This is a genomic window from Phaeocystidibacter luteus (assembly GCF_008933115.1).
Classification (GTDB): domain Bacteria; phylum Bacteroidota; class Bacteroidia; order Flavobacteriales; family Schleiferiaceae; genus Phaeocystidibacter; species Phaeocystidibacter luteus.
In genome coordinates this window covers 57,672-108,482 of record NZ_WBVO01000011.1, presented here as the reverse complement: position 1 = coordinate 108,482, position 50,811 = coordinate 57,672, and the positions used below count along the sequence as shown (strand labels likewise).

General features: G+C 46.6%; 45 protein-coding genes (1 of these 45 cut by a window edge). 21 read left to right on the top strand and 24 right to left on the bottom strand.

Features of this window, described 5'->3' with window-relative positions; all coding sequences use genetic code 11:
• Positions 1-156 precede the first annotated feature (156 nt).
• The 5 genes from F8C67_RS12475 to F8C67_RS14440 all read right to left on the bottom strand — a co-directional run bounded on the left by F8C67_RS12475 (position 157) and on the right by F8C67_RS14440 (position 5,478).
• A complete protein-coding gene (locus F8C67_RS12475) occupies positions 157-3,282 on the bottom strand; it encodes a T9SS type A sorting domain-containing protein (RefSeq protein ID WP_151668189.1) in 3,126 nt (1,041 codons plus the stop codon).
• A gap of 81 nt (positions 3,283-3,363) precedes the next feature.
• Positions 3,364-4,245, bottom strand: coding sequence for a lipoyl synthase (gene lipA / locus F8C67_RS12470; protein WP_151668188.1), 882 nt, complete (start codon positions 4,243-4,245; stop codon positions 3,364-3,366).
• A 3-nt stretch (positions 4,246-4,248) separates the two neighbouring features.
• Positions 4,249-5,022: a hypothetical protein gene (locus F8C67_RS12465; protein ID WP_151668187.1), complete on the bottom strand. Its 774-nt coding sequence runs from the start codon at positions 5,020-5,022 to the stop codon at positions 4,249-4,251.
• A complete protein-coding gene (gene ytxJ / locus F8C67_RS12460) occupies positions 5,015-5,353 on the bottom strand; it encodes a bacillithiol system redox-active protein YtxJ (RefSeq protein WP_151668186.1) in 339 nt (112 codons plus the stop codon). The genes F8C67_RS12465 and ytxJ overlap by 8 nt, the downstream gene beginning before the upstream one ends.
• Positions 5,353-5,478, bottom strand: a complete 126-nt coding sequence (locus F8C67_RS14440) for a hypothetical protein (protein ID WP_262714218.1) — start codon at positions 5,476-5,478, stop codon at positions 5,353-5,355. Before F8C67_RS14440 ends, ytxJ begins: the two co-directional genes overlap by 1 nt.
• Positions 5,479-5,566: 88 nt before the next feature.
• Here F8C67_RS14440 and ung point away from each other — a divergent pair, with 88 nt between their 5' ends.
• Genes ung through F8C67_RS12435 form a run of 5 tightly spaced genes read left to right on the top strand, consistent with a single transcriptional unit; the run spans position 5,567 to position 12,089 of the window.
• Entirely contained in the window at positions 5,567-6,283 is a 717-nt protein-coding gene (gene ung / locus F8C67_RS12455) for a uracil-DNA glycosylase (RefSeq protein ID WP_151668185.1), read from the top strand.
• 9 nt (positions 6,284-6,292) lie between these two features.
• Positions 6,293-7,609 (top strand): DNA recombination protein RmuC, encoded by a 1,317-nt coding sequence (locus F8C67_RS12450; RefSeq protein WP_151668184.1) that lies wholly within the window; start codon positions 6,293-6,295, stop codon positions 7,607-7,609.
• Positions 7,599-8,942: a GWxTD domain-containing protein gene (locus F8C67_RS12445; protein WP_170266454.1), complete on the top strand. Its 1,344-nt coding sequence runs from the start codon at positions 7,599-7,601 to the stop codon at positions 8,940-8,942. The genes F8C67_RS12450 and F8C67_RS12445 overlap by 11 nt, the downstream gene beginning before the upstream one ends.
• A complete protein-coding gene (rlmB, locus tag F8C67_RS12440) occupies positions 8,890-9,654 on the top strand; it encodes a 23S rRNA (guanosine(2251)-2'-O)-methyltransferase RlmB (RefSeq protein ID WP_151668182.1) in 765 nt (254 codons plus the stop codon). The genes F8C67_RS12445 and rlmB overlap by 53 nt, the downstream gene beginning before the upstream one ends.
• Before the next feature lie 26 nt (positions 9,655-9,680).
• Positions 9,681-12,089, top strand: coding sequence for a M1 family aminopeptidase (locus F8C67_RS12435; protein WP_151668181.1), 2,409 nt, complete (start codon positions 9,681-9,683; stop codon positions 12,087-12,089).
• 18 nt (positions 12,090-12,107) lie between these two features.
• Here the strand turns inward: F8C67_RS12435 and F8C67_RS12430 are convergent, their stop codons facing one another.
• The gene (locus F8C67_RS12430; protein WP_151668180.1) at positions 12,108-14,729 is read right to left on the bottom strand and encodes a valine--tRNA ligase; all 2,622 of its coding nucleotides are present in this window, start codon (positions 14,727-14,729) and stop codon (positions 12,108-12,110) included.
• A 152-nt stretch (positions 14,730-14,881) separates the two neighbouring features.
• Here F8C67_RS12430 and F8C67_RS12425 point away from each other — a divergent pair, with 152 nt between their 5' ends.
• From F8C67_RS12425 to F8C67_RS12385, 9 genes are all read left to right on the top strand, one after another.
• Positions 14,882-15,331, top strand: a complete 450-nt coding sequence (locus F8C67_RS12425) for a DUF1573 domain-containing protein (protein ID WP_151668179.1) — start codon at positions 14,882-14,884, stop codon at positions 15,329-15,331.
• Positions 15,332-15,413: 82 nt separating this feature from the next.
• Entirely contained in the window at positions 15,414-16,613 is a 1,200-nt protein-coding gene (locus tag F8C67_RS12420) for a pyridoxal phosphate-dependent aminotransferase (protein ID WP_151668178.1), read from the top strand.
• Positions 16,614-17,633: a UDP-N-acetylmuramate dehydrogenase gene (gene murB / locus F8C67_RS12415; RefSeq protein ID WP_151668177.1), complete on the top strand. Its 1,020-nt coding sequence runs from the start codon at positions 16,614-16,616 to the stop codon at positions 17,631-17,633. It begins immediately after the preceding gene.
• A gap of 12 nt (positions 17,634-17,645) precedes the next feature.
• Positions 17,646-17,990: an arsenate-mycothiol transferase ArsC gene (locus F8C67_RS12410; protein ID WP_151668176.1), complete on the top strand. Its 345-nt coding sequence runs from the start codon at positions 17,646-17,648 to the stop codon at positions 17,988-17,990.
• A 92-nt stretch (positions 17,991-18,082) separates the two neighbouring features.
• Positions 18,083-18,472, top strand: a complete 390-nt coding sequence (locus F8C67_RS12405; RefSeq protein WP_151668175.1) for a helix-turn-helix domain-containing protein — start codon at positions 18,083-18,085, stop codon at positions 18,470-18,472.
• Positions 18,473-18,538: 66 nt separating this feature from the next.
• Positions 18,539-19,429: a hypothetical protein gene (locus F8C67_RS12400; protein ID WP_151668174.1), complete on the top strand. Its 891-nt coding sequence runs from the start codon at positions 18,539-18,541 to the stop codon at positions 19,427-19,429.
• A gap of 80 nt (positions 19,430-19,509) precedes the next feature.
• A complete protein-coding gene (locus F8C67_RS12395; protein WP_151668173.1) occupies positions 19,510-19,761 on the top strand; it encodes a type II toxin-antitoxin system ParD family antitoxin in 252 nt (83 codons plus the stop codon).
• Positions 19,761-20,063 (top strand): type II toxin-antitoxin system RelE/ParE family toxin, encoded by a 303-nt coding sequence (locus F8C67_RS14485; protein ID WP_151668172.1) that lies wholly within the window; start codon positions 19,761-19,763, stop codon positions 20,061-20,063. The genes F8C67_RS12395 and F8C67_RS14485 overlap by 1 nt, the downstream gene beginning before the upstream one ends.
• A 156-nt stretch (positions 20,064-20,219) precedes the next feature.
• Entirely contained in the window at positions 20,220-20,417 is a 198-nt protein-coding gene (locus tag F8C67_RS12385) for a membrane or secreted protein (protein ID WP_151668193.1), read from the top strand.
• Position 20,418: 1 nt separating this feature from the next.
• On the opposite strand, the gene F8C67_RS12380 is transcribed toward F8C67_RS12385, so the two are convergent.
• From F8C67_RS12380 to F8C67_RS12325, 12 genes are read right to left on the bottom strand one after another with little or no spacing between them, the layout of a single operon-like run.
• Positions 20,419-23,847 (bottom strand): hypothetical protein, encoded by a 3,429-nt coding sequence (locus tag F8C67_RS12380; RefSeq protein WP_151668171.1) that lies wholly within the window; start codon positions 23,845-23,847, stop codon positions 20,419-20,421.
• Positions 23,848-23,860: 13 nt separating this feature from the next.
• Positions 23,861-25,342, bottom strand: coding sequence for a glycoside hydrolase family 30 protein (locus F8C67_RS12375; RefSeq protein ID WP_151668170.1), 1,482 nt, complete (start codon positions 25,340-25,342; stop codon positions 23,861-23,863).
• The gene (locus F8C67_RS12370) at positions 25,339-26,538 is read right to left on the bottom strand and encodes a glycoside hydrolase family 16 protein (protein ID WP_151668169.1); all 1,200 of its coding nucleotides are present in this window, start codon (positions 26,536-26,538) and stop codon (positions 25,339-25,341) included. Before F8C67_RS12370 ends, F8C67_RS12375 begins: the two co-directional genes overlap by 4 nt.
• Before the next feature lie 7 nt (positions 26,539-26,545).
• The gene (locus F8C67_RS12365; protein WP_151668168.1) at positions 26,546-28,099 is read right to left on the bottom strand and encodes a sugar porter family MFS transporter; all 1,554 of its coding nucleotides are present in this window, start codon (positions 28,097-28,099) and stop codon (positions 26,546-26,548) included.
• 12 nt (positions 28,100-28,111) lie between these two features.
• On the bottom strand, positions 28,112-28,927 hold the full coding sequence (locus F8C67_RS12360; protein ID WP_151668167.1) for a LamG domain-containing protein: 816 nt from the start codon (positions 28,925-28,927) through the stop codon (positions 28,112-28,114).
• A gap of 11 nt (positions 28,928-28,938) precedes the next feature.
• On the bottom strand, positions 28,939-30,168 hold the full coding sequence (locus F8C67_RS12355; protein ID WP_151668166.1) for a sugar-binding protein: 1,230 nt from the start codon (positions 30,166-30,168) through the stop codon (positions 28,939-28,941).
• Positions 30,165-31,163: a hypothetical protein gene (locus F8C67_RS12350; protein WP_151668165.1), complete on the bottom strand. Its 999-nt coding sequence runs from the start codon at positions 31,161-31,163 to the stop codon at positions 30,165-30,167. Before F8C67_RS12350 ends, F8C67_RS12355 begins: the two co-directional genes overlap by 4 nt.
• A gap of 11 nt (positions 31,164-31,174) precedes the next feature.
• A complete protein-coding gene (locus F8C67_RS12345) occupies positions 31,175-32,893 on the bottom strand; it encodes a hypothetical protein (RefSeq protein WP_151668164.1) in 1,719 nt (572 codons plus the stop codon).
• On the bottom strand, positions 32,893-34,860 hold the full coding sequence (locus F8C67_RS12340) for a hypothetical protein (RefSeq protein ID WP_151668163.1): 1,968 nt from the start codon (positions 34,858-34,860) through the stop codon (positions 32,893-32,895). The genes F8C67_RS12345 and F8C67_RS12340 overlap by 1 nt, the downstream gene beginning before the upstream one ends.
• A complete protein-coding gene (locus F8C67_RS12335) occupies positions 34,847-36,481 on the bottom strand; it encodes a sodium:solute symporter (RefSeq protein ID WP_151668162.1) in 1,635 nt (544 codons plus the stop codon). Before F8C67_RS12335 ends, F8C67_RS12340 begins: the two co-directional genes overlap by 14 nt.
• 11 nt (positions 36,482-36,492) lie before the next feature.
• Positions 36,493-37,818: a glycoside hydrolase family 2 TIM barrel-domain containing protein gene (locus F8C67_RS12330; RefSeq protein WP_151668161.1), complete on the bottom strand. Its 1,326-nt coding sequence runs from the start codon at positions 37,816-37,818 to the stop codon at positions 36,493-36,495.
• A gap of 3 nt (positions 37,819-37,821) precedes the next feature.
• Positions 37,822-38,595, bottom strand: a complete 774-nt coding sequence (locus F8C67_RS12325) for an NUDIX hydrolase (protein WP_223277565.1) — start codon at positions 38,593-38,595, stop codon at positions 37,822-37,824.
• A gap of 159 nt (positions 38,596-38,754) precedes the next feature.
• On the opposite strand from F8C67_RS12325, the gene F8C67_RS12320 reads away from it, so the two are divergent.
• Both F8C67_RS12320 and F8C67_RS12315 read left to right on the top strand, forming a co-directional pair.
• A complete protein-coding gene (locus F8C67_RS12320) occupies positions 38,755-40,788 on the top strand; it encodes a T9SS type A sorting domain-containing protein (RefSeq protein ID WP_151668160.1) in 2,034 nt (677 codons plus the stop codon).
• Between the two features lie 90 nt (positions 40,789-40,878).
• Positions 40,879-41,220, top strand: a complete 342-nt coding sequence (locus F8C67_RS12315; protein WP_151668159.1) for a zinc ribbon domain-containing protein YjdM — start codon at positions 40,879-40,881, stop codon at positions 41,218-41,220.
• Positions 41,221-41,227: 7 nt separating this feature from the next.
• On the opposite strand, the gene F8C67_RS12310 is transcribed toward F8C67_RS12315, so the two are convergent.
• Positions 41,228-42,238 (bottom strand): FAD:protein FMN transferase, encoded by a 1,011-nt coding sequence (locus tag F8C67_RS12310; RefSeq protein WP_151668158.1) that lies wholly within the window; start codon positions 42,236-42,238, stop codon positions 41,228-41,230.
• Between the two features lie 135 nt (positions 42,239-42,373).
• Here F8C67_RS12310 and F8C67_RS12305 point away from each other — a divergent pair, with 135 nt between their 5' ends.
• The 3 genes from F8C67_RS12305 (at position 42,374) to F8C67_RS12295 (ending at position 46,579) form a co-directional block, all read left to right on the top strand.
• Positions 42,374-43,600, top strand: a complete 1,227-nt coding sequence (locus tag F8C67_RS12305) for a helix-turn-helix domain-containing protein (protein ID WP_223277564.1) — start codon at positions 42,374-42,376, stop codon at positions 43,598-43,600.
• A 79-nt stretch (positions 43,601-43,679) separates the two neighbouring features.
• A complete protein-coding gene (locus F8C67_RS12300) occupies positions 43,680-45,785 on the top strand; it encodes a serine hydrolase domain-containing protein (protein WP_151668157.1) in 2,106 nt (701 codons plus the stop codon).
• A 14-nt stretch (positions 45,786-45,799) separates the two neighbouring features.
• A complete protein-coding gene (locus F8C67_RS12295; RefSeq protein WP_151668156.1) occupies positions 45,800-46,579 on the top strand; it encodes a hypothetical protein in 780 nt (259 codons plus the stop codon).
• A 14-nt stretch (positions 46,580-46,593) separates the two neighbouring features.
• Here the strand turns inward: F8C67_RS12295 and F8C67_RS12290 are convergent, their stop codons facing one another.
• Complete coding sequence (locus F8C67_RS12290) at positions 46,594-47,520, bottom strand: DUF6263 family protein (RefSeq protein ID WP_151668155.1); 927 nt, start codon at positions 47,518-47,520, stop codon at positions 46,594-46,596.
• Between the two features lie 118 nt (positions 47,521-47,638).
• Positions 47,639-48,562 carry a DUF6263 family protein gene (locus F8C67_RS12285; protein WP_151668154.1) on the bottom strand — a complete coding sequence of 308 codons (924 nt, stop codon included), beginning with the start codon at positions 48,560-48,562 and terminating at the stop codon, positions 47,639-47,641.
• A gap of 78 nt (positions 48,563-48,640) precedes the next feature.
• Here F8C67_RS12285 and F8C67_RS12280 point away from each other — a divergent pair, with 78 nt between their 5' ends.
• Positions 48,641-49,111, top strand: a complete 471-nt coding sequence (locus F8C67_RS12280; protein WP_151668153.1) for a hypothetical protein — start codon at positions 48,641-48,643, stop codon at positions 49,109-49,111.
• A 10-nt stretch (positions 49,112-49,121) separates the two neighbouring features.
• Positions 49,122-49,586, top strand: coding sequence for a hypothetical protein (locus F8C67_RS12275; RefSeq protein WP_170266453.1), 465 nt, complete (start codon positions 49,122-49,124; stop codon positions 49,584-49,586).
• A 25-nt stretch (positions 49,587-49,611) separates the two neighbouring features.
• On the opposite strand, the gene F8C67_RS12270 is transcribed toward F8C67_RS12275, so the two are convergent.
• The 3 genes from F8C67_RS12270 to F8C67_RS12260 all read right to left on the bottom strand — a co-directional run.
• A complete protein-coding gene (locus F8C67_RS12270) occupies positions 49,612-50,178 on the bottom strand; it encodes a DUF4738 domain-containing protein (protein WP_151668151.1) in 567 nt (188 codons plus the stop codon).
• Positions 50,178-50,630: a hypothetical protein gene (locus tag F8C67_RS12265; RefSeq protein ID WP_151668150.1), complete on the bottom strand. Its 453-nt coding sequence runs from the start codon at positions 50,628-50,630 to the stop codon at positions 50,178-50,180. The genes F8C67_RS12270 and F8C67_RS12265 overlap by 1 nt, the downstream gene beginning before the upstream one ends.
• An 83-nt stretch (positions 50,631-50,713) precedes the next feature.
• Positions 50,714-50,811: the end of a hypothetical protein gene (locus F8C67_RS12260; protein WP_151668149.1), read on the bottom strand. 415 nt of this gene lie beyond the right edge of the window; only the last 98 of its 513 coding nucleotides appear in the window; its start codon lies off the right edge, out of view — the gene reads right to left on this strand; it ends in the stop codon at positions 50,714-50,716.

The window sequence follows — 50,811 nt, the reverse complement described above, 5'->3', positions numbered from 1 at the left end:
GCTCCGAATGGTAAGAGGCGTCTCGATGAGCGAAGCGAAATAGGAAGACCGAGCCGCCGCAAATGAGGCTTTAGAGTCGAGGCTCGCTATGCCCCACTAAAACCAAAAAGCCCCAGCATCTCTGCCGGGGCTTCTCTTTGTCTATGTGGGAGATCCTTACTTCTGAAGAATCACTTTACCAGTGCTAACGCTGTTGCCTGACTCTACAGATACCATGTAGATACCGTTGGTCATCCAGCCCATATTGAGCTTGATTTCGTGATCGCCAGCAGACATTCTGCCAAGGTTGCGAGTAATTACTGCGCGACCGTTCAAATCACGAACTACAACACGAACGTCGTTGCTGTTATCCAGGTTCAACTTAATGGTAGTACTACCACTAGTTGGGTTAGGGAACACATTGAGGTCGTTGCGAGTGATATCCAAGTTGTTCTCTTCAATTGAAACTGGACGATCCTGAGAAGTTGATCCAGTTCTGAAGAATCCACGGCCGTGTGTAGCGGCAAAGATATCGCCATCCTCAAGCGTAGTGCTGTCTGTGCTTAGCTTATCTGTGCGGTACTGCTCTAGTTCGAAGACTGCAACGAACGGCATACCATTGTTTTCGTCAGCCCATTGAGGCGTTCCAGCAGCATCGATATTCTCTAGTGAGTAAACACCGATTTCTGTACCAACTACTACTGAAGCAGGGTTGTTCTTGTCAATCACAACGGAGTAAACTGGCATGTTTGGAAGGTTACCTTGCTTACCAATGAATGTTGGAGAAGCTGAAGTAGCGTTGTTCGAATAGAACACGTACTGTGAGTTTCCGTAGTTACCCAAGGTAACAACTACTCTATCAGCATTATTTGGATCGATTGCGATGTCTGTAATTGTTTGCGGGAACGTACGAATCACATCTTGTTGTACGATAGGAGTACTTGCGAACAAAATATCCGCAGAGTCGTCACGCGCTGCAAGAATGTTCGAGTAGCGGTAAAGACGACCTGAAGTAGTGCCGATGTAGCAGATGTCACCATCTTTCGACATTTCCATGGTCATTGGAGTCTCACCGTTGTTCATCTGACCAATCTTCCACCAGTTTGGTGTCTTAGAGAAGTCATGAAGCTCACGAGTCATCCAAACACCACCAGTCGCGCGACCGTTTACGTTATCCCAAGAAGTGAGACCTACGATTAAGGTACTTTGAACTGGGTCTTGAATCATGATTGAATCATATGGATTCAACGTTTGAGTAGTCGTGTATTCGTATGGTAGTCCACCAATTGAGCTGAACACGTCGATAGTTGATCCTGCAGGGTAAGAAACGTCGCAAGTAATAACGATTTCAGCGAGTGGAGCTTGGTTGAATGTAACTGCATATGCTCCGGTAGCAGCATCGAAAGTACCTGTTCCATCGCCCGAAAGGTTACCAGCGGCATCAGATTCAACTACAAGGGCACCACTAACGATGCGGAATGAATCCGCCACGAACTGAGCCGAAGCGGCTGGACGCGAAAGTGTACTTGCGTAGTTTACATCAGATCCATTACCGAATCCAAGTGATTGAGATGCAGGGAATGCGAAGAAGAGCACGCTGTCATGTGAGAGAACATCGTTTGTTGTTTCGTGCAATTCGTATGGCATGATCCAGTTTGAGAAGTTTCCGTCAAACGGACGGAAGCCGGCGAGCATGTTTCCTTCGTAGAAAGTAGAGAAGCTTTCACCGTTGTTCTCTGAGCGACCGAGGTCACCATTTTGGTTCTCAGCGAGCATCACTTTAGGAGCCAACCAAGAAATGGCTGCCTCACCTCCGTCAGCATAAGCGCTGTTTACAAGAAGACGTGATGCGTAGTTCTGGAAGTTCTGTGAACCGTCCATCAATTGAGTACCGTTATCCTGTGTACCACCGATTACGCTGCGGTCTTCACCAACACCAAACTTGTAGAACTGGAGTGTACGGAACTCGAGGTTACGCTCAACCCAAGTAACACCGTGGTCACTAGATTTGAACAAGCCACCATCGGAAGCAATCCAAACGATATTCGGATTGTGTGGGTCGCTAACTACCTCATGTACGTCAGCGTGAATATAGAATGGGTTACCAGGAGACTGCGTAGTCGTGTTCACTTGGTCCCATTGGTTGTTTTTCCAAGTCCAGGTAGTGATACCACCCATCCAAATACGGTCCTTGTCTTTGGCGCTAACACCGAAGAGTAGGTCATATGTTCCTTGGCAACGGTTTCCAGAACACATAGGGTCAAACTGCTGCCCTTTTTGTCCGATTTGCGTCCAAGTACCACCGCCGTCAACTGAGCGATACACACCCTTGAGGGCACTACCATTCAACTGAACTACATAGATGTAATTTACGTCCTGTGGAGAAACGGCGATTCTCATACGGCCGTTTGTTCTTGGAAGTACGCCAGCACCACCTCCACCAGAAAGCTCAGTAAAGCTACCAGCAGTACCATCAGGTGAGTACATCAAACGTGTGCTGTTATCAACATAAACACCACCATTAACGTCAATGGCCATGTCGCGCGTAAATCCACTCAATACAACAGTCCAGGTATCGCCACCGTCAGTAGAGCGACGAAGACCACCAGGAGTACATGCGTAGATGATGTTTGCATCGGTAGGGTGAGCCTCCATATCACCGATAGCCGACCAGTTGTCGTTTGGTGTGTTGCTTGAAGGCTGAGTTGATGCGATGAGTTCGAAGTTATTTCCGTTAGAACCGCTAACAGATCTGTAGATTCCACCTCCGATGAAGGCAGGAGTTGAAGAAGCCCCGTTACCGAAGTAGCTAATGAATGGCCACTCACCAGTTCCGTAGAAAACGGTACCGTCGGCTGCTTGAGCAATTGAAACTACAGCTAGGTTACTTCCTTGAGGACTAACTGGCTTCCATGAAGAACCGCCAGTACGTGAACGGTACATACCGCCACTCACAGAACCCGCATAAACGATGTTCGATGAATCCTTATCAATTAGTATAGCACGAGCGCGACCACCTGCGTTAGCTGGTCCGATGCTTTCCCACTCCAAATTGAGTGTTTTTGAAGAAGGCATAGCTAGTGCTTGTTGACGAGCCGCAAGCACGTCAGCAGGGTCTACCTCCCCTGTTACTTGGTTAGCTCTAAGCGAGTGTAGGTATGCCGCGGCACCTGCGATGGCTTCAACATTGTTTGATGTTGATCGAGGGGTGTAGCTAGCCCTCTCTTGGGTTTGATTCAGCAATGCAGCTGACCCCACCACGCTAAGTGCAACAATACCAGTGAGTAAACGTCCTTTTTTCATAGACAAATCTTGTTATCGCGATTCTGAGGCGTTAAAAATAGTTAAAATGTGTGTTGCGTTAGCCAAAAGTTAACAGCGGTTTCACACAAGATGTTTTTCAGCGTGGTAAGATGAGCGCACAAGCGGACCACTTTCCACATATCTGAATCCCATTTCCAATCCTATCTCTTTGTACTTGTCGAACTGTTCTGGTTCAATAAAGTTAACGACAGGAAGGTGCTTAGGGGTTGGCTGTAAGTATTGTCCAAGTGTAATAATATCCACATTCGCTTCTCTCAAGTCGCGCATGGCCTCAATTACTTCCTCTTCCGTTTCACCCAATCCGAGCATGATTCCCGACTTTGTTCTGTGGATTCCACGCTCCTTCAAGTAGCGTAAAACCTCAAGACTTCTGTCGTACTTCGCTTGAATTCGAACTTTACGAGTGAGTCGTTTAACCGTTTCCATGTTGTGTGAAACAATCTCCGGATTGGCTTCAACGATTCTATCAATATTTCTTTTGATTCCCTGAAAGTCTGGAATAAGAGTCTCCATTGTCGTTCCAGGACTCATACGGCGAACGGCTTTTACCGTTTCAGCCCATAGAATAGATCCACCATCTGCAAGGTCGTCACGATCCACCGAAGTAAGCACACAATGCTTCACCTTCATCAATCGCACACTCCGTGCAACGCGTTCTGGCTCATCCCAGTCAATAGAATCGGGACGCCCCGTAGCGACATTACAGAATCCGCAAGAACGTGTACAGGTATTTCCAGCAATCATAAATGTCGCTGTTCCAGCACCCCAACATTCGCCCATGTTTGGACAATGCCCACTCTCACAAATGGTATGTAGGTTGTAATTATCTACAAGCTTGCGAACGCTCTTGTAATTTCCTCCTGTTGGAAGTTTAACGCGAAGCCATTTCGGCTTGCCCTTCGTGGTGGTCTTCTTTTCTGTATTCTCAGCAACCGTGCTCATCTATCAATACCACTTATTACCAAAATTGAAACTGATGTAGATCTGCCACCAAAGAGATGGATTATCTACCCTGGCCATGACTGGTACTCCATTCGATTCGTACAACCCAAACCAATTCGGGTAATAGTCGAATATGGTGCCCACTTCCATGGCCGTAATCTTCTCATCCAAAAAGTTGTAGTCGAAACTCAATCCGATCTTAGTGTAAACACCTGGACGAATTTGAAGTTCTGAGAAGCCCGTAAAAAATGGCTCTTGTCCACTGATCATCGCGTTGTCGTGAATCTCAGGGTCATATCGTTCCGATCCTTCAATCCTATTTCCGTCAGGTGTAAATCTCACTACATCTACGTAGACCGGTTTCAACATTCCCCATGCCACTCCGCCATAAGTTTGGAGTGAAATAGACAGTGTTCCGCGGTCCTGCTTATCGTAAAGCACCCTCTCGCGACCATAGCCGGTGCGAAAAGCAAAGAAGTCGTTGATCTTGCCATAGGTGAAACTACGGGAAGACCCTAAAATGCTTTGAGCGGGATATTTAATTTCTCTGGGATGACGATATGCGGTGTAATCGATTTCATATCCCCATTTGGTGAAACCGTCGGTCCAATGCAATCGTCTAAAATTGAAACCAGGCCAAGGTGAACCTGTGTGGAGGACAACGCCTATGGTAAATTCTTCGCTGTAAACAGTTCTCTTCCAGTCGGCGTCGGTGTCGTTCTGACCAAACACGCCGAAGGAAGCTAACAATCCTACAGTTGCGAAGAGTTTACGCATGACTCATCCAATCCATAATTTCTTCAGAACTCACTCCATGGTGTGAAGTGTGTTCAACGCATTTGCCTCCTTTTATCCAAAGTAATTGGGGAGACTGATGCTGAATGCCATAGCGACGGGAAACTTCGTTGGACACATCGCGGTAGCGAAGCAAATCGAGATAATAAATTGGCAAAACGCCTGTATCCCAATCTTTTAACCTTCGCTCGGCCATGGTAGAAATGAAACAACGAGTGCTGTGTTTATAAATGAGAACACCCTCTCCTTCATTTGAGTGGGCGTCCAATTTATCTAACTCTTCTACCGATGTAAGCGGAAGTACTCCCTTCATTAAACCTGCTGTTCAACGTCCGGCTGACCTGCGTCACCCTGGAACGCCGGGCAAGGTTCGTGAGCCCCACATGAGGCTACTAATAATCCAACTACGGCAATCAATACTAATGTAACTCGCTTCATTGCGGTGCTTTTTTAGTTCTTTGTAGTAACGACAAATGTAGCTAAAATCGCGTAAGGTTGCCCCAGTAATTTCCTACGCCACACTTTCATGAGTTCTGTTACCCAATCTATACGTACTTACGTTCCAAAACGTTGGCTGGATGCCATCCTTACACAACTATCTGACAATCAAATCTCAGTTTTGTTCGATAAGGTGGATGAAGCCTACAGCTCAGAGGTGGTATTTCCGCCTAAACCGGACGTGTTCAAAGCGCTCGAGCTTTCCCTTCCATCAGAAGTCAAAGTGGTGATTGTTGGTCAGGACCCATACCATGGAGCTGGACAAGCACACGGGTTGTCTTTTTCGGTTCCCGTAGGTGTCAAAGTCCCCCCTTCCCTCAGAAATATCTACAAGGAAATTGAAACTAGCACAGATTCCGAATGCCCTCAAACTGGCAATCTGGAAAACTGGGCGAGTCAAGGTGTGTTCTTGCTCAACACAAGTTTAACCGTGGAAGAAGGCAGACCAGCCAGCCATTCGAAGTTGGGATGGCAAGCATTTACAGATGCCATTCTTCAAATTATATCTCGACAAGGAGGGGTTGTATTTATGCTTTGGGGAAAACACGCCGAAGAGAAAGCCAATCTACTCGATGCTTCCAAGAATCTGATTCTAAAGGCTCCCCACCCTTCTCCCCTCTCAGCGCACAAAGGTTTCTTTGGATGCTACCATTTCGTGGAAGCGAATACGTACCTTGTCAACTCGGGCAAAACACCCATTGTATGGTGTGCCAAAAGTCAGCCCAACCTATTCTCAAATCTATAAGTGCATAGAATGGACACCAGCGTTGTCTTACTCTTCATCGTATCAATAATAGCCACCGCCCTGCTAGGTGTGTGGTTCGGCTTTCGACTAGGAAAGAAGTCTGTTCCAGAATCAACAGACAATGGCGTGAATAAAGACCTCTACAACCGAGAGGTAGAAGAAAACAAAGCGCTCAAATTCGAAATCGATAAGCTTCAAGTCGAAATTCGTGAGTTGACGGGAAAGATATCCGCATATCAACAGGAGAAGGTCGATCTCAACAGGAGGATTGAGGATCATAGCACCGAAATGGACAAGCTCCGCGACGAATTCTACAAGCAGTTCAAATTGACAGCTTCCGAGATTCTTCAAAAAAACACGGAATCGTTCCAAAGCAACAGCAAAGAGCAAATGTCCTCCATCCTATCTCCACTTCAAGAGAAACTCCAGAATTTTGAGAAGAAGGTACAGGACACGTATGAGAAAGGTCTGAAGGAGAGATCAGAACTCAGTTCGGAGATCAAGAAACTTGTAGAGCAAAATCAATCTCTGCAAGAAGAAGCCAACAACCTCACACGGGCGTTAAAGGGCGATGTGAAGAAACAAGGAAACTGGGGCGAAATCGTGCTAAAACGACTACTCGAAGCATCAGGACTTACAGAAGGCCGGGAGTTTGAAACGCAAGAAAGCCACTCGACTTCCGATGGACGTCGACTTCAACCCGATGTAGTTGTTCACCTTCCCGACGAGAAGTACGTCATCATCGATTCGAAGGTATCTCTCGTTGCCTATGAAAAATTTGTGGCTGCTGAAGATGACGAAGCTCGAAGCCGAGCGATCAAGGAACACTTGGTTTCTGTACACGCGCATCTCGACGGACTATCTAAAAAGGAATACCAGAAACTGCACGGCGAGCAAAGTCCGGATTACGTATTGCTCTTCATCCCCATTGAAGGAGCCTTCAACGCCGCATTGCAGAACGATAGCTCACTCTATGAAAAGGCACTCGAAAAGAACATTGTAATTGTAAGTGCTACTACCCTCTTGGCCACACTTCGAACGGTTGCTTCCATTTGGCGACAAGAGAAGCGAAACCGAAACATTGAAGAAATTGCCGAGGAGGGCGCAAAACTTTACGACAAGTTCGTCGGTTTTGTAAATGACCTTGAAAAGCTTGGCAATCAAATGGAAACTGCTCGAAAGACGTACGACCTTGCTTTCAACAAGCTTTCGTCAGGTCGAGGCAACCTGGTCACTCGAGCCGAAAACATGCGTAAATTAGGTCTTCAAACAACAAAACGACTCTCAACGAAGTTGATAGACCAAGATGAAGAAGATGAGAATTAAGTCAAAACTCATATTCCTACTTACCTCGGTAGTTCTGCTCTCCTCGTGCGCCACGAGAAGCGGACTTCGCGCTATTGACCTCTCGCACGTCTATCAGAAAAACGGACTGATGGTCCGTCCCAAGATTCGAATCTTCCACGAGAACAACTATGAGTCTACCATACACTTCGCATTTTCTTCTGATGAAATGCTGTATATCCGGAGAAGCGGCGACCAACCGTTTGGAGCGCATGTAGACGTATCCGTTTTTGTGTATGAGACATTTGAGAAGAGCACACTAATCGATACAGCTCATGTCACAATAGTTGACTCTCAAGAAGTGCTTTCGCACAAGATGATTACGGGATCGCTACCCGTTACCATCCCTGGTGTAATGCAAAACGAATTCTATGTATTGCTTATTCGCTTCCACGATAGAAATCGCAAGTTGTATTTTGATGAAATACGCCTACTTCAGAGAAGTGATCCATTGAACCGACAGAATTTCTTGGTGCTAGACGAAAATGAGAACGTGGTTTTCTCCGACCACATTGAACTCAACAAGCGCTATAGAATCAAGAGTAATCAGGATTTAGAGCGTTTGCATGTTCGGTATTACGACAGAGAATTCGACTTAGCCTTACCACCGTTTGTAAAAGGCGAGCCGAAATCGTTCAACTTTAGGGCGGATAGTACTTTCGCCGTGTCGAACGACGGCTGGTTCGAGGTAGATAAACCGGGCTTCTATCATTTCCAGACCGACCCAACGACGAACGAGGGCTTTACGCTCTTTCATTATTATTCCAATTACCCGCTGGTCACCAAAAAGGTTCACCTCATTGGACCTATGCGCTACCTTACTTCAAATTTGGAGTATGAAGGCATGGATTTGAAATCGGACGACATTGCAAAAATTGCGATCGACCAATTTTGGATTCGCCATGCCGGCACGGAAGAAAGAGCCCGAGATCAGGTGGAAGAATTCTATGAAAGAGTTGAGGCTGCGAACATCTTCTTCTCGAGCTTTAAGCAAGGTTGGCGAACCGACAGAGGTGTTCTGTACATCGTTTACGGACCTCCATCGCAGATTTATCGCACGCAGGACACCGAAACTTGGGTCTACGGTGAAGAAGCTAGCTCATTGAACTATACCTTTGTCTTCGATAGGATGATTAATCCTTTCACCGACAACGACTTCCAACTCCGCCGTAAAGCCGAATACAGATACGGCTGGGGCATTGCTATTGAAGCGTGGAGGCATGGTCGGATTTATGACATTGAAGACATCAAAAGAGCTCAAGATGAACGAGACCAACAACTCAGACAAACAGCCCCGCCTTATTTATGGTATTAGACCTGTAATTGAGGCAATTGAGGAAGGTCTCGAAATAGATCGAATTTACGTTCAAAAAGGTGCTCGCGGAGGTGTATTCCAAGAGCTCTGGCCGTACATCAAGGAACGAGGATTGCCATTCAAACACGTTCCGCTCGACAAGCTCAACAAGCTCACACGAAAAAATCACCAAGGCGTAATCGCATATGTCAGTGCGGTTCCTTTCGGCAATATTGAAGATATTCTTCCTTCCATCTGGGAACGCGGAGAAACTCCACTTCTGCTTCTTCTCGATCGACTGACCGACGTGAGAAACGTAGGAGCAATTGCGAGAAGCGCCGAATGCGCAGGTGTTCAGGCCATCGTGATTCCCGAAAAGCACTCTGCTCCAATGCACGAAGATGCCGTGAAGAGCAGTGCCGGAGCATTGCTGCGCGTGCCAGTATGCCGGGTGAAGAACCTTCAAGATGCGTTGCACTTGCTTCATGACTCTGGCCTAGAATCGGTTGCATGCACCGAAAAAACGGATGGCCAACTTTACGACGTGAACTTCAATCAGCCTATGGCGATTGTCATGGGCTCTGAGGAAGATGGTATTTCTCCAGCCGTCATGAAACTGTGCAAGCACCGAGCAGCCATCCCTATGATGGGAAACATCGGTTCACTTAATGTGAGCGTGGCAAGCGGCATCATTTTGTGGGAAGCAGTTAGGCAGCGCAGAACAAACGGATAGTCGCCGTCGTTTTCTAAATTAGTCCAATGCAGAAACTCGTATTCATACTTACGCTCACTATCGCGTCTACCTTGTCATTCGCGCAAAGAGCAGTTTATATGGCTCCAGATGGCAGCTGTGCTCATTTCAAGAATGCCATGGCACCCGCCGCTGTTCCCAATAAAGATCATACTGCCCTAAGCGATACGTTTGATATTGAGCATACCCATCTCGAGTACGACTTCACGGACCTCCCTTCAAATAATATAGTTGCAAAAGCCAGCTTGAATGTTCGCAAGCTCCACGCCACCGGCGTATTCCGATTTGAACTTGACGGATACACGATCGATTCTGCCCATGTGAATCAGTCTTCCGTTAACGTCGGAACTTCTGGGGATTTTAGAACGCTTACGAACTTGCCTTCCACCTGGACAGTCAACGGATTGGCGCTCGTGGAGATCTGGTATTCGGGCTCTGGTCCGGCTGATCCAAGTGGCTGGGGTGGGTGGCATCACAACTCGCCATACTTCTTCAACTTAGGAGTTGGCTTTGGTGTAAACCCGCATTCCTATGGTCGTTCACTATTTCCGGCATTCGACAATTTTGTGGAGCACAGTACATATTCGTTCGACATAAAGACGCGTCTTCCGCGTAAGGCCTATGCGAATGGGATCAGAACGAGCATGACCACTCTGGGCGGTGATACGGTACTTCAACAGTGGAATTGCACTGACCCTTTGCCCGCATATCTCGTAAGTGTTGCCATTTCGAACTACGCTGAGCTTCGCGACACACTAAACATCAACAATGGAACTATTCCTTCACTCCTGCTCGCTCGTCCACAGGATACCAATAACGTAAAAGCCTCATTTGCCCGCCTTCAAGGAATTCTTGGCGCTTTTGAAATGCACTTTGGCGATTACATCTGGGATAAGGTAGGCTATGCTATGACCACGCAAGGAGCGATGGAGCATTCTACAAGCATTCACCTCCCGGTTAGCCTGGCCAATGGGACTTCGATGGGAGAAGACATCATCGCACATGAGCTTGCGCACCATTGGTGGGGTAACCTTATCACATGTGCCAAGGCTGAAGACATGTGGATTAACGAGGGCATGGCAGAGTTCAGTTCCCACTTGTATGAAGAGTCTGTTTACGACAGAGACAGATACATGCGCTCCGTTCGAGGCAATCAACTACAAGTATTGAACTATGCTCACGCGCAAGACGGTGGCTACATTGCACTCAACGGGGTAGATCACGGGACAACCTATGGCATGCACGTTTACAACAAAGGCGCTTGGATAGGTCACAATTTGAGAGGATACCTTGGCGATTCACTTTACAACTATACCGTTTCGTCCATCTTCACAAACCACGCACATGAGAATGTGACCACAGCGCAATTCGAGCAATGGCTGACAACTGAATCTGGTGTGAGCTTAGCAAACTTCTTTTCGGACTGGGTAACTGTTGCTGGACAAGTGGCCGTGAGCATAGATAGCGTGAGTATCAAGCCAGTTGGCCAAGGATACGAAGCCATAATTGGCGTATCACAAAACAGGAAGGCGCGGAGTACATACCTCGCAGATGCTCGTCTCAATTTCACCTTCCACAAAGGGTCACAAACACACTCGGTTGCCATACAAGTGCAGCAACCATCAGAGGTTTTCGCCATTGCCAACATTCCCTTCAATCCAGATTATGTAACTGTAAACGAAGGAGAAGACTATTTGGCTGGAACCACCTACGATTATGTTTCTGGAAACGGATTCAATATTTATAACCTCGATGCTGCTAAGGCGCGACTAACGGTCAACAATTCGACAGATTCACATTATGTGTATGTGGCTCACCATTGGGCTGGGCCTGAGCAACGCTCTCCAATGGTCAACACCTCTCGAGGTCGCTTTTGGAGCATTCGTGGCCAATGGTCGGGAGACTTTGACGCGGAAATGCGCATCTTTTACGATGGTCGTCCGTCTAGTGGAGCATTGGATGACGACCTTGTTGGTGTAACCGAAGACAGTTTGGTCGTAATGTGGCGTCCGGATGCGCGTTACGACTGGCAATTGTACCCGCACTTCACGAAAAACACCATGGGCTCTTCTACGAATGCTTTCGGCTATGTTACGCTCACGGAAATCATTCCGGGTGACTATGTATTTGCGAATGCTCCGGAGGACATCGGATTGGAAGACAACGCCCCGAAGAGTGGTGATTTACGCGTTTACCCGAACCCTAGCAGTGGTGAAATCATTGTGGAGCAGTATGCTTTGGGATACGAGGAAACTCCATTGGAGATTGTTGATTTAGCAGGAAACACGGTGTACCGTGGAGAATGGAAGCAACAAACCGGTTGGAACCAAATGCGAGTAGACATCCGCAATTCGGCTAATGGAGCTTACATTGTGCGCACAAAAAAGGGTGAGCAGCGCGTGCTACTCACCCAATAATATGTAGCTCAATCGCCGTTACTTCTCGAGAGAAACGAGGCGATCTTCCATCAATTTAATTTTGGCTTCGGCGTCTGCCATCTTCTTGCGCTCATTTGCCACTACTTGCTCTGGAGCGTTATTCACGAATCGCTCGTTACTTAGCTTTTTCGATACTGAAACGAGGAACCCTTTCTGATATTCGAGATCCTTTTTGAGCTTTTCAATTTCAGCTTCAATATCAATTGCTTCAGAAACGGGAACGAAATATTCACTAGTTCCAGCTTGGAACGCAAACGCTTGTTCTGGCTTCTCATCTTCAATCTTGAACTCAGAAATAAATGCCAGCTTCGTTACGATTGGCAAATACTCAGGAGATTCATTTTTAAGACTGATAAGCTCGAGCATCTCTTTAGGGGCGATGTTCTTCTCCTTACGGATATTACGAACCCCAGAAATGATTGCATGCGCATGGTCGAATGCAGCTAGGGCTTCTGCATTTACCTTACCTACTGCAGGCCATTCTGCATACATGATGGTCTCCTTGTCACCTCTTTCCGCAATCAGGTGCCAAATCTCCTCTGTCAAGAATGGCATGAAAGGATGGAGTAATTTCAAAAGACCTTCAAAGTACCCGATAGTCTTCTCGTAGGTATCTTTGGAAATTGGCTGCTGATAGGCCGGCTTAACCATTTCGAGATACCAAGAGCAGAAATCATCCCACACAAGTTTGTAGGTAGACATCAACGCATCCGAAATGCGGTATTTCTCGAAGTTACTATTGATGTCCTCCAAGGTTTGATTGAAACGGCTTTCGAACCACTCAACTGCCTTTTCGCTAGCGGCATCAGGCTTCATATCAACCACTTCCCAACCTTTCACGAGGCGGAAAGCATTCCAAATCTTGTTGGCAAAGTTCCTTCCCTGAGTACAAAGCTCTTCGTCAAACGGAAGATCGTTTCCTGCAGGAGAAGTGAGCAACATACCCACGCGAACGCCATCGGCGCTGTAGTTGTCGATAAGGTCAAGCGGATCTGGAGAGTTCCCCAAAGACTTCGACATTTTTCTGCCGAGCTTGTCTCTTACAATACCCGTGAGGTATACATTGTTGAATGGCTTTTGATCGCGGTATTCGTAGCCGGCCAAAATCATTCGTGCCACCCAGAAGAACAAAATTTCCGGTGCCGTAACCAAGTCATTCGTCGGGTAGTAATACTGAATTTCCTCGTTCTCTGGGTTTCTGATTCCATCGAAAACAGAGATTGGCCACAGCCAAGAGCTGAACCAGGTATCGAGTACATCTGGATCTTGTGTGAGATCAGAAGCTGACAAATCCTTGCCCGACTTTTCGCGAGCGAGTTTGAGCGCCTCTTCATCAGAAAGAGAAACTACAAAATCGTCGGCTCCAGAACCGTAGTAATAGACTGGAATTCTATGTCCCCACCAAAGCTGGCGGCTAATGTTCCAATCGCGAACATTCTCCATCCAATGGCGGTAGGTATTCTTAAACTTCTCTGGAATCAAGCGAACCTCATCGTCCATTACGGCGCGAAGCGCAGGTTCAGAAATCTCGCTCATGCGCAAGAACCACTGAAGGCTAAGGCGCGGTTCGATCACGGCTCCTGTGCGCTCTGACGTACCAACTGAAGTGCTGTAATCCTCCACTTTTTCTAGGAGACCGCTTTCCTCAAGTTCAGCAAAGATAGCCTTACGAACAGCGAAGCGATCCATCCCTTTGAAGTGAAGACCATGCTCGTTGAGCGTGCCGTCTTCGTTGAAAATATCAATGCTCTCAAGGTTGTGACGCTGACCAATTTCGTAGTCATTCACATCGTGAGCAGGAGTCACCTTCAGGCAACCTGTTCCGAACTCGAGGTCCACATAATCATCCTCAATAACGGGAACGGTGCGATTCACCACTGGAATCACAAGCTTTTTCCCTTTGAGGTGCGTGTATCGTTCATCCTTTGGGTTCACGCATACGGCCGTGTCCCCCATAATAGTTTCAGGTCGTGTAGTAGCAACAACTACGTACTCTTCGGTTCCTTCAATGAAGTACTTCAGATAGTACAGCTTAGCATTCACATCCTTGTGAATTACCTCTTCGTCAGAAACGGTAGTCTTTGCTTCGGGGTCCCAGTTAACCATTCGGTTACCGCGGTAAATGTGGCCCTTTTGAAACAGGTCAACAAAAACCTGAAGTACGCTTTCGCTGCGTGCTTCGTCCATGGTGAAGGCTTCGCGGTCCCAATCGCAGGAAGCACCGAGCTTCTTCAACTGTTGAAGAATGATACCGCCGTGTTTATGTGTCCACTCCCAAGCGTGCTCTAGAAACTCGTCACGAGAGAGGTCGGACTTTTTGACACCTTCGGCACGTAGCTTTTGGACCACTTTTGCTTCGGTGGCAATTGAGGCATGGTCGGTACCCGGCACCCAGCAGGCGTTGAGGCCTCTCATACGAGCGCGGCGGACCAAGACATCCTGGATGGTATTGTTGAGCATGTGTCCCATGTGAAGGACGCCGGTGACGTTCGGCGGAGGAATCACAATGGTGTATGGCTCTCTTTCGTCTGGAGTAGAGCGGAAGAATCCGTTATCCATCCAGTACTTGTACCATTTGTCTTCGGTAGAACTCGGATCGTATTTAGCTGGAATGTCCATGCGTTGCTTTTGAATGAGCCGCAAATTTAGAAAATGCATTCCACCGACGGGGCATGATGTTTGAACGGTTGTAGGAAATGTGTGAATGATTGGAAAATTTCCATTGAATCACCTTAACTTTACCATTCGTGTTTAACTAAAGGACGAGAACAATGAAAAAAATGCTGATGACTCTTGCCGTGGCCGCCTTCGGTTTGATGTCTGTAAACGCAACTGCTCAAGAAGAGAACCCCAATGCGCCTGTATTGGAATTCGAGCAGAACGTGATTGATTACGGAACCATCGACCAAGATTCGGATGGCAATCGTTTTTTTAAGTTTACCAACACTGGAGAAGAGCCGTTGATTATTTCAAACGTACGTGGATCTTGCGGATGTACCGTTCCAGATCGCAGCGTAGTTAACAAACCATTCGCTCCAGGCGAATCTGGTGAGTTGCGCGTGAAGTACGACACTCATCGTTTGGGTCGTTTCCAAAAGAGAGTTACAGTTACTTCTAATGCTTCACAAGGAACTATCAACCTCACAATCAAGGGTGTAGTTCAACAAGCACAAACAACTCCAGTGAACGAGAATCAAGAATCGTCTCGCGTTTCGCGCTAAACGCGAAATTCACCAAATTTGCCCCCGTCGGACAATGTCCCTCGGGGGCTTTGTATTTTTAGAATCTAATATCATTGTTGATATGCCCAGAATTTCAACCAAAGGAATGCGAATGCCGGAATCTCCAATCCGCAAACTCGTTCCATTTGCTGAGGCAGCAGAGCAAGAAGGCAAAACCGTTCACTACCTAAACATCGGTCAGCCTGATATCCACACTCCCAAAGAGGCAACTGAAGCTGTAAAAAAAGCGGATGTTGACATCTTGGCTTATAGTCACTCCGCAGGAAACGAAAGCTTGAGAACGGGCTTGGCGCATTACTACCGCAATCATCATATTAATGTAACTACGGGCGACCTAATGGTTACAACCGGTGGATCTGAAGCGCTAAACTTCACCTTTGGATCTATCATGGACGAAGGCGATGAAGTGATTATCCCAGAGCCATTTTATGCGAACTATAACGGATTCGCCATTCAAAGCGGAGTGAAAGTCGTTCCGGTAGAGGCCACCATCCACAATGGATTCGCCCTCCCTCCCATTGAAGACTTTGAACAACTCATTACCGAGAATACCAAAGCCATTCTCATTTGTAACCCGGGGAATCCTACCGGGTATCTCTACTCCAAAGAAGAATTAGAAGCATTGGCGAAACTCGTCGTGAAGTACGACTTATTCCTGATTGCCGATGAAGTGTACCGCGAGTTCGTGTACGATGGTGTGGAACACAACAGCATTATGACAATGCCTGGTCTAGAGCAGAATGCCATCATGATCGATTCTGTATCTAAGCGCTATTCCATGTGCGGAGCGCGAATTGGGATGCTCGTTTCGAGAAACCAAAACTTCATGCGCACAGCATTGAAATTCGCTCAAGCGAGATTGAGTCCACCTTCTTACGCTCAAATTGCCGTAGAAGCCGCGCTTGAAACTCCAGAAACCTACTTCACTGAGGTGAATGACGAGTACGTTTCGAGGAGAGACATTTTGGTGGATGGACTTAATTCGATCGAAGGAGTGTTTTGTCCGAAACCACAAGGTGCCTTCTATTGTGTGGCACAGCTTCCGGTAGACGACGCCGATCGTTTTGCGCAATGGCTGTTGCAGTCATACGATTATGAAGGTGAAACAGTGATGATTGCTCCGGCATCTGGCTTCTACGCTCAGCCGCGATTGGGTAAGCGTCAGGCTCGCTTTGCCTATGTACTTGAAAAAGAAACGCTCGAGAAATCAGTTGAAATTATTCGCAGAGCGCTTACTGAATATCCAGGTAGATACATCTAAATGAGAAAGTACAACGGTCCTTCGCTACAGCGATTTAACACTTTTGGATTAGACGAAAGTGCCGATGAAGTTTGGGTTTTACAGGACGAAGAGGACATTCGAGCCTTGGCATCTGATGAATCGGCGATGAGTCGATTAAAGCTCATTCTCGGCGGAGGATCGAACCTACTTTTAACAGGCCCGATTAAGGGCGTAGTTGCACACATAGCGCTTCGAGGCAAGAAGGTATTATCCGAAACAGACGACGAAGTTATTCTTGAAGTTGCAGCTGGCGAGAACTGGCATCAGACGGTTTTGTGGACCATAGAGCAGGGTTATGGCGGATTGGAAAACCTCAGCTTGATTCCTGGTCAGGTTGGCACTGCCCCTGTTCAGAATATTGGAGCTTATGGAGTTGAACTGAAGGACCACTTTGTTTCCTTAGATGGGATATCCTTGGAGAATGGCGAGAAGCGAACCTTTTCGAAGGAAGATTGCCAATTTGGTTATCGCGACTCTATTTTCAAGCACGAACTCAAAGGGAATTTTATCATTACTGCGGTTCGATTTAACCTCACAAAGAGAAACCACGCGCTCAGAACCGACTACGGTGCCATTCAAGGCGAATTGGAGAAGCGGGGAATAGACAAACCGACCATTGCGGATATTTCAGCTGCAGTGATTGCTATTCGTCAGAGTAAACTACCTGACCCAATGGAAATTGGCAATTCGGGAAGCTTTTTCAAGAACCCGGTTGTTCCAACAAGCGAATTTGACCGAATAAAATCTGAATATCCAGAAGTAGTTGCTTACCCGGCGGGTGAAGGCAAGATGAAGCTCGCCGCAGGTTGGCTCATTGAAAAAGCAGGTTGGAAAGGCTATCGCAGAGGCGATGCGGGCGTACATGAACGACAGGCTCTTGTGTTGGTGAATTATGGTGAAGCACGGGGACGTGAAGTTTACCAATTGGCGAAAGATATCATTGCGGACATTCGCGAGAAGTTTGGGATAGAGTTATCGCCTGAAGTGAATGTATTGTAGAATCTCGCCTGGTTGGATATACGTCCGAACATACTTGTCATTTGCGGAAGGAACAAGCGCCGAAGTAGAACGGCTGAATTCCTCTTCAAGAACGACAGTCGAATGAATATCCGCTCGGCTGGATTGAGTCCAAAAAGTGATCGCAAACTCCAACAATCGGATGTGGATTGGTCAGATCTCATTTTCGTTATGGACGATGAACAACCAAAAAGAGTGCGCTCACTTTACCGCGGGAATGATATTCCCAATATTCTAGTCCTACACATCGACGACATCTATGAATATCGTGATCCCGAGTTGGTTGAATTGCTACTCGATCGGATTAATGAGGGGATAGAATCAGAATTTAAGCTCTGATTGTTCCTTGTCTGAAACACCTCAGCATTCGCATCTCGCTTCTTTAATGGTAAATAATTATTTACCTTACAGCTTCTAAACCAATTCCCGAAATGTCAATGACAGTCACGTTGATTGTCGAGAAAACCGACACCGGATTTTCTGCTTATTCGCAAGACACGGCCATTTTCACTACTGCACAAACTGTCCCTGAACTAATCAATAACAGTTATGAAGCAGCCAATCTTTACTATGAAGATGAAAACGTGGAACTTGGACCTGGAGACATCCTTTTTGAGATAGATTTCAAGCAGTTTTTCAAGTACTACAAAGTTCTCAATGCAAAGTTTCTGGCTGAGAAAATCGGCATGAACGCAACCTTACTATCACAATATGTGCAGGGGCATAAGAAGCCTTCATCAAAACAAACCAAAAAAATCTTGAATGGAATAAACCAAATTGGGCAGGAATTGAGTGGCATCAATTTATTACAACCGGCCTAAGCTTGTGCTCTTTTCACCTTTAGCTGTATTTTAGAAAAGACCTCTTAGCCTGCCAATTAATGTGACATGAACAACCGACTTTCTGCTCTCGCTTTCCTGTTGACTTTGATCTTTGCGTCATGTAACAATTCATCGCAAGACCATTCTACCGTGCATGGTATTTCGGATGATGATTCATCAAATATTCCAACCATCGAAACTACCGACCATCAGCAGCCTCAAGTCGAGGGAAAGGATGTCAATAAATTGGATTCGACAGCGGTAAAGAGGTGGGTAAACCCAGAAGCGATAGATACCACACTTCTATTCTTCGAAGGAACGACTGTCACCCTTTCTTTCACTGAAGTTAAGCCTAGTGAAGAGGAGTATTTTCTTGAGCAGAGACTTCTTAAACCCATCATAGAGAAAAACAACAATTCCCATCTTATAGCACATGATATAGAGCGTATTCAACTGAATCGTTTTGCTGAATTCGTCAGGCGAGATTCCACTGGACTATACCTTTTAGTCAAGGACAATTCTTGGAAGAGAGTGACCCCGAATGAGAGTTACGATGAAATGGACGTGAACTTCGAGTACTACTTTGCGGAGCACGGGTACTACTCGATCAGAATTCAATGGGGTGAAGGAAATGGCTATATGTTGGTCAACGATTCAACAGGAGTAGAAACCCGCATGTATGGACGACCCTATTTTTCTCCTAGCGGGTCATGGATACTTTCCGTTGCCTATGACATTGAAGCTGGCTATAGTCCAAATGGCTTTCAACTCTACTCGAATCATCGCAGAGAATTAGAGCTTTTTGGAGCCTTTCGCCCTCACGAGTGGGGTCCCAAAAAAGTGAATTGGATTGATGATGACAATGCCATTCTCACGAATGAATCGTTCGAAATCAGGAATGGTGATATGCAGTACTTTGAGTTTAATACTGCGTTGGCAATTGGAGTTGAGAAGTAAGACAATCTAGTCGGTTGGAAATTGTGTCCTGAGTTTTACTTCGCGCTACCAGGAATTGGTATCTTTATTAAAAAGATGCCATGGCAAAAAACACGTCAATCTTATTAGGAGAGTATTTTAATCAGTTCATTGAAGAACAAGTCAAATCTGGAAAGTACTCTTCTGCCAGTGAAGTTGTAAGAGCTGCACTACGCGTATTTGAACATGAAGAACGCAAAAAAGCAGAACTGATTAAAGCCTTGCGTGACGGAGAGAATTCTGGCTATGCTAGAGAATATGACCACGCCAGCTACTTAAATGAATTAAAGGAGAAGTACGGCAAGAAAGACTAATGAAAATCAAGTTTAGCCGACTAGCACATTTAGACCTAGATGACATATTTCTTTACACTACTTCAAAATGGTCATTACGCTTAGCTGAAAACTACATTGATGAAGTCTTGACCTGTGTTGACCAACTACTACATTACCCGCAATCTGGGGTTAGATTAGACGGCATGCTCGCTGAATTTCGAAAAGTAAAGGTGAGAATGCATTTCATCTATTACAAAATCAACAGAAGAAGACAAGAAATCATTATTGTAAGGATCTTACACCAAAGCAGAGATATCGTCACATCGGCCGATCTGCGCTAAGCTTACCTTCTACTGTAACCTACCTCACAATCCCCTCCCAAACCTTTCACCTCTTCCCTTCTTCGCGTTTGGAACATTTTGTAATTTTGCAGCGTTCTAATCGTCTAGAGAAGTACGATTGACAAACACTAAAGCAAAGGCATCATGGCAGTTGGGTTGAAACTCTTTCTCATTGCATTCGGACTTATCGGAATCGGTTTCCTTGGAATCGCCATTAAGATTTGGGCGAAGAAGGACGGAGAGTTTGCCGGAACGTGTGCCAGCCAGAGCCCTTTCCTCAACAAAGAAGGGGAAGCTTGCAGCTTCTGCGGTGCTACTCCAGAACAGAAGTGCAAGAATCCCGAGCAGGCTTAATCTAGCCTTCCACTCTTTTCTTTTCTAACAGTACTCGAACGCGACGGATTTCTCCCGTGCGCTTGAATAGTTTTTGACTGTACATATTCGACAGCTCAACTCCATCTATTGTTGTATGGCTTCCAGTCGCGTCCGTTAGTATGATTTCCGACTTTTCACCTGCCATATATTGAATATGCGTGCCCATGTACGAGAAGTTCAAGCTATGCGGCTCTACATCAATCCGGTTGTATTCGCCCGCCGTGTCCACATATCGGAAGACTCGGTTCTCCTTCGTGAATTGTTCCACAGGCAGACTAATTGGCTTGAATGAAATCTTTCCTTCGTAAACTACCACGCCTAACTCTGCCCAACGGGCAATGATATCCTCTTTAACTTGACCTGTCATACCCGGTTGCTGAACACCCGTATGCTTTGGCGTATGCGAATAAGGGTCAATTGGGAAGCCACCATATTCAACCGGTGATTTAAGCATGCCTATGCCCTCACGTAGCTCTTTGCCTAGGGCGTATATTTCAGCGCATTCATCATCATCCATATCAAGCACCAAAGCTTTCTCCAAAGCCGCCAAGTGCAACTTTGAAACCATGTGCCAGTAGATAGAACCAAGTCCCTCATATGCGAAGAATGTCCCAGATCGCCCCGTAAAGCTCGCATGATTGAATACGCGTTCGTAGATTTCCAGGATGAGAGTCCTCTCTGATTTCACATGCTCGGCATACTGCGAATCTGTACTTAACTGATCGAGAACCGTCCGAACGTCCCTATCATTGTGCAAGTTCGGCGCAAAGCGGACTATCCCCTTGACATCCACGTTCACCAAAGATTCATCTCCCTTCGCAATTAATGCCTGAAGCAATTTCGAAGATTTAACGCGTTCTGATGAAATTATACCCTTCTCGAGGAACTTCGGCAATCGACGATCTGGATAGAGCATGTAACTCCGTTGATCTTTCCTAAAGAGCGGACTAGCCTTGAGTTTCGACATCGTGGTTTTGAACTCTTCCGCACTTGTCACTTGATTAAATGCGGCTACCTGCCCCTCTAGCATGATGTACAGGTTATCAATCCGCATCTCGTCCTTGCTGTAATTTAGCGTGTTGTAAGAGTGATACAGTCCGTCTTCCGTTCTGTTCCTATCAATTGTTTTCGATACTGATTTGAGAAGCGTCTCAAGCCACGATTTCAATTCTGATTTAGAAACTTGAGTTCGCTGTGAAGAAGGATGTTTGTAGACCGTGTTTCGGTAGGCTTCTCCAGCCTTTCCTAGCTTGCTTGCGATTTCAAAGCGCTCAGTAGCCGATATGGAATCAGCGGAACTATACGGCTCCAAGGCCTCTACAACCGAAGCAAAGAAGTCTTCAAGCTGAGCGTTCAACTCTATCTCACCTTCTAGTCTACCTACCCAATCTTCAATGAAATTGAGATATGACTTGATGTGATATACAGTAACCATGCTCAAGCCATTTCCAGCGAGAGCATTGTTTGCATCGTTCCATTCCGGACGTTGCGTATTGAGCCAAATGCCCCCGTCAGGTATAAAGTTGCTCATCTTCACGAAGAGCGTAAGCAAGAGCTTATCCAGCAAACTCGCATGAAGAATAGCATCGTCTGCATACACGAGATTCCCGTCAGCGCCTCGCTCCCTCATGCGTGAAGCAATCTCTGATTCGACCTCTCTATCGTACACAATGGTACTTCTCGGATCAGCCAGAATACTATCGAAGCCCTTGATGCGGTACGGAAGGTTGGTAAATACGAACTGCTCCCCTCGATTCAATTCGGTTAGCCCGATTGGGAAGTGTGAATTGCAGACTTCGAGCAACCTCAACAAGTATATGATTTGATGATCGCCCCAATAGCCGATGAATGACCAAGGATCGTGCGGCTCTTCCACCTCCCAATCAACCCCCTTGTTAGTGATGCGGTACGGGTTGTATCCATCTATAGTAGAGGCATTTAGGAAGCGGTGAATCACTCCAAACACGAAATAAGGATAGGAGAACGACAAGGCCTCCCAGTTCTGGAAGATGTCTCTCCAATTCCCTTCAAAACTTATCCGGTCTCCTTCCTTGGAGGATGTCACGTTGAATCGATTCCACGGGCGTGACGGATCGCCATGTCGGCGAGAGAAGCTCAGCGGCAAGTGATGAGAACACAGTCGAACTAGATCTGCATCCATGCCTTTAACCGAATCGAAAAGCTCGTTGTACGTAAGTGTTTCTGGTAGCGAATTGAAGAAGTCTACATTCGACGAATACACTTTTGGATTAAAGTGCTGAACTTCTTCTATGAGTTGACTTTTTTGAATCTCATAGCCATGTTTGAACACACCCCCGCGCATGATGTTGAAAAGCACATTGCTGTAATGGCGTGCATCCATCACGTTCTGACCGGTCTTCATCAATCCATCAGCCTGACCAACTAAATGTCGCAGGTCGTGCGTAGATTTCTTGATTTCAGTAATGAGATCATTGACTTTTCGATTCGATCCGATTCCCCTCTCTAGTGTTCCAACTATATCTGCAGCCTTTTGGGAAACATCCGCAACTATACACCAAGTTGAATGCTCCTGTGGAGCTAGCCTGATTGAAGTCGTCAAGAAGAAAGCCCCCTTTTTCCCAGTTATGTACTCTTCGTTCTCGAGCTTTTCTCCTCTTTCAAATTTCGAAGTTTGAGAGGACGACAAGAGTATGACATCAGGATTCACTCCTGCGCAATACACGAGTGTGGAGTCTAGACTTTCAGAAGGCTCTGCTCTATCTACAATACGCGCTCCCAGCGAAAAAACTGCTGCTGGGCCGTCTAATTGTTCGGCTTGCTTATACCCATCTACCAGGTTACTTCGTATCTCTTGCAACCCTTGGTTTATCCCTGCTGGAAGAACATTTTGAATACCATCAAGGCACTCAATTTCAAGTTCATCTTCACCCACATTTTCTATCCAAGATCTTTTGATGAATCCAGACTCATCGCTGCACGTCCATTCGAAACTCCAGATGAGCCCGAGATCGTGATTGATCATTTCAAAAATGAGGCGATTACCTGTATCATTTTTGAGGATATTCCGCTGAACACGGTAAATCCCTTTGTCTTCATACATGCACGGCTCCCACAAGTAGGTTTTACCGTTCTTCAACACTTTGAGAATCGTCTTTGAACCGGTAATTCCAGCGGTATCGATAATCTTATCGTGGGTGTAATATGGGAACAGCGCATTGTCTGAATTTCCTCGACCAGCTGTGATGCCACCGTTACTTCCAACAAACATCCAATGGTCGTATGGACTTACCACCGAAATGAAAAAGACGTCCATGTGATCGACGTCCGTAATCTTGTAGTACCACTCACCATCGAGTTTGAGAAATTCTCCATGCGGTGAGTTGGTACCGAATTGGGTGGGTGTGTTATGTAGAAAAGTTGAACTCATCCGAGATCGCTTGTCAATTTTGTATTTGTACTGTCTGAATCGATTCCGCCTTCAAGTTGTAGCGCCAAGCCTGACCGTTAAGTCGTACCTCAAAAGGCATATTTGCATCTGTCATATTCAACAGAACGAGTGCGTAGCTACCATCTTCATTCTTGAAACAGGTCGTCATGATACCGTCGCGTTCATAACCATCTAATGCAACGCGTACCGCTCCAGGTCGTATGAATTTACTGAAATGCCCTATCACATAGTAGAGAGGGGTGTAATAAACTTCGTTTAGCGTAGTATCCGCGATCACTGGCGCAATGCACCAATTTTGGGCGTGATTTGGGCCACCCTGTCGATCGAGAACCATGTTCCAATCAACCCAACCTTCAACCCAATTATTGAGATCGCCGATGATATCACGTGCATATCGATAGGCAGGAACGTACTTGGTGTGGTAGTGTTTGGTTTCTGGCGAAGCCCAATCCCATCCCCAATCGGTAGCTTCTTTTTTCCAATACCACGCATCGTCGCGCCAATGCGGCACCTCTGCGTCCACACAAGCCTCTGTGCTTATGATATGATGATTAGGCGCCAACTCATGCGTCCTTTGTAGAGAGGCAGGAAACCAATCATAGGTGCTATTATACCAGTGAACTGCCGTTCCGTATATGTTGGCCTTCAGTACAGAATCGGTCAAGAGAGCCTCGCTCCATTCCTCGAGCTCCGCACCTTTATTCTGGTCATAAACCAAAATCTTGGCATCAATTCCATGCTGTTCAAATGATGGGCTCAAGTGATTCACTACAAACTCTCGCATTTCTGCAGGAGTGTAGTGCATACTTTCCCAATGGCTATCGTTTCCGAGTGGCTCGTTTTCAACAGTTACCGCCCAAATGTCGATCCCTTCCGATTGAAAGGCTTCAACATATTTTGAAAAGAACTCTCCCCAAACACTGTAGTACTCTGGCAGCAACTTCCCGCCGAACCAAGCGCGATTATCCTTCATCCATGGCGGAGCTGTCCACGGCGAAGCAATGAGTTTGAAACCACTTTGAGATATGCCTTGCGCTTGTTTGATAATTGGAATGATATCATCTCTATCCTCCTCTATCGAAAAGTGCGCTAGGGCAAGATCCCCTTCAACAGGAGCGTAGGAATAGCTTTTCAATGAAAAATCGCTGCTGTTGATGTGCGTTCGGCACAAAGTGTAATCACAGCCGCTAGAGTCGAAATACGCTTTTAGCACTTCAGCCCGAAGTTCAGGAGAAAGTTTCATTAATAGATGTGAAGTAGACTCCGTAAAAGCTCCTCCAAACCCAGTAATGGTCTGGTAGGTTTCAGTTTCGTCAATCTCGATAACCCAGGTCGGATTACCCTCATAGGTTTCCACTTCAGACCAACGCTCACCCGAAGAAGTCGTTTCCACGGAACTTGCCTTCAAATTCAACTCTTCATTCGAGCAAGCTCCCAATGCCAAAATGGCTAGTACTGAATAGATTACTTTCATTCTCCCTTCGTTCTCTGGTAGACACGCACGTAATCCAAAATGAAATCTGCACGAGTGAACGTCGGCTCAATACCTTTCGCGCCGCCCCAGCCGCCACCAACTGCAAGGTTGATGATGATATTCTGTGGCTCATGAAAAGGCCATTCTAGCGAGTCTGCACTTTTATCGTAGGTGAAGTAATGCACGTCATCCAAGTACGCACGAACTTCGGTAGAATCCCACTCAATAGCGTACGTGTGAAACACCGTGTTCATGCTATCCACTTCAATCTGATCTCCGATCTGATTTCCCTTTTTGAAATAATACTTCGGGGTGTGGCAAGTAGCGTGGTTGAGTCCATTGCCCGTAGTATCGTTTATCTCGTATCCTACGCATTCGAGAACGTCTATCTCGCCGCAATACGGCCATGAAATTTCATCGACATACGAGTCGCCCAGCAACCAGCCGGCAGACCACGTTCCTCTGTCGGTTGGAATGAGGGCTCTAAACTCAATTCGACCGTAGAGAAAATCGACCTTCCCTCTTGTCGTCAATCGCGCGGATGTCCAGTTCCCATCGTCACTTTTCCGTGCTGAAATATGGAGGTTTCCATTCTTGACGTGAGCGTTTTCCAACACTCCATCTGTGTAGTACTGAAGCTCGTTATTCCCCCATCCCCAATTACCGAGGTCGTGTGTCCATTTTGTAGAATCAGGTAGTCCTGGGCTGTCAAACTCATCACTCCAGACCAACTCCCACTCGTTGCCAGACATTGTTTGCGTGAGTGTTTTTGGGGAAGGACGGTGATTGCGCAGGCGCTCAAACTGTATGTAATCAATTAACGGGTCATCCGAACTTGAATGAAGGCGAAAGGCGTGCTCCCCAGCTTGAAGTGGAGAACCGTCGATAGAGAGCGTAACCTGACCTCCTTCAAAGACAAGAGAACCGGTCACGTTATACGTCCGATCGTCGGTGTTGTGAATGTAATCCTCTAGCCAAACGGTTTGCGAGCCCTGACCAGCGATGGTCACTTTGTAGCGTCCGTCCGCGGGAATCACAAGCTTGAACTCGGCAGATTTCCCACCTTCTTCTTCAACCCAAATTTCAGATTCATCAAAAATATAAATCGTGCGTTCTTCACTAGCGGGTTGCTCTGTGCATCCCCAAAGGGCGATGCCTACGCTGAGAACAGCAAGGTGTTTGACGAAGTAGTTCATGTGGCGATTAATTCGTTACGAATTCGGCTTCGATTTCTTCGAGGGTTTTGCCTTTGGTTTCGGGGACTACACGGAGAGTGAATATCAGTCCGAACGCCGCGAAGATGCCGAAGATTAAGAAGGTCAAACTACTGCCTAAATTAGCTAGCTCCCAAGGGAATACAAGTTGTACAGAGAAACTGACTAAACCGTTTACTAAGCCCACAGCAGCAATCGCCAATCCGCGTATTTGCGTTGGAAATAGCTCCGAGAACAGCACCCACATTACTGGTCCGAGAGATACTGCGAATGAGGCAATAAATCCCAAGATAGCAATGAGTACGACTTTAGCATTCAGCTGAATACTCTGCTTTTGAAGCGTTTGAGAATTCTCTTCATACCATTCTTCGCCAAAGATGGCAATGGCATCCTCTTCGAACGCACCCAGCGATTGATATTCACGAACTTCAGTCGTGAGAACTAACTCGGATGGCATTTCCAATCCTTTGTAAGACTCACCCGAGAAGGTATAAGTAGCTTGGTAAAATGAAAACGACAAAACGAAAAGGCTGGCTGAAAGTCCGCTTAGGCCAATAATCAAAAGTGGACGTCTACCTATTTTGTCAATTAATCTCATCGCAACAACGGTGAATATCAAGTTGATAACACCGATAGAGATAGCTTGCAAAAGCGAATCAGCTCGTCCCACGCCTGTCTGTTCAAGAATCATTGGTGCGTAGAAGAAGACTGCATTGATTCCGGTAATCTGTTGAAGCACAGCAATCACCAATCCAACCATAAGCACAAAGCGAAGTGTAGGCTTAAGTAGATCAGTAATATGAGATTTCGTGGTCGTAGTTTCTAAGCTGGACTGAATCTCTGCGATTTGCTCTCGTACGTGCTTAGACTCGAAGAAAAGTGAGAAGATCTTCTCTGCCTCTTTGTCCTTCCCCTTCATGAGGAGCCATCTTGGACTTCTAGGCACCAAGAATAATCCGAGGAAGTACAATACCGCTGGTACAGCTTCTAAGCCCAACATCCAACGCCAATTGTATTTGTCAATTCCCAAGGCAGATACCCATGAAAGGTTCTGATCGGCAAGCCAAACAATGAGGTAATTCGTCACCAACGCAAGCGTGATTCCAATTACGATGTTGAGCTGATTAAATGAAACCAACTTTCCGCGTTGTTCAGAAGGGGCGATTTCTGCAATGTACATGGGCGCCAAGATCAACGACGCTCCAACACCTATACCACCTAGCATCCTTGCAATGACGAGCGTATTAAAATCTGGGGCGAGCGCGGATCCAATAGCGGATATGGTATAAACGACGGCTGCAATTCTCAAAACGGCGCGTCGACCTATTCTATCACTGAGGGGACCTGCGGCCAACATGGCAAAGGCAGAAACGAGGGTAAGCGAGCTAACAGCCCAGCCAAGCTGAAAATCGGTCAAATCAAACTCCTCGACGATAAACGGATTTACACCCGAAATCACTGAGGCATCAAACCCCATAAGCAAGCCTCCTAAGGCCACTATTAGAGCAATGCGCATTAAGCCGCGCTTCATTTCAGATTTCATAAGGGTCGGTTTTTAAAGCGGGATGTACTCAAATTTGCGGATGATAATCTCCTGACGTGTGCCGTATGCCGGTCCTCCTGGACCATTCACAAGCCACAAATTCATCCTTGCGTTGGTTGTATTTCCCGGTGCAGGTATTATGATTGGATCACTTTGGTTTCCTCCTTCGTACTTGATGCGAGCGGGGTTCGACAAATCGAAGGTCCACGATGCATCCGGCTCCCCATTTCCATAGGTCCCGCCTTTCCAGCTTTCCCATGTTATGAGGGTGTCTGTCCAGGTGAATGCATGCGTACTCACACCTATCCAATTGGAGTTATCACCCTCTGGCTTAAGCACACGCTCAGGGTTGTACGGTCCAAACGCAATGGGCTGAACTCCATACTGAAGGGTGTACTCTTCTTCCTCATCTCCCCATTTGGCAAACTCGATATCAACCTCGCTGTTTGCTTGGGTTTGAAAGGTGTTGTTGTCCCACGTGAAGAGGCCAATCACCAAGTTCGGGTCAATATTCACAGGGTCGCCCTGAAGCGTCCACACATACGTTCCATACCCCATGGTGTCTTGCGAAATCACTTCAGTGGAACGCCATTGGCCTTCGCGGAACTCAACCGATAAGTGCAAGTACCCATCGTCATCAATGAAAACGTCGTTCGGGTGCTTGGAGAAATAGTTCGGACCAGGACCTACTACAACGCTACTCGACTTGATGTCCCATTTTCGACCAGAAAAGGTGAGCGTATCGCCCTCGCGACCGTTAAAGTTCGGATCGCTCTGTTCGCAGCCAAAAGTAATGGCCAATGCGAGTGCAGCGAAAATGTGTATCATATTGAATCGTTTCATAAGTCAGCTTCTCTTCTAGTTTGAATGAGCATCTCACCCCAAAGTGCTGGATTCTTGAAGAATCCGTCCACTTCGTTATTATTCCATCGGTACTGTTTCCCGCGGCTATCTCCCTCACTGGCGTCAATGGCCAGTTCAAGACCATACAGGCGAGTCATAACGAACTCGTTCTCCCCCTCTTTTGTATAAGGAATAGCAGCCACAAACCGGTATCCGTCAGCCGTTCTCTCTGTCAGTACCATGGCGTTTTCTACAACCTCATCAGAGGTAAAGTCGAATACCATCGGATTGCTACTCATGCGAATAGCAAAGTGTCTATCTGTGCTGCGGAAGAGTGTTCTTCTTTGATAGCTTGTGAAGTCGGTCGAAAAGGCCAGTTCGATAGCATCTCCGTCATAAATATTTCTACCGGATTTGGTATTTGACAACGGGGTGTCATCTTTAACCTCACCAGCGATAAAAATCGTGTTGCCACAATGCCCTAGATACAATTGTCCGGGACCAACATCAACACTATTCCCTCGAGTGAGAATGTCTCTTTGCTTCTCGAGATTTCCAGCTTCGACACAGACCTCAGCAACACTTACGCGTTTGCGATAACCGCCCGTGTATGGAACGAGGCGAATTTCATCGAGCATGACCTCACCATCGGCTTCGAACTGAATAATCACTTGTTTGATATTCGATGCATCCGCCCCCTGTTCATCCCAATTAAATTCAGAAAGCGGGAGTTCTATTCTTGTCCACTCCGTAGTAATCTTATCCGCCTTAACCACGTTAGCATTAAGACCTAACCACGCTTGCGCACCCGTAAAATCTTCAAAGCCCATCGCCCATGGCAAGCTGGTTCTTTCACCTTCTGATAGCTTCACATAGAACTCTATTGCGCCCGTATTCTTAATGATACTCAGGTCTTTTCCGGTCCAGTTATCCCAACCAAAACCCAGGCCTAACCAAGGACAACCAGCCGAGGTTTTATTCCAGGAGATTTTAAGTCCTAAATCCCCTTCTTTGGCGGCATCTACGGATGTGGAAACAGTAAGGCATGACGTCGCCGGGGTCACCCAAGCGTCGCTAGTCATGTAATCCGAATAAATTTCTTCGCTTAAGTGAAAGGGCTTCTCTTGCTCAACATGGATATCGTTGAATACTTGATTCTCTCTGAATTCAACACAACCCGTGAGAACAAAAGCTGATATGGCCCCGTAAATGATTGTCGTTCTCATGGTTGAAAGGCTTGATTCTCAGTAAAGATCAAATTGTCCATCCACGTTTGTGAGTATCCTGAGGATGGATCGGCCAAGAAGAGTACGGACACTTGAAGTAGTTTATCTGGTTCGTGAACACCATTTCCTGCTGGATCTGCAGGCTGGCCATTCACTAGAGCTACCATATCACTATATCGGATGGAAATCATCTGCCAACCTACATCCAATCCCTTCAACTCCAAGGAATACATATCCTCGTTGTTCTGATTGTAAATCCCGTTTTCATTCTCATCCTCTCGGAATTGGAAGAGCACGATTTCATTTGTAATCCCCGCAGGCTTGTACAGGAATACGTTGAAGTACACCTGATCTGGATTGGGGTTTAACGGAAAGAGTGCCTCATTGTACGCGCTAGCAGGAAAGTCAATCAAGCCAATGAGGTAATCAAAATTCACCTCACCCCCCATATCGAAATAATGCTCTTTCTCTGCGGCTGAATCCGCCTGAACGATATTCCAGCTCATGTCGGCCCCAGATTGGGCGAAAGAGTTCCACCCAGGATTCATACCCGATTCAAAATCAGCTATCACAAATCCAGTGGTGACACGCACACTGTCTACATTGATTTGTGGAATCGTATCTCCATACCCCTCTTCAGGAACCGTAATGTATGCCATGCAGGCCTCTCGCTTGAACATCGGAAGATTCGTCGTGGTACCATTCCAAAGGGCATTCTCCGCATCCACCACTTTTGATTTACCCGTGAAGATTTTCTCAGCTCCAGAAGTTTCGCCTACAATGTGAATCTCCCAGTCGACCGTTTTGCTAAAACGCGCCGTGAAGTGAAGGTTTTGTCCACTCGCGAAATTCACAGTGTTTCGGGTGACCTCAAAGTCTTGCAAAACGCTAAAGTCGCCGTAGAGCTCGTCTAAGCTCGGACCTTGCGGATCCGTGTCGCGATCGCAACTAACTAGTGCGACTGATACTGCGGCTAAGGTTAATATCTTTCTCATAATGCGATTATTTAAAACTTCATGGTGAAGTAGATAGTCCAAGTATTCATGTGGTAAGGCAAGCTGCTACCGGTGTTATCTTCCCAGTTTGCAGTTTGATACATGACGCGTAATGCCGAGGCATCCGTAAACTCATACAACAGGCCGGCACCAGCAATATGTTCGCTGTAGTCTGTGTCGTATTCAATGAAGTCGATGATCTGCGTGTAGTCGTCACGCTCCTCCAATAAGGTTGACCCTTGAGATGACCAGATTCTGTATTCACCTATTACGGACAAATCACCCACTAGCGTTGCCTTAACGTTGAAGCTTGAGAATTGTGTTCCCAAGTCGATAGACTCGTAAGCTTGCGCCCCACTTCTCGAAGTTTGCTGCATTCCATATGCGCCTCCGATATTGAGCTGATACGAATCCCAACCGATAAGCTGACCAACCTTTACCTCAGCACTTGCCACCGCGGTGGAATAGCTTGTGAGCGCCTCGGTTCCAAGACCGACAACATCTTGCAACATGGCTGCGTCAACATTCACGTTCCATGCACTACGATCACCCGTGTACCCTAGTGTACCGTAAACGCCTCGTCTGTTCGGCGTTGCAACGCCGTACGGAGTTACGTTGTCGTATCTCGGGTCGTACGCCATTAGACCGGCCGAAATTTGAGTTTGATACAAGGATGCGTCTCTGCTTAAGTCTAACATTGTGAGCGGACGTACCTGTTGGTCATTACCATATCGCGTATATGAAATCGGATTCTTCGCGTAATCGATTCTCAAGGTTTGTGCACCCGGACTACGGAAGTTTGCGCCAACGTTGCGGTATCCCACTTCGGCTTTCCACCCCGTAACTCCACTGTTCCAATTCAGCTTGAAGTCGTAGAAGTAATCATTGAGCGTTGGCGCGTTGGCGTCCCCTTCCCAATACATACTCGATGTTCCTGCCTCCATGGCTAAAGCTACTCGACCGAAGCCAAAGTCAGCACCGTATTCGGTAGACAAGGTGGCCACAGGGTTTCTGAGGAATACCGTGGCATCACTTGTTCCACTCAAGTCGAATAAGTTCGCATACTGACCACCAATTCGGAAGTTTTCACTTTGAACGAGTACAACACTACCTCCACCGAAAAGTCGGTCATCGAAGGCTGCAAAGTCCGTTGGACGTACGCGTGTCGTGAACAAATTGAATTGTGCTTCTTCAAAGATCGATCGAAACTGAAGGGCAAAATCTACAGCTGCACCTTGCTGACGCCAAGTTTGATCGTCGGTATAGAATACATCGTACTGGATTTGCTCTAAGGGTGTCGACGTGATTTCACCGGCAAAGGAATTCACTAACGCAGGTGAGTTATTGAAGGTATACGGACTCAATTTGTAGTTGATATCCCCGAGCTGGTAGCCGACTACCCCACCGATGATACCTTTCACATAGAGTTGTCGAACGTCGAACGTTACGCCCGAGCCCCAGAAGCCGCCGTAGTCGTTTCGAATACGAACCATGCCCTGAATGAAGATATTCTCACTTGGCAGGATGTTCACCCCAAGGTCCACCATGGTGTGTCCAGATTCTTGTCTCCGTGAGGTTACGGTATCGGCTTCAGCCCCACCTGTGTGGAAACCGTCGCCATACATTACCCCTCGGGCCGCGCCGGATACCCAAACCTTTTTCTGGGCGAATGTGTCGGTAGATCCGAGAACAACCAACACCAATAGAAGGAGTTTTATACTGTTTTTCATCAGAAAAAGATTTTTAATTCGAGGCTACTTTCTTGACCACTAAACTTGTCGAGCGGGAAACTCGAGTCCTCAAAAGAGAACCATCTGTGACGGAAGAAAAGGCCGGCGTTTTTGGATAGGCTAACGTCAAACCCAACACCTACTCCCCATCCAGTTTGGTTAACTGGACGAAGCGTTTCAGAGTTGAGCTCAGTTTGGTAATTCGCAATGCTACGCTCGTAACCGAGGTATGAATTCAAAATGAAGGTCTTATTTAACTCGTAGAACATCTCGAGTTCTGAGTTATACTGACGCAGATAGGCGTCTTCTGAGAATACCGGAAGAATCGAAAACTCTGGCTGAGCGGTATAGTATCTACCGAGGAAGAACGCGTAAAAATTGCGATGGGCAATCTTAGTCTTGTACTTCGCATGCACTTCCATTTGCGTGAATTTCTTTGGGTTCACTGCAATACCAAGGCTATCATCTGTAACCTCTAACACTTGGTAAGCATCGCGATAGGCCTTGTTGTAGTTTCCATAAGGACCCACGTTGTTCGGGAAGTTCCATCTCCAGAATCTCGATCTGGTCAATTGATTCACGAAGTGTGAGTAGGTTATCCGATTCTGGAAAGCCTCAATTTCGGTGGATACGCCATACCCCAAGCCGATATTCCATTTACCCAGTCTCACAGCGGTGTTTAGGTTCAAACCGGTACGGTTATTCGTCATCTGACCGATTTGAACAATGGAGCTACTGAATGGTGTGAGCACGTTTGCAGCCTGAGTTCCGGTACCACCTGTCGGCGATTGGTTAATCCCTTGGAAATCTTCGAGTGAAGTATTCCAGAATATGGCGTTGTTGTTCACCACATAAGGGCTAATGCGGTAGTAGTGGATCTCAATTGGAATAGGAAGTAAGTTTCGTGTGGCGGTCACCTTGGCTGAAATCGCCTCGCCCCAAGGGTAATCGGTCACACCACTTTTGTATCTACCTGCTCCTATTTCAACTTGATAAATGAAATTAGGATAGATGCTCTTCCACTCCAGTGTATGCATGTTGAAGCCTTGAATATTCTCATTCAAGCTATCTGCCCATGTAGTGTTGTTGAGTGTGTTGAAACTGATGAAGTCATTCTCACCATACGTTTTCTGAAGTCTACCTCCGTAAGTGCTATTTGGGATAGAAAGAAATCCACCGTTGAGTTCCGTTTTACCAAAAAGTCCGGCGAAACTCCATCCATCAGGCAGGTTAATACCTTCTAGAATGATGCCTTGAACGGCTCTCTCGCCCCAACGTAAATCTTGATATACATCTCCGTTGCGGTACATCTGTTCGTAACGAACTCCGAGTTCATTGCCGATAGGATCCCATGGGTTTCTTTCAGTAAGAGTGAAACGATTGTAGCCGCGGAAACCAGCTAGGGTCAGGTCGCTCATTGAGAACCAATGGATACCCCCTAGGCGGACATTAAACGTACCGTGCGTAGTCTGATAGGAACCGTAGAAATTCATCCCCAAGTTCAACCCCATGCTTTGACCAAGGCGCGTTCCACTCAGTGGATCCCAAACGGATGGTCGGTTTGCATTGGAAACCTGTCCGGTGTACGTCGGACCAATATTTCCTTCCAGGAATTGGAACATGAAGATGTCGAAACCCCACGAGACATTCTTGCTCGGTCGGCCATAAACGTTCATGAGAAGGTTTGGAAGCTGACTATCATCGCCGATAAAGAGCGTTCGATTGTCCAATATCGCTCCTGAATTTGGATCGATGAGGTACGGGGCGTCCATCTGGAGATTGGTGCCGAAGAAACGATAGAACCCGCTCACTTTGAGCTGGTAGATTTCATCGGGCTTCTCCTTCGGGAAGGTCCCTCGCCGCCAGTCGAACGTGGTCGAATCTGAGGTAAGTTGCGACCATCCTTGGGTCGCGAACCCCAGAGTCAGGCCCAGTAAGGCGACTCGTATTAATTTATGCAAATACATACCATAGGATTAGGATAGCGAGCACGAGAATGACCGAAAGAACTTTGTTCAAACGAGATCCCGATAGAGCTTCAGCCCCACTCACGAGTTCAGTATTAAAGGCTCCTTCCACTGATGCCGACTTTCCTCTGCTCACGAAGTAGAGCACGGATACGCATACAGTGAAAAGGAATATTGCAAAGTGCAGGAAGTTCATTTCGGTGAACCAACGGAGGAAGGTTGGCAAGGAAATCGAAGCCGCTTCAAGAATGAGGCGTAAAAGCCCGAGGACAGATCCAACGATAAGGGCATATTTAGCGCCCTTGGCATCCACTCGTTTGGAGGTGACCCCCAATAGGAATACGGCCGCAATAGGTGGCGCAATGTACGCTTGAAGGCTTTGCAACTTTTGGAACAATCCTCCTTGAAGGGATTGAAGTACTGGAATCCAGGCTAAACTTAGCAGGATAATGATAACGGTAGCAACTCTACCAATCCATACCAATTGAACATCCTGCACGTCGGGCTTCAACCTCCGGTAAATGTCCATGGTAAAAAGTGTAGAACACGAGTTGAATACGGAAGAAAGCGAGCTCATCAATGCGGCGATGAGTCCGGCTATGAGCAATCCTCTAAAACCAACAGGAAGCACGGCCATACTCAGCATAGGCAGCGCAGCATCGTGGGCTACCTTACCGTCAATGATCGGGAATTGAAAAGCGGGATTCTCTCCGAGTGTCATCGAATACGCTATCACACCGGGAATCACAAAAATGAAAAGAGGCGATAGCTTCAGGAATCCTGCGAAGATTGCTCCTTTGCGTGCCTCTTTGAGATTTCTAGCGGCGAGAACTCGTTGTACGATGAATTGATCTGTACACCAATACCAAACCCCGAGGATTGGCGCTCCGAAGAGAATGCCTGTCCATGGGAAATTTGCGTCATTCACCGATCGCCACAGGCTGAGATATGCAGGTTCTGTCTTCTCAACCACCGTTTCCCAACCGCCCGCCTTATCCAGACCAAAAATGGTGAGGGCGATTGCTCCGCCCAAGAGCACGAACAGCTGAATCAAGTCGGTATAAACAACAGCCTTAAAGCCACCAATGATGGTGTATAAACCGGTTACAGCAACTATAATGAGCGATGCAGTCCAAAAATCTACGGGTAAAAAGGTAGTGAGGACAAGTCCACCGGCCACGATGGTGATTGAAATCTTTGTAAGAATATAAGCGAGGATACTCACCCATGATAGATACTTCCGAGACCACGTATCATACCGCAGTTCCAAAAACTCTGGCATCGTAAACACTTTGCTTCTGAGGTAGAATGGAACGAAAAGCCATCCTAAGAGCAAGAGCATAAATGCAGCGAGGATTTCAATTTGGGCCGCTGCAAAGTCGCCTGATGCGCCTGCACCAGAAAGACCCACGAGGTGTTCGGAACCAATATTTGAGGCGAAAAGCGAAGCGCCAACCACAAACCAACCGAGATTCCGGCCTCCGAGGAAGTAATTTGAAGCTCCATCTGCCGGCTTCTGCTTTCCCTTCTTGAAAATGGTGAAGCCCACCACAACAAAAATGAAGGCGAAGTATCCAGCGATAACGAGATAGTCGGTAGTATTTAGGGCGAGGGAGTTCATTTAATATCCATCTACTCTGGAATAGTTAGCGTGCGTTCCTTCATTTGAATGAAGTTCGGTTGCGGATCGTCCGATGTGCGGGGCAATACATAGAAAGGGAAGTTTGCGTAGGCCGTGCGCCCATCCTCTCCTCTCACAAAAACAAATAACCTGTAGGCTCCTTCTTCTTCGGGAGCTGTGAGTTTTACCGAGTTATCTCTCCGCCTGCTTAGTACCCCAAGTACAGGTGGGAGCGCTTCTTCAAAATCACCACCGGCTGATTGCGCGGCGCTTTCTGAATACACCACCCAATCTACATCTGCATCGCGGGAGTATTGAAACTGAAGTTCGGCCGTATAGGAATCTCTTGATTTGAGATAGAGACTTGAGTCTTGAATTTGCCCATCCAACGTAAGTGATTGAATAGACGGGGCGGCAACTTCAGGAGCTGTTCCTCTCCAGGCCTTGTACAATCGATCGAGAGGTTCAGTTGGCGCACCGTCTGCGGTAAACAAGCCGTACCAGGTTGAGGTAGTCTCTTGTTTTTGCCCCCATAGGAAGACATACGATCCCACGCATCGGTCGCGGTAAGCCGCTATGTATTTGTCGAAACGCTCGGCATAGGATGCCGACTTCTCCGTGCTGGTTTGCTCAAGCGGCGCTCCCCATTTGGTGGATGCAACTTCCCAGTGTCCATTTGGCCCCCATTCGGAAATGATGAAAGGTCCATCCCATCCATACTGGAGGATTTCGCCCGGCACTTTGCCAATGTCACCATATGTATTCACGCCGTAGATGTCGATATCTGGAGCTTTGGTCTTTACTAAGTAAACTTCGGTGGAATCAAGTCCGGCTGTTACCGTACTCGTCGGATGATTTGGATCCACTTCGTGAATCATGGCAGCTATATCCTGAATAGCGTCCCAAACTTTGGTATTCGAATAGAAGAGATCAACCTCATTGCCAATTCCCCACATGAGGAGCGCTGGGTGATCTTTGTATTTCTGAACTACAATTTTGAATCGATTGAGCTGGTTGAGAACCGCCGCCTCGTCGTTGTAATCGAACCCGTGGCGTTCATGCTGAACCCAAAGACCGAACATGACGGTAAGTCCTCTTTCATGAGCGGCATCGAGAATCTCGTCGGCATCTTCCGCACTCCACGTTCGGATAGAATTGCCTCCGAGAGCAACAAGTTGATCCAGGTGATCATGTCCGCCCGCACCTTTTATATAGTACGGTTCACCGTTTCTCATGAGGGTCCATCCACTTCCGGTATTTACCACCTCAACAGGTATTGCTTGGGCAGAAACAAGAAGTGTAGATAAAACGCAAATTGCAAGGTAGAGCTGTTTCATAATCTAGATTTGAATAGAAAAGCCATTGGCGCGAAGCTCATCGTACTTATCGGAATCGAAAGAGTACAAACGAGCGGGACGATGTGGAACACCTTCTTGGAACTCGTTTAGGTCTTTCAAGAATTTTGCACTTAGAATGCGCTTTCTAAAGTTAGCCTTATCAAACTTCACATTCAAGAGTGCTTCGTAAAGGTTTTGAAGGTCGGCAAGTGTAAACTTCTCCGGAAGCAACTCAAAACCAATAGGTTCCTTGCGCACTTTATTTCGAAGAATATCCACTGCATCCTTTAGAATTTGATCGTGATCGAAGGCTAATTGCGGCACATCTTCAAGTGATGTCCAGTACACGCCCTCGGCCCAAGCTGAAGCATGCGGATCGTGTTTGGCGATATCTATAATGGAGTAAACCCCTGTTGTAATAACCCTGGCCACAGGGTGACGATCTACGGCAGAATAGGTTTTGGTCTGTTCTACATTATGTTCGTCAATGCCCGTAAGGTCCTTTAAGATTCTGTGAGCGGCCACTTCGATGGTCTCATTGGGATAAACAAGGTCACCCGGAAGGGCCAGTTGTCCTTGAAAGGGTGCAGCACCACGCTTGATGAGTAACACCTTTAGTTGATCGTCGTGATAGCCGAAAACAATGGAATCGACTGACATTCCGAACTGGAAGAACTTCTCGTAGGGTATCTCATAATATGGAACGGCAAACTGTTTATTGACGCCATTCTCTTTTATCTCTGTGGCCATAACATCACGTGCTTGAGTAGGTTTCAAATATATAGGAATTTGAACTAATTGTACAAATGACTATAAGTATTTAAATTTTATTCCACTGATAATCAGTATTATAAAAAGTTGCAAGTGTAATTTTCACACGTCTTATTGTTTTAATCACCAAAAGGTCTATATATTTGGAATTCAAATTCAAGACTCATGAAGAAGTATTACATTTTAATTTTGATGTTGTCATTCGGTTTGGCTCACGCACAGCTAAATCAGATTGACCTCCCTATCGATTGGGAAGGAAGTACTACCGATTACACTGTTACGGATTTCGGTGGAGCACTTTCAACTGTTCAAGCGGATCCGAACAACATGTCGAACACCGTCTTGAAAACAGACAAGCCAAACACAGCTCAAACTTGGGCTGGAACAACGCTCAGTACATCGAACGGCCTTGCCACTGCAATTCCTTTTGCTTCTAGCACGGTTATTCTCGTAGATGTATGGTCAGCGGATTCAGGTGTAACGGTTCGCCTCAAGGCCGAAGACCACACCAACAACACTATTACAGTGGAAACCGATGCGATGACTACCGTTGCCGGTGGTTGGCAAACACTCGCTTTTGATTTCAGCAATCAAGCCCCGGGTACTGCCGCATTGAATACTTCGAATACATACGACATGCTGTCGATCTTCTACAACTTTAATACAGTTCCTGCTGCGACTCAAACCTACTATGCCGATAGCGTACGCATGGGCGCCGGTTCTAGTCTAGCTCAAATCGCACTCCCTATCAATTGGGAAGGAACTACTACGAACTACACGGTTTCCGACTTTGGCGGTAACGCTTCTCAAGTTGTAGTTGACCCTACGAACGCAAGCAACATGGTACTTGAGTCTCAAAAGACTGCAGGTGCTCAAACTTGGGCCGGTACAACACTCGGCGCTGGTTCTGGTCTTGCTTCACCTATTCCATTCGCAGCGGGAAACACCACAATGACGGTTCGTGTTTGGTCACCAGATGCAGGTATTGAAGTACGCCTCAAAGCAGAGGACGTAACCGACCCTACAAAATCTGTTGAAACCGTAGACACAACTACTGTAGCGAACGGATGGCAGATCATGACCTTCGATTTCGCTAACCAAGCAGCTGGAACAGCTCCTATTAACTTTGCGACTACGTACAACAAGCTTTCGATTTTCTACAACTTTGGTGTAGACGGAGCTACGGCAGGCTTGAAAACCTACTACTGCGACGACGTAATGATGAGCAGCGCTAATCCTCCAGGAACGTACAACGTGACTTTCCGTGTGGACATGAGCACATATACTGGGTCTTACACCACTCCAGAAGTTAACGGTGAATTCAACAACTGGTGCGGTAACTGTGCTCCACTTGCTGACCCTGATGGGGATGACATCTGGGAGCTTACAGTGCCTATCATGGCTGACTCTATCGAGTACAAGTTCTCTTACGACAACTGGGCCGGACAAGAATCATTGAGCCCTGGCTCACCTTGTACTAAGACAAACGGCAACTTCACAAACCGTTTCATGTACGTGACTGCTGATACCGTTCTCGAAGCCGTTTGCTGGGAGTCTTGCGCAACATGTACTGGAGCTCCAGTGAGTGCAAACGTTACTTTCCAAGTAGACCTATCTAACTACTCTGGTTCTTATACCGAAGTAAACATCAACGGTACTTTCAACAACTGGTGCGGTAACTGCGCAGTGATGACAGACGCCAACATGGATTCTATCTACGAAATCACCATCAACGTTCCTACCGATACCATCGAGTACAAGTTCACGCTTGACGGATGGACTGTAGACGAAACATTGACTTCTGGCGACCCGTGCACAATCACTGTGATCGACGGCGGAAACACTTTCGTGAACCGTTACTTCGTTCCAAGTGCAGACACCACATTGCCAGTAGTTTGCTGGGAAGAGTGTTCAGATTGTGAGAGCATCGGCATCGATGAGTCCGACTGGGCTAACCTCATCTCTATCACTCCAAACCCTTCTAACGGCTTGATCTTCGTTGATGCGAATTTCGACAGCTACAACGACATCGACATTCAAGTTGTAAACATTCAAGGACAAACTGTCTATGAGTCAAGTAAATCATCCAATGCTCTTAAGGAAGTCGTGGACCTTACTGAAGCACCTAACGGGATTTACTTTGTGCGAATCTCAAACGGACAGTTTACTCATGCTGAGAGAGTGCTGATTGCACACTAAGCAAAGTGTACTTTTTGCAATCAAAGAGCGGTGGCCATTTGGTCGCCGCTTTTTTTTATTCCTTCCTCCCAATTGGAGTACTTTTGCCAAATGAGCGAAAACACTACTCCCCCTTGCCCGGAATGCGATTCACCCTATGCCTACTCCACCGGCGGCGAAGTTCTTACCTGTCCGGATTGCGGACACGAATGGAACCCAAACATTGAGGAAGAGTCGGGTCTAGTGGTAAAAGACGCCAACGGCAATCGACTTGAAGATGGAGATACTGTCGTGGTTCTGAAAAACCTACCCGTAAAAGGAGCATCTGGTCCCGTTAAAGCAGGAACCAAGGTGAAGAATATTCGCCTCACCGACGGGGATCACAACATCGATTGCAAGATAGATGGCTTTGGCGCTATGGCCTTGAAGTCGGAGTTTGTGAAGAAGGCGTAAGTCCGATCTACTTCTCCATTTTCTGGAATCCAGCCGACCTCCATACTTCCCATTCGCCAGAAAGTCCCGAGTACACGAAGTACCCTTCGATGTCATCCGTATTCTCCACGAACCTGCGCGCCTTGTCCAATCCCATTACCATACAAGCTGTGGCTATGGCATCCGCACGCTCGCAGTCAGCGGCAATAATGGAAACGCTCAAGAGTCGATCTCGAACGGGATAGCCCGTAGATGGATCAATCGTGTGGCTGTACTTCACACCTGTTTCTTCATCTACCCAAAACTTGCGGTAATTACCAGAAGTAGCCAACGAAGCGCTATCCAACCCTATAATGACCTGGAATCGCTCCTGTTGAATCTCCTCGCTAGGCTTGTCGATACCCACCACCCAAGGTTCACCTCTCAAGTTCACTCCGCGGGCACGCATTTCACCTCCTACCTCAATGAGGTAATCCGTCACATTCTTAGAATCCAGGAAGTTCGCAATTACGTCCACTGTGTACCCTTGGGCAATAGCGTTAACGTCAACCTTCAATCCGTCTGGACGAACATACCTTCCACTTTTCTCAATCTGAAGCTTCTGCCATCCCACAACTGTGAGCGTGGAATCGACCATGGCGGAATCAATCTCAGAACGGTTTTCGGCACCAAAACCCCAGAGGTTCACGATGGGGCCAATCGTCATGTCAAAAGCGCCATCCGTCTCTCGCGCAATGGCCTTGCTTCGAACCATGGTGTGCATGAAATGCGCATCTAGCGTAGAGTCCAACTCCCCCTTATTGAACTTGGAAAGCGTGCTCTTCGGATTCCAGGCAGACAGGCTTCTATCAATATCAAAAAGGATAGAATCGATGCTGCGCTGATAATCTACACCCGTGGGAACCTGGTAAGAAATGCTGTAGGTTGATCCCTGTGCTGGGCCTTTATTTATGCGGAGAAACATTTCATTCTCGCCATTTCCACAGCTTACCAAGACAGAGATAATCACCCATAGAGAAAGTAGTCGCATCCATTTCATGTGGACAAAGATAACGACGTGAAGGATTCCAAAGCAGATTGAAACCAGAGAACATGTTAAAGCATCATTGACTGAAAATCAGAATGATTATCTTCATCGAACCTGCTACTACGCCACCAAACACCCTTTCATCCGTTGGAAGATTTTCTCCGATTTAGTTTTAATGAAAAGAGCTCTGCGCTTTTGCTCTTCTTTTGTGTGGGTCTGGTATTCAGCATACTGAGCATGATTTTGGGAAGCAGAAGGAATTACGCCGCCGGAAAATGGCTCGCCCTCCTTCTCCTACTCTGTATCTTCTACATCTCCCCACACATGTTTGGTTACGCCGGATGGTATGGCGATGGAAGCACTAGAGCCTTCCTGTTCTTCGTCCCTTTCATGCAGGTTTTTCTGATCGGACCTGTGGTCTTCTTCTACACAAAGGCCTTGCTGAATCATCAATTCAAACTGCAAAAATCTGATCGGCTGCACTTTATTCCCGCTGTTTTATACGGACTTTACAGCCTGATCGTCTTCGTGACAGATGTCTTCGTGATGGATGATTACTACTTCTACGCTGATGGTCGCGATAAAGATCTTGCAGATTGGTATCAAGTCACCGGACTTCTCTCCATGATTGCCTACCTCATCTTGAGCCTACGGCATTACTCCGTGTACAAGACGCGCATCAATGAAGAGGTTAGTTATGCTGATTCCATACTCTTCAAATGGGTCAGGAATTTCATGCTCGCGTTCCTTTGCCTTCTCGTTCTCAGAATACTCTTTTTCATCTTCAACCCGGATTGGGGTCAGTTTGGAAGTCAGTTTTGGTACTACTTCGCCTTCTCTCTTGTATTCACATACGTGGCCATTGCCGGATACAGCAACGTAGTTCAATTCATTACTATGTCGGAATCGGGTATCCGCGTGTACAATGTGTTTCACGATGAAATTTCGCCTGCGGCGGATATTGAAACTGGCGCTGCTAACGCATCCAACATCGATCAACCCACCAAAATCGACTCGGCACGCAATGATTTGGATACACTGAAAGAGCAGCTATCGAATGAAATGAAGGAGTCGAAACTCTACCAAAACCCTCGACTGACACTCACCGATGTTGCCGAAAGCTTAAACACAACCACCAAAAGTGTGTCCGAGGTAGTCAACCAAGGTTTTGGAATGAACTTCAATGATTACGTGAATGCATACCGTGTAGAAGCGGTAAAAGCCAAACTCGAAGCCCAGGAGCATTTGAACCATACGTTGCTCGGAATTGCAATTGATTGTGGATTCAACAGCAAGGCTACGTTCAACCGAGCCTTCAAAAAACACTGTGGGATTTCACCGATGGAATTCTTGAATCGAACAAACAAAAACTAGGTCTCAAATCATGATTTGAAGCGACGTGAAGGTCCATCAACTGGATATTTGCCATCAAACCTTCAAATCGAAAAACCCGATGAAACACATACTTGCCACATTAGGATTTTGCCTTTCTCTCCTGTCTTCAGGTCAAGATTATCGCGCAACGATTGACTCAATCATGCAAGCCGAGGTTGCGGAAGACGATCCCGCACTTTTTGTGGGAGTCGTACACGATGGCGAAATCGTTTATGAACGCATTCGCGGATTCGCCGACCTGCAACATAACGTGCCTGCCCATGAAACCTCACGCACCAATATCGCTTCCAACGCCAAACAATACACGGCACTTATGGTGCTCGACCTAGCACAGAAAGGTCAGCTTAGCTTAGAGAACGACATCCGGAAGTATTTGCCAGAGCTCTACCCCAATGTGGCGGACACTATCAGAATCAGACATCTCCTAAACCACACTTCCGGCGTTCGTGATTATTGCGACATGATGGGAATCCAGCAAAACCCGTGGTGGCGACGAGAGGGCTTAGACAATCGAGATGTGCTAGAGTTTCATAGGAAGCAGAGCAATCTCGCCTTTGAACCAGGGTCTCGCTACTCCTATTCTAACTCTGGATATGTCCTACTTGCATTGATTATTGAGGAGGTTACCGGTGAAGAATTCCATGCATACGCTACACAGTTCTTCGAAGACCTGGGAATGACGAATACCGCATTCCCGAAAAGCTATATGCGCATTATCCCGAATCTGGCTTTACCGTATTCGAACTGGGGAGGTGCCGACTGGCTTCAGTATCCGATGATGACCAGCACCGCTGGAGAAGGGTTTTTATTTACCACGCTGCACGATCAACTGATCTACGAACAGATGATTCAGAAGAGCTATGCATCAAACAACGAACTCCTGATTCAAAGTCAGCAAACGATCCCAAACAGCGAAGTGAATTCTTACGGCTACGGATTGTTCCTCACGGATAGATTCAATCGAAAGTGCATCCACCACGCTGGGTCAACCGGTTCATATGGAGCACAATTCTACCGATTCCCCGAAGAAAACCTCAGCGTAGTAGTATTATCGAACAACGGAAGCGTATGGACCGAGGGAGTCGCGAATCAAGTTGCCGAGCTTTATTTGAAAGATGTTGAGTTGGAGATTAACTATGCAGACGGCATGGACACCCTATCCACCGAGCCCCTCACCTCTAGCTTTTTCGCGCAGTACTACTCTCCTTCTGGAAGGCTGATGCGCATTGTAGAAGAAGAAGGGCGAATTCTGTGGAAGAACGGAAATAGCAATGGGATCGAATTGAATCGTGAGGATGAGAATCTGTTTCATCCGTATTACGACGTGAACATGAAGATTGGCTTTGCGGAGAATGGAGCCGTCTTGTTCGAAACCGATGGTACCACCACTTTCTATCGAAAACTCTCTGAACAGGAAGCTCGGCCAACAGAATACAGCAGGCTGGTTGGCATCTATGAAAGTGCCTCGCTAGACGTAGAATTTGAACTTCTTCAAGAAGATGGACAGTTGAAGTTGAAGATGCCTAAGTGGGACGAGGCCCGTGAGGTGAGCGTGTTCAATCAACATGACCTTATGATAGCCGATTACCGCATGAAAATTGAGCGCGATGCATTCAACCGTGTAGTGGCACTAACTGTTTCCAAAGGGCGCGCATTGAACAACCGATTCAACAAGCGCACCAACCTGCAGTTTCATCCAACAGCCATCACGGATCGCGGATCAATTTCTGTCACCACCATAGGAGCGGTTGACGGTAGCGCTTCTAATATCCTGCTAACCGAAAATTACCCGAATGGGAATGAAATATGGTCGAAACAATATGGCGGCACGAGTTACGACAAGGCGCATTCGGTTTTTGCCTTGGAAGACGGTTACCTCATCGTAGGTTCGACGAGTTCGTATGGCGTGGGGAACTATGACTTTTTCGTGATTAGGACCGACAAAAATGGAAAGCTTGTATGGCAAAACACGTACGGTCGAGAAATGAACGACTACGCATACACAGCCGAAATTACGCCGAGCGGATATGTTATAAAAGGCACAACGCAGGACTGTAACGATGATGTTTTCGATTGCACAACGTATGTTTGGGAAGTGAACATTGATCTCGACGGGAACAAGCTCTCTTCTTCAAGAGCGGATGCCATCGAAACAAACCTCTAAACCGAACTGGCAGCATGAATATTCTTCGACCAAGCCTCCTTCTGATTGCCATTTTTTCGGCATTAGCATGCGTACAGTCAGAACCTCGCGCAAGGATTGAATTGGTTCAGCCAAGTATTGATCAAGAAGCTGCCTCCATATGGATGACCATCAACACGTATGAATTCCTGGAGGGGTATGGCTACGACATTCGACTTCCGGAGGATTCCCTGATAGATTCGCTGATTGAAAAGTCGAGGGAAGGCACATTTGGCGAAGAGGATTATTCGGCCATCTACACTTTGTTGGAGAACGGATTATTCGCTGAAGAAGATTACAGTCTGGCCATGGCTGATGTTGAAGATAAGCTTGACTTATTGAACACCTTCATTGCCGACATCGAATCCACAAGCGCAGAATGGGATTGGGATTTCAAGCTCTATGAAACGTATCAAATCCAATTCACCCTTTACGGAACAGGTGGAGGCTATAATCCAGATTTGGGGATCATAACGCTCTTAACTTCCAAAGAAGGAGAGTATGTGAGGTATAAAAACCCAGCCAGCATCATCATTCATGAAATCACGCACATAGGACTAGAACACAGCATTGTGCAGAAATACGAGTTAAGTCACGGTATGAAAGAGCGACTTATAGACACTTTCGTGACCATGATGTTCATAGAAGACTTGCCGGAGTACTCGATGCAGAACATGGGCGACGAGCGCATGGATGAGTACTTTGAATCGAGAGAAGATTTGGCTCACCTTGAGACTTCGATTGTGGAGCTTTTAGCCGACTCGCCTCAAGACTAATTTCTGGCGGGTAATCACTCCGTGGTCGTTACAATCGTCGATTTAATCATCAACGGCCATGTGAGACCTTCAGGAACTTGGGCATTTGGCATCATTTCGACCTCACCGCTGATGTCTAGATCAATGGTTGAAGTTGTTACCCATCCTTTTTCACGATCAATCCGAATACTTCCTGCTTGTGTGCCGCCTAGGCTGTAGACCAATTCCATCCCGCTCACCACTACTGGATCGGAACTAGAACTGTCGGTGCTAATGTTTCCCTCGACGGAGAGAACCACCTGGTCATCTGTAATTTCTTGCACGGTGTAGGTGGTCACTACCTTTAGCAGGGTTTGAGTTTGAACTGTAGATTCGCTCGTCCATGTATCACCCACGCTCATTTCTTCTTTGGGAAAGGTAATCATGGAGGCACCAAAATCTTTGGCGAAGGATTCGTCGGAAATAGACTTTGCCACCTCATCCATAAACGCATCACGCTCTGGACCTTCCGCAAAATCGAAGGCATCGGCCACTTTTTCCATCATGGCATTTACGCCTGTCACTTTTTCAATTTGACCGAAAACATTGAACTCGGCTTTGAGGACGCTACCAATCATTGCTGAGTACACGAGGGCCTGTCCAGTCGCCTCATCGGATGGATTATCGCTATCGTAATCCGTATCGCCCACGGCACCACTTGTAGACAGTTTCGCACCGTCGATGGTGGCGTCCATCAGAATCGCATCTTTAGAAACCCCGGTGCACTCGTACACCACTCGGATTGCTTGATCCTGCGTGATTTTTTGCTCCATACCCATAATGGTCTGGGTGATATCCTGCTTCTGATCTACTGTTACGGTGAACTCATCTCCAACTTCGGGATTGAGGCGAAGGGAAACGGACTCCTGAGAGAAGGAAGAAAGACTGAAGACAACTAAAAGAAAGAGGGTGTAGATGCGCATGATTTGAACTCGGTTTAGTTCAAGGTATGGATTACGAAACAAAACGGTATCGGCATGTTGTGCACGATAACTAAGAAGCAAACTAAAACGCCCACGGTTTGTTCCGTGGGCGTATTCGTTATTCTGTTGTTACATTCATGGAGTCGAACTTATCCAGCGGGAAAGATTGCCCTTCTGGAAAATATTCGTTGGCGAGAAACTCTATCTTTCCCGAAAGGCTTTGTTCGAATTCGGCGCTCAGTACAAGTCCAGTCGCGCGTTCGATTTTAATAGTACCAGCCTTGCTTCCGGAAAGTAATTGTTTCATTTCAAATCCACTATAATCAGTTGGTTCAGCATCGCTGGGAGTACGAATTTGTCCTCGAGCTTGGAGTACCACTTCGGTTTCAGAAATCTCTTTAACCGTGTATGTCATCTCCACTGTGAGTGGAGTGAGTGTTGTAGCAGACACAATCTCTGTCCAAGAATCACCAATGCCAATCTCGTGTTCTGGAAACTCAACTAAGCATGGAGAATACTCCTTAGTAAATGCATCAGAAGTGAAACTCTCTTTGAGTTGTTCCAACAATGTTTCAAGATCTTCTTCTTCGAATCCAAAAACATGCTCTATCGATGCATCCGCTAGCGCATCCGTCCCACTAATTGCCTCAATTTTACCATTTTCCGCAAGTGAAAGCGTTAAGTCAATCTCGACCATATCGCCTTCTGGGGTTACGTACTTTTCCATGTCTTCATCCGGATCATCACTATCATAGGACAGTCCATCCAGCATTCCGTTGTTTTCATATGTCACACGTTCAACATCCATCTTCATTTTGAAAATTCCACCGGTAGTGTCGATGCAAGTGTAATGGATTCGGACCATTTGACTTTCTTCGGCGCTTTGTTCAGAACCCATCATAGATTGCTCAGTACGAGAGCTTGACTCGTATATCGCAACGTGTTCATCACCGGGATTGAGATTCAATCTAAGTAGTACCTTTTCTTGTGCCAGCGCACTAATGCTGCACATAATCGCGAGAGCGAAACTTAAGAGACGCATAATTTCAAAGTTTAGTTTACCGCAAGATATGTAGAGCGGTTTGAATATCTTCGAGCTCACAACAAATCGCTCTCAGATATGGACAGATTTCAGATGCGCGAGTCCTACGATTCAGGCGCGTTAAGGACTTTTCAGATTATTCACTTCGCCCTAGTTATGGGAGTAACCCTATTTGGTGGTGTTACGCTATTTCTTCACAAGGATGACGCATTTTTCTCTCAAGACACTTCTCAGGATGATATGATTCTAGTGATCCTTCCAGCCGCGTTGATCTTGATGATATTGGGCTCAATTGTAGGTGAAAAAAACTGGAAGCAGGTTAAGGCAACAATGCCAAGCCAGATGTTGAGCGCACTCCAAACAGCTCACATCATAAAGCTGGCTTTACATGAAGGTGCGGCTCTAATTACGTTGGTCTTCTTCCTTCTCACGGGCAACTACATCTACATCGTAGCCGCGGCGGTGGTATGGTTAAGAATGATTACACTATTCCCCACGAAAGGAATGGTGGATAGAAAGATTGAGGATAAGCAAAACGATTACAGGTAGACGAATGCAAATGCAAGAACGCCTTGAGTATTGCAAGGTTTGTGAGAATAGGAAGTTCCGAATGGAGCAAGGCATTATCTGTGGACTTACCATGGAAAAGCCAACTTTTGAAGATGAATGTCCCACCTATGAACACGACGAAGTCGAGCATCAAAAACTAATCAAAAAGGCGGAGCTGTCCTTCGAGCGGGAATTCGCAGAAAGAACGGGAGGAAGTGGACGTCGATCTAGCAAAGATTCACTTCCAACTTCTGGTTCTGGGACTGCAACTGGCGCAGGCTTCCGAATATTGGGCGTCTTAACCATACTCGGATCTCTAGTCGCTATTGGATACAGGATATCGGACAACAGTTATGATGCCTCAAGCTTTATACGTGTTATTCGTCCTATTATTGGTCTCGGAATCGGCGTTGCTCTCTACATGCGCGGAGAGGCTCAAAAGAAAGAAATGGAAAAGCTAAAGGAGAAAAGGTGACCAGAAGTGTCGTGCCGATTCTGATTCAGGGTTTTTTATCTAACCAACTATCCACCTCGCCTTTTTTGGAGGTTTTATAAAATATGGCCATCATGCCATCCATTTGCCAATCAGTGTCCGGCACAATCAAAGTGACTTTGAAATAGATTCTGTTTGATCTAACAAAATCATACTCGATGTTCTTGAGATAGCATCGGTTGTAAAACTCGCTATCCAGTAAATCCTCAAATTCACTCTTATCCAAAACAGCGGCAATGATCGTATCATTTTTTCCGCTTAACGATATTGTTGTCGCTCGGTTGTGATAGACATCTTTATAGATCAAATCCCTATTCAAATCATTTACCCAAGAAATAGAGCTGTCGTTCAAAGAATATGTAGCTATGTTCAAGTCATAGTATTCATTTCCTACACGAATTGAACTATCAGCTTTCACAGTATCAATATCTGTTTCCCAGTATATCACTGTGGTGTCGAGTTCGGTTGTGACAACTGCGGCATTTCCTTCTGCATCTGCATTGTTTTTTTCTGAAGTAGAAGTACATGCAATGCTAGAAACAGTAATCAGCAAGCCAATGAGGAGCTCTTTCATTAGTTCTTAGCTTGGGCTTGCGTAGCACTAATCATGTTCGACAACTCCTCAAAACCGTCAAGATGTTTTGGAATGAGCATCTTTTGGCTATTTGATTTGAGGGTTAACCCCTTCTTTCCCACTTCGGCCGACTCAATTTTGTCCAAGTCCATTTTTACAGATTGGGCTGATGCGGAAATGCTCTCGATGCTTGTTTCATCGACCTTGTAGACATGCTTCAACAAAGCCTTTGCGCGTCGCTTTAGTCCCAACCATATGCTAAAAGCGAGTACCCCAAAAAGAGAAAAAGCGATTATGGCAAGAACTGCGGTATTCATGCGCTGCATTTCAGGTTGTCGCAATGCCAGAATAAAGCCGGCAAAACCAGACGTGAGTATTAAAGGCAATCGAGACCTCATCTCGGCCTCCGCCGCCTTCTTGGCGCTTTCTTGCGAGAATTTGAATACTTTCATGGAATAGATTAAATCTGATAGCTTCTAGCTTGAGACAAGCTCTTCGAGTAAGATTTTCGTTTCTACTTAGCCCCTCCTAGGCTTCACCAAACCAACACCACATCCCTCCTACCCAACACATACGGCATCACCCAAACGCCTTGCAATGGCAGGCCATTTTTAAAAGAAAGCTCTTGGGATC

Bases quoted from the DNA above. Each gene is read 5' to 3' on its own strand.
- F8C67_RS12365 (WP_151668168.1), bottom strand. From the start codon at position 28,099: ATGAAATCTGAAATGAAGCGCGGCTTAATGCGCATTGCTCTAATAGTG.
- F8C67_RS12430 (WP_151668180.1), bottom strand. From the start codon at position 14,729: ATGGACATTCCAGCTAAATACGATCCGAGTTCTACCGAAGACAAATGG.
- F8C67_RS12465 (WP_151668187.1), bottom strand. From the start codon at position 5,022: ATGCGTAAACTCTTCGCAACTGTAGGATTGTTAGCTTCCTTCGGCGTG.
- F8C67_RS12380 (WP_151668171.1), bottom strand. From the start codon at position 23,847: ATGAGTTCAACTTTTCTACATAACACACCCACCCAATTCGGTACCAAC.
- F8C67_RS12285 (WP_151668154.1), bottom strand. From the start codon at position 48,562: ATGCGTCTCTTAAGTTTCGCTCTCGCGATTATGTGCAGCATTAGTGCG.
- F8C67_RS12400 (WP_151668174.1), top strand. From the start codon at position 18,539: ATGAACAACCGACTTTCTGCTCTCGCTTTCCTGTTGACTTTGATCTTT.
- F8C67_RS12395 (WP_151668173.1), top strand. From the start codon at position 19,510: ATGGCAAAAAACACGTCAATCTTATTAGGAGAGTATTTTAATCAGTTC.
- F8C67_RS12265 (WP_151668150.1), bottom strand. From the start codon at position 50,630: ATGAAAGTATTCAAATTCTCGCAAGAAAGCGCCAAGAAGGCGGCGGAG.
- F8C67_RS12300 (WP_151668157.1), top strand. From the start codon at position 43,680: ATGAAACACATACTTGCCACATTAGGATTTTGCCTTTCTCTCCTGTCT.
- F8C67_RS12475 (WP_151668189.1), bottom strand. From the start codon at position 3,282: ATGAAAAAAGGACGTTTACTCACTGGTATTGTTGCACTTAGCGTGGTG.
- F8C67_RS12340 (WP_151668163.1), bottom strand. From the start codon at position 34,860: ATGTATTTGCATAAATTAATACGAGTCGCCTTACTGGGCCTGACTCTG.
- ung (WP_151668185.1), top strand. From the start codon at position 5,567: ATGAGTTCTGTTACCCAATCTATACGTACTTACGTTCCAAAACGTTGG.
- F8C67_RS14485 (WP_151668172.1), top strand. From the start codon at position 19,761: ATGAAAATCAAGTTTAGCCGACTAGCACATTTAGACCTAGATGACATA.
- F8C67_RS12445 (WP_170266454.1), top strand. From the start codon at position 7,599: ATGAGAATTAAGTCAAAACTCATATTCCTACTTACCTCGGTAGTTCTG.
- F8C67_RS12275 (WP_170266453.1), top strand. From the start codon at position 49,122: ATGCAAGAACGCCTTGAGTATTGCAAGGTTTGTGAGAATAGGAAGTTC.
- F8C67_RS12290 (WP_151668155.1), bottom strand. From the start codon at position 47,520: ATGCGCATCTACACCCTCTTTCTTTTAGTTGTCTTCAGTCTTTCTTCC.
- F8C67_RS12280 (WP_151668153.1), top strand. From the start codon at position 48,641: ATGGACAGATTTCAGATGCGCGAGTCCTACGATTCAGGCGCGTTAAGG.
- F8C67_RS12320 (WP_151668160.1), top strand. From the start codon at position 38,755: ATGAAGAAGTATTACATTTTAATTTTGATGTTGTCATTCGGTTTGGCT.
- F8C67_RS12295 (WP_151668156.1), top strand. From the start codon at position 45,800: ATGAATATTCTTCGACCAAGCCTCCTTCTGATTGCCATTTTTTCGGCA.
- F8C67_RS12370 (WP_151668169.1), bottom strand. From the start codon at position 26,538: ATGAACTACTTCGTCAAACACCTTGCTGTTCTCAGCGTAGGCATCGCC.
- F8C67_RS12405 (WP_151668175.1), top strand. From the start codon at position 18,083: ATGTCAATGACAGTCACGTTGATTGTCGAGAAAACCGACACCGGATTT.
- F8C67_RS12270 (WP_151668151.1), bottom strand. From the start codon at position 50,178: ATGAAAGAGCTCCTCATTGGCTTGCTGATTACTGTTTCTAGCATTGCA.
- rlmB (WP_151668182.1), top strand. From the start codon at position 8,890: ATGAACGAGACCAACAACTCAGACAAACAGCCCCGCCTTATTTATGGT.
- F8C67_RS12355 (WP_151668166.1), bottom strand. From the start codon at position 30,168: ATGAGAACGACAATCATTTACGGGGCCATATCAGCTTTTGTTCTCACG.
- F8C67_RS12450 (WP_151668184.1), top strand. From the start codon at position 6,293: ATGGACACCAGCGTTGTCTTACTCTTCATCGTATCAATAATAGCCACC.
- F8C67_RS12330 (WP_151668161.1), bottom strand. From the start codon at position 37,818: ATGAAACAGCTCTACCTTGCAATTTGCGTTTTATCTACACTTCTTGTT.
- F8C67_RS12360 (WP_151668167.1), bottom strand. From the start codon at position 28,927: ATGATACACATTTTCGCTGCACTCGCATTGGCCATTACTTTTGGCTGC.
- F8C67_RS12315 (WP_151668159.1), top strand. From the start codon at position 40,879: ATGAGCGAAAACACTACTCCCCCTTGCCCGGAATGCGATTCACCCTAT.
- F8C67_RS12350 (WP_151668165.1), bottom strand. From the start codon at position 31,163: ATGAGAAAGATATTAACCTTAGCCGCAGTATCAGTCGCACTAGTTAGT.
- F8C67_RS12375 (WP_151668170.1), bottom strand. From the start codon at position 25,342: ATGAAAGTAATCTATTCAGTACTAGCCATTTTGGCATTGGGAGCTTGC.
- lipA (WP_151668188.1), bottom strand. From the start codon at position 4,245: ATGAGCACGGTTGCTGAGAATACAGAAAAGAAGACCACCACGAAGGGC.
- F8C67_RS12420 (WP_151668178.1), top strand. From the start codon at position 15,414: ATGCCCAGAATTTCAACCAAAGGAATGCGAATGCCGGAATCTCCAATC.
- F8C67_RS12435 (WP_151668181.1), top strand. From the start codon at position 9,681: ATGCAGAAACTCGTATTCATACTTACGCTCACTATCGCGTCTACCTTG.
- murB (WP_151668177.1), top strand. From the start codon at position 16,614: ATGAGAAAGTACAACGGTCCTTCGCTACAGCGATTTAACACTTTTGGA.
- F8C67_RS12425 (WP_151668179.1), top strand. From the start codon at position 14,882: ATGAAAAAAATGCTGATGACTCTTGCCGTGGCCGCCTTCGGTTTGATG.
- ytxJ (WP_151668186.1), bottom strand. From the start codon at position 5,353: ATGAAGGGAGTACTTCCGCTTACATCGGTAGAAGAGTTAGATAAATTG.
- F8C67_RS14440 (WP_262714218.1), bottom strand. From the start codon at position 5,478: ATGAAGCGAGTTACATTAGTATTGATTGCCGTAGTTGGATTATTAGTA.
- F8C67_RS12310 (WP_151668158.1), bottom strand. From the start codon at position 42,238: ATGAAATGGATGCGACTACTTTCTCTATGGGTGATTATCTCTGTCTTG.
- F8C67_RS12335 (WP_151668162.1), bottom strand. From the start codon at position 36,481: ATGAACTCCCTCGCCCTAAATACTACCGACTATCTCGTTATCGCTGGA.
- F8C67_RS12345 (WP_151668164.1), bottom strand. From the start codon at position 32,893: ATGAAAAACAGTATAAAACTCCTTCTATTGGTGTTGGTTGTTCTCGGA.